The following is a 57,671-nucleotide window of genomic DNA, read 5'->3' as shown; positions in this document are numbered from 1 at the left end:
TGTCTGAGATGTTCGGTTACTCCAACGACCTGAGATCTAAGACTCAGGGCCGTGGTCAGTATGCTATGGAACCACACAGCTATACTCAGGTACCGAAGTCCATCGCTGACAAGATCATGACTTCCAGAGCTAAAGACTAATTTTTAGCAAAAATATTTTGCAAAACCCTTGCAAAATGGTTAATTATTTGGTATAATAATACTACGGTATGTCAGATGAGCGTTCAGTATACCTGAACGCTGCGTCTGAACGAAGTATAAAATTTTATTTTAAGGAGGAAAATTCCTATGGCAAAGGCACATTTTGAAAGAACCAAGCCCCACGTTAACATTGGTACCATCGGTCACGTTGACCACGGTAAGACTACCCTGACAGCTGCTATCACCAAGACACTGGCTATGAAGGGTCAGGCTAAGTTTGAGGCTTATGACATGATCGATAAGGCTCCCGAGGAGAGAGAGAGAGGTATTACAATCAATACCGCTCACGTTGAGTATGAGACTGATAAGAGACACTATGCTCACGTTGACTGCCCCGGCCACGCTGACTACGTTAAGAACATGATCACAGGTGCTGCTCAGATGGACGGCGCTATCCTGGTTTGTGCTGCTTCTGATGGCCCTATGGCTCAGACAAGAGAGCACATCCTGCTGGCTCGTCAGGTTGGCGTTCCTGCAATCGTTGTATTCATGAACAAGGCTGACCAGGTTGACGATCCTGAGCTGCTCGAACTCGTTGAGATGGATATCAGAGATCTGCTGAGCTCTTATGATTTCCCTGGCGATGATACTCCTATCATCGTTGGTTCTGCTCTGGCTGCTCTTGAAGCTCCCGATGACCTGAGCAATCCTGCTTATGAGCCTATCATCAAGCTGATGGACGCTGTTGACGAGTACATTCCTACTCCTGAGAGAGACGACGCTAAGCCTTTCCTGATGCCTGTTGAGGATACTATGACCATCTCCGGCCGTGGTACCGTTGTTACAGGTAGAGTTGAGAGAGGTGTTCTGAACACTGGTGAGACCGTTGAGATCGTTGGTCTGTCTGATGAGAAGCAGTCCACAGTTGTAACCGGTATCGAGATGTTCAGAAAGACTCTGGATTCCGCTATGGCTGGTGATAACATCGGCGCTCTGCTCCGTGGTATCACAAGAGATCAGGTTGAAAGAGGTCAGGTTCTTTGTAAGCCCGGCTCCATTCACCCCCACACTAAGTTCAGCGGTCAGGTTTACGTTCTGAAGAAGGAAGAGGGCGGCCGTCATACTCCTTTCTTCAACAACTACAGACCTCAGTTCTATTTCAGAACAACTGACGTTACCGGTATCATCACTCTGCCTGCTGACAAGGAGATGTGCATGCCCGGCGATAACGTAACTATGGATGTTGAGCTGATCACTCCTATCGCTATCGAGGAAGGTCTGCGTTTCGCTATCCGTGAGGGTGGTAGAACCGTAGGTTCCGGCGTTGTTACTGCTATCAACGAATAATTTTTAGCTTAACAAGCTTTTCTGAAGACCGAGTCATTTGACTCGGTCTTTTTTTGTCTTGTAATACTTTGCTTTTTATGCTATAATAATATCATAATCTTCCGTATCCCGTTGTCTTCTGCCATAAACAAAAATTTATCCCAAGGACTGCGGATTTTACTGGGGAAAACCTTTCTGAAGAAAGGTTATTCCCCAGACCCCTTTCCAAAGACTTCTATTTCTTTTTGGCAGGGGGCAGCTATCCTTATAAGAATAGCAAAGTTCACCTGTTTGCGATTCTTTAATAAAAAGTCTGCCCCCTGCCAAAAAGAGTTAAAAGTTTTCGGGGAGGAGTTTGAGGAGGACCCTTTTTCAAAAGGGTCTTCCTCAATAACACCCGCAGTTCGTGGGATAAATTTTTGTTTGCGGCATAAGAGAACGTGATATGGAAAGACAAGGTTGGTATAACGATATGAACAGAAAAGCAGTAATAGGAATACTTGCGCACGTTGACTCGGGCAAGACTACGCTTTCGGAGGCTATGCTGTATAAAAGCGGGGCGATACGCAAGTTGGGTCGTGTGGATCACAAGGACGCATTCCTTGATAATAACCCTATCGAACGTGATAGGGGTATAACAATATTCTCAAAGCAGGCGGTCTTTGAGTACGGCGGTGTGGGATTCACTCTGCTGGATACTCCGGGGCACGTTGATTTTTCGGGTGAAACCGAGCGAACTCTCCGTGTGATAGATGCGGCTATACTGGTTATAAGCGGCACTGACGGCGTTCAGCCACACACGAAAACTCTGGCACGGCTGCTGGAAAGGTACGATATCCCCACTTTCATCTTCGTCAACAAAATGGACATGGACGGTGCGCGAAAGGATTTCGTCATGAATTCAGTGACTGCCGCCATGGGGGACAGGTGCGTTTCTTTCGCACAGCCCGCCGATGAACTGACGGAAGCGCTGTCCCTCTGCACAGAGGAGATGATGGAAGAGTATCTAGAAAAGGGCGAAATTTCGGACAGCAGCATGATATCTGCCATAGCACAGAGACGTCTGATACCCGTGAGCTTTGGTTCAGCCCTGAGATTGGAGGGCATCGAAGCCCTGCTTGACTGCATTTCAAAGTATATCCCTCTGCCCGAAGAAAATGCCGAATTCGGCGCGAAAGTTTACAAAATTACCGAGGAGGGCGGCGCAAGGCTCACCCATATGAAGATCACAGGCGGCAGCCTTGCCGTCCGTGATGTGCTGACCTACACCGACCGCGAGGGCGAGGAAGTCAGCGAAAAGGTGGGCAGGATAAGGGTCTACAGCGGTGAAAAAGCCCGCAACGCCGAAGTCGTGGTTCAGGGTGAAGTTTGCGCTGTTCCCGCACTTACGGCGACTTTTGCGGGTCAGGGTCTTGGGTTTGAGCCTACCGATACCGAGCAGATACTTGAACCTGTGCTGACCTACCGCGTTATTGCACCAAAGGAAGTTGACGAGCACACTCTACTCAGCAGACTGCGTATCCTCGAAGACGAAGACCCCACCATGGCGGTGAACTATAACGAGCAGCTTCACGAGGTGACGGCGGCGCTGATGGGTGAAGTTCAGGCGGAAGTGCTGAAACGCATCGTCAGCGAGCGTTTTGGAATGGAGATAGAGCTGGGTGAGGGACGGATAGCCTACCGCGAGACTATCGCCGAGCCTGTTGACGGCGCGGGTCACTTTGAGCCACTGCGCCACTATGCGGAAGTCCATCTCCGCCTTGAGCCACTGCCCCGAGGCAGCGGTCTTGAATTTGACAGCGATTGCAGCGAGGATATCCTCAGCCGCAACTGGCAGAGACTTATCCTGACCCACCTGAAAGAAAAGACCCACCGCGGCGTGCTGACCTGCTCGCCCATAACCGATATGCGCATAACCCTGACGGCGGGGCGGGCGCATCTGAAACACACCGAGGGCGGTGATTTCCGTCAGGCGACTTACCGCGCTGTAAGGCAGGGTCTGCGCAAGGCGAAAAGCATACTGCTTGAACCCTGGTACGCATATCGGCTGGAGATACCCGCCGCAAACGTGGGCAGAGCTCTCACCGACCTTGACCGCATGGGCGCTCATGCCGAGCCGCCTGAGACCGACGGCGAAACGGCGGTGCTGACGGGTACCGCTCCCGTGTCGAAACTTCGGTTCTATCACACCGAGGTGGCGGGCTATACCAAGGGCCTGGGCAGGCTGAGCTGTCGGGCGGCGGGCTATGATGTCTGTCTTGATGCTGATGAAGTCATCGCCGAGATAGGCTATGACCCCGACAAGGACACCCATAACTACGCAGATTCCGTATTCTGTTCCCATGGGGCGGGTCACGTTGTGCCCTGGAATGAAGCCGACGAGCTTATGCACGTCAGCCCCGAAACAGGCAGGCGGCAGTATCAGCAGGCTGAGGAAGTCCGCACCCGCGCGGCAGATTTTGTACGCCGTGCCGTTGAGGACGAGGAGCTCATGGCCATATTCGAGCGCACATACGGCTCCATAAACCGCAAAAAGCGGGACGCTATGCGTACTCCCAAGGAAGTTGTGAAGACCAAGTCCAAGCCCAGACCTGTCCCAACGGGTCCCGAATATCTGCTGGTTGACGGCTACAATATTATATTCGCATGGGACGACCTGAAAAAGCTGGCGGCTGAAAATCTCGACCTTGCCAGAAGTACGCTGATAAACCGCCTCAGCAGTTTTCAGGGGTGTCGGGGCTGTGAGCTCATAATAGTTTTTGATGCCTACCGCGTGAAAGAGCCCGAGCATATCGACAAGGCGGGAAGCGTCAGCGTTGTGTATACCAAAGAAGCTGAGACCGCCGACACCTACATCGAGCGCACGGCTCATCAGCTGGCTAAGGAGCATCGTGTCACGGTGGCGACTTCCGATGGGCTTGAACAGGTGATAATCATGGGCTCTGGGGCGAGGAGAATGTCCGCCAGCGACCTGAAACACGATGTTGAAGCCTCTGAAAGGGCTGTCAGGGACTATATCGAGAAGCTCAACCGCAGGAAACTGAAATGACGTATATGTTTTTTTCGCTGACACGCCGCACTTAAAGGAATATAACGAAAGTTTGGTAGGTTTCTATTCCCCGCCGCAGGCGGGGAATAGAAACCGCCAGTATGATATATCCATTTCGATCTGGCATTTTTGAAGTGTGGGTAAATGGATAGCCATAATAAATATTTGTTAGAAGATTCACTTGTTAACAAAACGTTTACAATCATCTAGTCACTTTGGGTGATGTGCGTCGGGTCAAAATGGTATATAATACATACATAAGATACAGAGAACACAAAACACTCGGTATCGAACTTAATTTTGACATTACCACTTTTAACCCGACTTTATAAAAAACAACAAGATCAAGCTCAAAGGTTTTGGCCAAGGACCTCTGAGCTTGGTTTTGTTTTATACGGACTTTTTTGCCGAACGAACATTAATTGTATGTTTGTTCGGTTTTTTATATGCTGTATTGTTGAATATAAACAAATAATCTTCCTGAATTTCAGTTCAATTACCTTGTTGAAATTTTATCAAAAGTATGCTATAATTGATTTAATGAAAGAAACATATTAAACATAACGAAATAATTTATAAGTATTAACAAATTAACCAACGAGGTTCCGATGGGTGTGAGGAGGATAGTAATGAATAAGAGGATAATCAGAAGTCTGACAACAGCAGCAATAGCATTGGCAGCAGCAATGTCAGCTGTGGTTTGTGCAGAAGCTTATGAACTTGAAAAGCATACTCAGTCCGAGATAAGAAAAATGTATCAGAAATTGTACTTCGATCTCCATGATGCTCCCGAGTACAGCGAAAACTATTCTACAGAATATCCCACGTATGCAGGCAAGCTTGAACAGGATACTCTCGAGGACGGACTTGATTCTGTTAACTTCTGCCGATATCTGGCAGGTCTGCCCTATGATGTGGAGCTTGAAGAAAGCTATAACGTACTTGCGCAGAACGCAAGTCTGGTCATCTACATCAATCAGGCGCTGACCCATACCCCCACCAAGCCCGCAGTTATGAGCGACGAGGTATTTGCGCTGGCAAAGCAGGGCTCAGGCGATTCTAATATCGGCAAGGGCTATCTGAATATCCAGGCATCGGTAGTAGAGGGTTATATGTTCGATACCGATGAGAGCAATATATCAAAGCTTGGTCACAGGCGCTGGATACTTAATCCCGATATGCAGAAAACAGGGCTAGGCAATGTATACGACTGCACTGCTATGTACGTAAAGGACAAGACCCGCAAGGATAAATTCACGGGGGATTATATCGCGTGGCCGCCTGCAAATATGCCTAATGAGTTTATGGGCAGCGATAAGAACGGCTATGCATATTCCGTTACCCTCAACTCAAAAACCTATGCTGCGCCCAAGCGGGATAAGGTCAAGGTCACACTGACTTCCAAGCTTACAGGCAAGACAATGACCTTCGATAAGAATTCTAACGGCGATTCTTCACAGCTGATCGGCTATTTTGGTGTCAGCGATGCCAATATAACTTCCAACAACAACTGTATAATATTCAATCCCGGCTTGCTGCCAAAGAATGATGTTGTTGACATAAAGATAACAGGTATATACGATAAGAACGGCAAGGAAAGACCCATCAGCTACAGGATAAATTTTTTCGATCTTCTGGACGAGAAGGATTATGCTGTCGGATTCCCCGAGGATAATTATGAGATCGAGATAGGCGAACCTCTGCTGATAAAGGGCTATGACCATCCCCTGATAACAGGCGGCTACCGTATATGGAGCAGCTGCGAGAGCGGCGGAAAGCTTCGCGATTATGTCAATATGATCCAGTCAGGCGGAAACATCTATATGATACCCAAAAAGGAAGGCGTTCTGCACCTTTATGCAGGCACAAGCGAAACTTTCTTTAATGATGTATACTGCAAAGTCACCATAACACACAAGCACACACGCAGCCAGTGGATAGTTGAAAGAGCCCCTACCGCAACAGAAGCGGGCTACCGCTATAAGGAATGCAGCAAATGTCATAAAAGATTAGATGGCGAGGTAATGCCCGCAACATCGGTGGCGGCGGCTGAGATAAAGTTCGCTGAAGACAGATATATCTTTTCAGGCAGCGCAGTTCAGCCTAAGATAAATGTATATTCAAGCGGAAAGCGCCTGACCGAGGGTACGGATTATACCGTCAGCTATAAGAACAATGCGGCTGTTGGTACAGCTCAGCTGACAATAAAAGGCAAGGGCTATTTCAGCGGAACAAAGACCGTTGATTTCAGGATAGTAAGAGGCGAACCCGTGCAGATCAGCAAGCTGGATATTACAGTGAAGACCGATGTTCTTGTATATACGGGTGCGGCGATAGAGCCTAAGATAACAATAAAAGATGGTACTTATACTCTTCAGAAGAACAAGGATTATACTGTAGAATATACCAACAACACAGATGTCGGCACAGGCAATATTACCATAACCGGCATGGGTGATTATCTGGGAACAAGAAAATATACCTTTAAGATAGAAGCTGCCGATATCGGATATCCCTGGAGTATGGAAAATATAGAAGATGTCAGATATACAGGCAAGCCCATCAAGATCAATTTCCGGCTGAGAAGCCCTGTTTCCGGTGCGGCAATGGCAGAGGGCAAGGACTATACGGTATCCTACAAGAACAATGTCAGCGTAGGAAAAGCTGTGATAACTGTACGCGGGATCGGCAATTACTGCGGTACAGCCGAGATGGATTTCAATATAGTTTCTACCGAAGAATACAAAGGTCCCGAGCATCGCGATGATGTTATTGAGATAGACTGCAACAGCGCTCTGGCGATAAAGGGCGGTGACAGCAGGACTCAGGCAGTATTTATAGGCAGCAGCGGCGAGGTCATAAAGGAAAATGTTTCTTCCGACGGCACTGTGTATGCCGACCTACCCGAGGGCGAATACGTGGTATGGGTGATTGGATATTCCTGCAGACCTGTAAAGACAAGGCTGACAGCAGGAAGTACAGTCACCATGGCAGAAGTTAAGATATACAGGTACGGTGATATCAACCGTGACGGCAAGATAAATGTTACTGATATTTCGATAGCTGCCGCATTTATAAAGGGCAAGCGTACACCTGCTGACGAAGTGCAGTTCGATCTTGCTGATGTTAAACGTGACGGTGTTTTGAATATCACTGATATCACCAGGATAGCGGCACATGCAAAGGGTAAAAAGATACTTGTGGTAGATGAAGAATTTGTAATACCCGAACTGGCAGAAAAAGCAAACTAGCGTAAAACTGCCAAGTAAGAGAGCTTTTGCTCAAGCTTTTCGCGAAAAGCTTGCAGAGAGCTCGAGAGGCAGAGCCTCTCGGTCAAGGCGCAAAAGCGACGCGGCAACAAAGCTGTAAATAGAACAGGGTACTTCTGACCAAATAAGGCGCGGCAATACCAAAAATTCCGAGCGTATGCGACCGTATGCACACGCTCAAACTTTGTCCGTATATTATTGCCGCGCCCGCTGTCAAACAGCGAAGCGTCTTTGACAGGTCGCCCCGCAAGGGGCGATCTTTGATACCGCAGTACGTATGGATAAGCAAACCGCACTCTGTAGTGTTTAAAATGGATGTCCTAACGCCCATAAAAACGGGTTTTGCCGATATAGTCATTGGTTTTGCTATGGTCGGAAGTTTGCGAGCTTTCGCCCCTCGTTCCTCGGGTCGAGAAATCAACGAGCTATCGCCGTTGATTTCGGGCGCGGCAATATATTTACGCAGATGGAAAGAGCGTGGACGTTTGTATTGTCCACGCTCGTATTTTTGTAGCGGTGACTGCGTCGACCGCGTGCCGCGCCTTTTTTGACATGGGCGCAAGTTTGCTATGCGCTTATAGTTCGCTATGCATTTTGGATTTGCGCCTTGGTGATTGAGGGCTCTGCCCTCAAACTCCCGCAAGCCTTTCGCGAAAGGCTTGACCCAAAGCTCTCTTCCTTGGCAGTTTCCGCTAGTTTGCTTTTCTCGCGCTTTTTTTCCTTGACATTACATCCCCGCTGTGGTATCCTTATTGTAGACAGCGCCAAGCTGCCGCAAAAATACTATCCTAAACGGAAAGGAAGATTAAAATGACCGAACTGAATTACACCATGCTCTGTGACTTCTACGAGCTGACAATGGGCAACGGCTACCTCCTCAGCGGAATGGACAGCAAGATAGCTTACTTTGACCTGTTTTTCCGAAGAGTACCAGACGAAGGCGGCTTCGCTGTTGCCTGCGGACTTGAACAGATTATCGACTACATCGAAGACCTGCATTTTTCTGCGGAAGATATCAGCTACCTGCACGGCAAGGGCGTATTCAGCGAGGAATTTTTGAAATATCTGGCAGACTTCAAATTTACAGGCGACGTATGGGCTGTACCTGAGGGAACTGTAATATTCCCGAATGAGCCCATAATCACGGTACGCGCCCCCGCAATTCAGGCTCAGCTTATTGAAACTTATCTGCTGCTGTGCATAAATCACCAGTCACTGATAGCGACTAAGGCGAACCGCATAGCCAGGGCGGCTCAGGGCAGGGCGGTCAGCGAATTCGGTTCAAGGCGTGCCCACGGCGCGGATGCGGCAATACTCGGCGCAAGGGCTGCGGGCATCGGCGGCGTGAAGAATACTGCCTGCACCATAACCGACCAGCTTTTCGGCTTTCCCGCAACGGGTACCATGGCGCATTCATGGGTGCAGATGTTTGACAGCGAATACGATGCTTTTGCGGCGTACTGCAAGTGCTATCCCGACAGCACAGTGCTGCTGGTGGATACTTTCAACGTCCTGAAAAGCGGTATCCCCAACGCCATAAAGGCTTTTGACGATGTTCTGAAGCCCCTTGGCAAGCGTCCTGTGGGTGTAAGGCTGGATTCGGGTGATATCACCTATCTTTCCAAAAAGGCGAGAAAAATGCTGGACGATGCGGGCTACCCCGACTGCAGGATAATCGCATCAAATTCGCTGGATGAGTACATTATCCGCGATATGATATTCCAGGGGGCGGCAATTGACGGCTTCGGCGTGGGTGAAAGGCTCATCACCGCCCGCAGCGAGCCTGTTTTCGGAGGAGTATATAAGCTTGTAGCCGTTGAAGACACCGACGGCACCATCACCCCGAAGATCAAGATAAGCGAGAATGTTATCAAGATCACCAACCCCCATTTCAAGAAAGTTTACCGCATCTACGACAAGGAAAACCACAAGGCGATAGCCGACCTGCTGTGCGTACACGATGAAGTCATCAGCGAGAACGAGCCCCTGACCCTCTTTGACCCGAATTACACCTGGAAGAAAAAGACAGTCACGGATTTTGAAGCCCGCGAACTTCTGGTGCCCATATTCGCAGGCGGAAAGCTGGTCTACAAAAAGCCTGCCTACGCCGATATCGTGTCGTATGCGGCGGCAGAAGTTGGTACTCTCTGGGACGAAGTCACACGATTCGAGAATCCCCATAACTACTACGTCGATCTCTCGAAAAAACTCTGGGATATCAAGAACGATCTCCTGAATTCGGGAAGATAGCCAATAATAAAGCCCTTTCTGCTGACGAGCTGCAGAAAGGGCTGTTTTGTTTTCTGACTATCTTTTTACAACACCACTTAAAATGACGGAACGACAGGGATATATTATGTTGACGTTATCTTTTCCACCGCCATACTATCATTATATTCCTTTATTCGCTGTTAAGTCAGGTGTGTCAGCGGGATAACCCTATTTTGTTTTAGGGCAAAAAATTAATGCCCACTTATTTCGGCGTGAAATGGACATTAATTTTCTTATAGAATTATGAAAGGGATTTGGTGTTTGGCAAAACCCACAAGTTTCGGCGTTTTATGAGCTTTGCCAAACAGCAACCTAAGAAAGGTTTTGGAGGGACTTTCTTGTTTCTTCCTTTACTGTACTTACATAATAACACCCTTGTATGAACCGAGAATGAATTTTCGGGTGTTTTTTTGGATTTTTCCAAAAAAATATCAAACGTTTTAGTTAAATAATTTGTCATTACAAAAAGGGCAGTCCCAAAAAAGACAAAAAAATTAATGCCCACTTTTATTCGGCGTGAAATGAGCATTAATTTTCTTATAGAATTATGAAAGGGATTTGGTGATTGGTAAAACCCATAAGTTTCGGCGTTTTACGGACTTTACCAATCATCATGATGAAGAAGAATTGGAGGGATCTTCTTGTCATTTCCTTTACTGTAACTATATAATACCACCCTTATGTGAACCGAGAATGAATTTTCGGGAGGTTTCCAAAATTTTTTTCAGAAATTTTCTCAAACGTTTAAGCGGACATTCCTGCATCATTTCTGGCGGACTATTTTGCAAAATACAAAAAAATTAATGCCCACTTTTTCGGCGTGAAATGGACATTAATCTTCTTATAGAATTATGAAAGGGATTTGATGTTTGGCAAAACCCATAAATTTCGGCGTTTTACGGACTCTGCCAACCATCAAGACAAAGAAGTTTTGGAGGGAATTTCTCGTCTTTTCCTTTACTGTACTTACATGATACCATGCTTATATGAACCCTGCATGAATTTTCGGAAGGAATTTTTGATTTTATCAAGAACTCTTAAACGTTTTCTCTGAAATATCTCCGCAGCGTCAGCTCAGACGTTAGGTCTGCAAAAATACAAAAAAATTAATGCTCACTTGATTCGGCGTGAAATGAGCATTAATCTTCTTATAGAATTATGAAAGGGATTTGGTGTTTGGCAAAACCCGCAAATTTCGGCGTTTCACAGATCTTGCCAAACATCAAGACGAAGAATTATTTTGGAGGGATCTTCGTGTTATTTCCTTTACTGTAACTATATGATACCACTCTTATATGAACCGAGAATGAATTTTCGGGTGGTTTTCAAAAATTTTTTCAAACGTTTTCCCTATTTTTGACCCTAAATTTTAACGGTGCTGTTTTTTGGACAAAAAATTAACGCCCACTTCTAAATCGGCGTGAAATGAGCATTAATTTTCTTATAGAATTATGAAAGGGATTTGATGATTGACAGAACCTGCAAGGCTTTGTAAGCTCTGCCAAGCACCAATTTTTTATGTTATTCAGAGAAGCGGTAAAACCTAATGTTCAGTGAAGTGCGACTTGGGGGATCGCGCGAGGGAAAACATCTAAATTCATAGAGTTGGGGTTCGCCGGACACTAGGCTTTACCGCTTCGCCGAACCTTCTTCTTTATCTTGACTATACTATAACACTCTTATATGAACCGAACATGAACTGAGGGCGTGCTTTGAAAATTCCTGAAAGTTTGTAATTACATACAATATCGCCTATATTCAATTGTGCTGATTAGTGCAAATAATCTAATTTTGTGATAGGGGCATGTTAATAAAATGATAATTGCTGAAATTTTACCGCGGCTTTGTGAACTCCGAAGCGACTTTTATGAACCGAAATATCAATAATTGTTTGTAAATATTTTGTGAATGAGCAAAAAAGTATTTGCAAAAAACAGAGAACTGGGGTATAATTTATAATAGAATGAAATAAATTTTTAAGCGGCTCAAATTTATTTTTGTATAAATCGGAAAAATTTTCAGATGAAAGGGAAGTGATCAAAATGTTCCAGATACTTGTTGTTGAAGATGATGCCAGCCTGCGCCGCCTGATGAGCGCAGCCCTGAAACAGAACGGATATCAGCCTTTTACTGCCAGCGACGGCATTGAGGCTCTGGATATGCTGGAAAAGACCAATATCGACCTGATAATCTCAGACATCATGATGCCCAATATGGACGGATATGAGCTCACCAGACAGCTGAGGAGCGCAAATTTCCAGATGCCTATTATAATGGTAACGGCAAAGGAGAGTTTCGAGGACAAAAAGGTGGGCTTCGATGCGGGCACCGATGACTATATGGTCAAGCCTATCGATATCAACGAGATGATACTCCGTGTGGGTGCTCTGCTGAAAAGGTCGAAGCTTGCCAGCGAGCACACCATGACAGTGGGCAACTGCGTGCTGGACTACGATGCCCAGACTGTTGCGTTTGACGGTCAGCCGGGGGAGACCATACCTCAGATGGAATTCAAGCTGCTTTTCAAGCTGCTCTCCTATCCAAACAAGATATTCACCCGCAGACAGCTTCTGGACGAGCTGTGGGGCATGGATAAGGATGTTGATGAAAGAACGGTGGACGTACATATAAAGCGTCTGCGTGAACGTTATGGCACAGCTGAGGCTTTCTCCATAGTAACAGTCAGAGGACTGGGTTATAAGGCGGTAAAACAGTGAAAAAAGCAATAAAGTATACCCCGCCCGCATCGTTGAAACCTGTCAGACATCCACCCAAGCAGCGCATGACCATGCAGTTCAAGCTGGCTATGATGTTCTTTATAGTAATGTTCATATCTGCGAGTATCTCCGTAAGCGTGCTGCTGTTGATATTCAGCCCTGTTATGAAAGAAAACGCCACGACACAGATGGCTTCCTTTGCAGATTCTGCCAAAGAACTCCAGAATCAGAAAGAGCATTACAGTTATGAGCGCATCATAAGTCTGTTGAATAATTCTTCCTATGATGTCACAAAACTTGAAATAGATGACAAGGATCTGCAGGCTCACAAGGAAGAGATAGACAGATCAGGATACTATATCAGCACCGAGGGCATAGTGCCGCGCGCTGAAATGATAACCGTTATAGACGACGTTTACGTCCGTGTGAGTACCTTCAACAGTGAGAATGTTTTCTGGATAGTGAACCTTGTTACCATCGTGGCATTCATGTCCAGTATAATGCTGGGTACCATAATCACCACCTTTGTGGGACGCACCATGCTGCAGCCTATACACGACCTGAGTATGGCGACTTCCGAAGTCGCGAGAGGTAATTTCTCTGTAAGAGTACGTGAGAACGGTTCGGACGAGTACGGAACTCTTCAGAGGAACTTCAATAAGATGGCGCAGGAGCTTTCGGGCATAGAAACACTCCGCGGCGACTTCATATCAAATGTATCTCACGAATTCAAAACGCCGCTGGCTTCCATTCAGGGTTTTGCGAAGCTTTTGCAGAACCCCACTCTCAGCATGGAAGACAGAGATGAATATACACAGATAATAATTGATGAAACATCAAGGCTTTCCAAGCTTTCATCGAACATATTGAACCTGACAAGGCTGGAGAACCAGACCACTATCGGAAAGAAAAAGCGTTTCCGCATAGATGAGCAGATACGCAAGATCATACTTATGCTTGAACCCGAGTGGTCTAAAAAGGATATCGACATGGATATCGACCTGGAGGATATAATCTATGTCGGTAACGAGGATCTCATGGGTCAGATATGGCAGAACATCGTCAACAACGCGATAAAATTCACCCCACAGGGCGGGCAGATAAAGGTAAATCTGTTCCGCGGCGAAATGGGCATAGTTATCAAGGTATGGGATAACGGTCCTCAGATACCCGCAGAGAAAAAAGACAAGATATTCGAGAAGTTTTATCAGGGCGACCGCTCACGTGCCACAGAGGGCAACGGACTGGGTCTGGCGCTGGTAAAGAGGATAGTCGATCTGGCAGACGGTAAGATCACCGTGGATAACCCCTTTGAAGGCGGTGTAGTATTCGTGGTGGAACTTCCTTATCAGATAGAGGATATGATGTAAATGGGTCGAAGAATAAAGCCGGGAAAAATAATATTTCTCACTCTGCTGACCGTTGTCGTCGGTGTGCTTGTGTACAGGTTCATCGAGGGCAGGGGAGTGCGCAGAGGTATAAAAGGTTTGGGCGAACCTGTGCAGACAGAGGCCGAGGGCTCTGCCAAGAAATTCGTTAACGGCTACGAGGCTGATATCACCTTTAAAGCAGGATACGAGATCGAGGCGCTGGTAGTTCACACAAAGCGCTACGATTCCAAAGTCAGCGGTGCGCTGGCACCTGTTGATCTGGCACTGGCTTGGGGCAAAACTGCCGAATATAACGACAGGATAGATTTCCACTGGTCACAGTCCGGCAGATGGTACTCGTGGCACGTGGATGATCTTGATGATCTTATACCTGTGGGCGATGTGGAGAACGTTGAGTGCAGTTCAGCGAACAACCACATTATCCCCGCAGATGAAAGTGTAAAGCGTACAGTCCTGAAAATACGCCGCGGCGACAGGGTGAAGCTGCAAGGCTACCTGGTAGACGTTGATGCCGCTGACAGCAAGGGAAACACTTTCACCTGGAACAGCAGCACCACCAGAACAGATACCGGCGACGGCTCGTGTGAACTTATCTACGTCACCAAAGCTGAGATCATCAAATAAAAATATAGCGGAAAATGTCAGGATACAGCCCGACATTTTCCGCTGTTTTTGTTTGTAGCTTATTTCAGATCATTTTGCGTTTCCTTGGCACGCTCTGAGGCTTTCAGTCGCTTTTTGCGTTTGCTGACTATGAAGCCTATGATTATTGGCAGGGATATCAGCACCAGTGCTGCTGCGGCTATCATTATTGATATGGTACGAGGGTGCGCTCCGTGGCGCTGAAAGGTCAGGGAATCGCCCTCTGTGCTGAATCCGTAGGGTGTATCCATGGAGTAGGCTGTTTCAGAAGCCGAGGTCACACCCAGGATATTTCCTTCGGCATCTATATAAGCCGCCTTGAAATCACCGTAGTTGATGCTGAGGTCGATGAAATCGCAGGACGGATCCATTTTCAGCACTTCCTCATTGGAGTATATGCAAAGTACTCCCGCCTTTTTGTGGTGCAGTGAAAGGCTGACATATCCGTCCTCATGGTACTTTGCAATGCCGCTTTCGGCTGCTATATCAAGGGCTGTACCGTTTTTAGCGTCCTCTTCACAGACCTGGGGCGGCTGTGTGAAATCGGTGTAGCTTTCGTCGTCGGTGGTCATTTTAATAAGGATATCCGTGTAGACAGTACCCTCGGGGGCATCGGCGTAGGTTATATGAGCAACAGCGGGGTCTTCATGCTTTGCGGCAGATGCGGGAAGTGCCAGCGAAAATGCCATTACAGCCGCTGTAAAAATAGCAGAGATCTTTTTCATTGGATCAATTCCTTTCGCGGAAAATATATTTACTACAATACTGATTATACCACCCGCAGAACTTCAAGTCAACCGTGATAATGCGCTAATGACGTATATACTGCGCAATTTTCGGGCAGTATATAGTATATGGCTTTGGAAGGTCCATATCTTCAATATTAAGAAAATACTAAGGTTTACTGTAACCAAATTTTAATTGACATTTTGTCTGTAAAACGTTATAATAATAAGGTAAAATATTTTGTGAGAGCGCGATGCGCTATTTTTTTGAAAGGAAGACAGGCAAATGCCCGAGAATAATCAGTATAGAAATAATCATTCCCGCCAGCCCATGCAGGGACAGAGCGGTCAGTACAGACAGAGCCAGCACAATAATATGCAAGGCAGACCGGACAGACAGGGCGCAAGACGTCCCTCGCCTAACAGACAGGGCGCGAGAAGATCAAGAAAACAGCAGGAAAATGATGCACAGATATCGGCAGCAGTAAAGGGAATCATCGCTATAATGCTGACGTTACTGATAGTTGTAGTTGTAATAATGCTTTTCTGGAAGAGCTTGTTTACAGGAGCAGAAAAGGGTGATCTGGCTACAGGTACTATAACATCTACAGAATACCATGGACCCGAGACCAAAACGGCTACCGAACGTGAAGATTCTAAAAAGTCCACCAAGAAGAAAACTGCAAAAAAGCAGGATGATGACGAGGACGATGAAGATACACAGACGATAACCTGTACAGGTGCAGTGCTTCTTCATCCCGAGCCTTCTTCAAGCTCCGCTACACTGGATACTATCCCCGGCGGCGTTGAGGTAACTTTCATACGCAACGAGAACAACTGGTTCTACGTTGAGTACAACGGTCAGAAAGGCTACGCATGGGGCAACTACTTCACTGCTCCTGTAGGACTGAACTAAATAATACTTGCACCCCGCGGACAGCCTGCGGGGTGTTTTTGTTTGCCGGGAGCGTCGTAAAAAGTGTGCCCCGCTACTGAACCATGTGACCAAAAAGCACTTCTGTCAGTTTCCTGACAAAAGTGCTTTGAACAAATCTGCTTTATTGTGCCCGCGTTTCCGCACACTTTTTGATCATTCTTCGGGTTCGGGATAGGACATATCCAGTTCTAGCACACCCTTTGCTTTTGATTTTTCGGATTTTTCCTCCCAGCTAAGTAAGGTGCCGTTCAGTGCTTCATCGAAATAGAATTCTTCAAATCGGATAGTGCCTTCAAATGAATCGCGGTCGAAAGTGAACATATACGGCTCTCCTGAACCATTGAAAGTTAATTCCTTTTTGCCCTCTTCCGCTTTTATTATGAAGCCCAGACTCTTTCCGGAAGTATCAGCCTTTGTGTCAGGTACCACTATCAGTCTGGGAAGAACGCCCTGCATATTGTCATTGACATAATAACAATAGAACGTAAAGTCTCCGTTTTTCTCTGCGGACATTTTGTAGCCTTTTATTTCGTCACCCGTTTTGTATCCCTCAAAGGGACTGTTCTCCAGATCTTCTTTATATACCATGCATACATCCACGATCGGATCACCGTCAAATCCGCCATTGGAACTTCCTGATGAAGTGAAGTTCTTGAATGAGAAAATGCTCAGTGCTATTACCAGCAGCGCCGTTACTGCACTTACGCATATGATAGTTATCAGCACAAATACTATGGGCGGCATCATGGGCTTGCCTTTTCTTTTTTTGCCTACTATGGTGCCCTCCGCAAGGCGTTTGTTTATCTTTCTGCGGTAGTAAAACATATATATCAGCACTGTTATGCCAAGCACCACAGGTGCCGCAAGTATTACTGCAAATATAGGTGTCATTATTGTCAGCTCCTTTCTTTTAAATGCCCAGGAATTCCTTGAATATATAATAGTATGTCCTTGTTACATCGACTTTGCTGCCATCGGTGAGGGTCAGCAGATATTTCTGTGATATGGCAGGACGTATACTTTTAATATGGTGTACTGCCACGATAGCTGAATTGCTCACCCTTATGAATTCCTTGGGATCAAGTATCTCCTCCAGGCGGCGCAGACGTTCTGTCAGTTTGTACTCCGCACCTCCGCTGTATGCTATTATGTCATGGGCAAAGCTTTCTATATGTGTTATCTCCCTGACATCCAGCCTGAATATATCATCTCCCTGTCTGCCGATAAGGTATTTCACGCAGACATTGTTTTCGCTGAGAATAAGATCGGCAGAGTCGTCTATCTCGATACCCGCCGCAGACAGCTGTTTGTATATCTCGGTGTATTTTTCCTCGCTCACAAGCAGCCTGACTTTCATTCTGCACCGCCTCCTTTGTTATTTGATAAGCGCTTATCTTGATTACATTATAACCGACCTAGGGTGAAAAAGCAATAGCTTCGGCATACCTTGCATATGTGGGAACACATCTCGCATTTTTATCACCACGGAATACTAGCTGTACGGGAATACCATGTCATTTTGCTATGAATACAAAATATGTCTTGTGTAAACTATACTACGCGCCAGTATCTTCATTGTGCAAATGTACAAAAACCAGACCGCTCATTTGTCGGTATTGTTCATAACATGGAATTTTTATGACGAAAACGTTTTGCCTCTTTACAACTATTTAATAGTGTGATATAATCCTCATACAGAAAAAAAGTAAGAAAGATAGACCGATGATGTTCATCGGGTGATCCGTCAAGTCGGGTACGGATAATGTTTTTTCCTGAACGGAGGATATATAAGAGTATGAAAAGAAAGATAGTTCTTGCGGCAGTTTGTTTTGTGATCTCCCTTGCAGGCTGTACAAAGAGTTCATTTATTGAAGAGAACAAAAAGAGCGCGGCAGCAAATGATGTTGATTTTATGGTATCTACCGAGGGCGAGGATATCGCTGCTGATATGATGACAACAGATGGTCTTACAGTTTCATCTCATGGTACATTTGCTGTGATACCTGCGGAGGCTGAAAAGTCCTTTGACCGCGTTATCAAGTCGGTCGATAAGAATTTCCCCAAGGCAGGCAATGACGTTAAGAGATACTACGGTTATCTTGGCGAACAGAAGATAGATGGCACAAAGTGCTATGTATTTGAAGTATTTGATGGTTCTGACGGTGACCGCGAGTTGGTCATGACAGCGGCTATAACCTCTGATAACAGCAGAGTATACGCTTTTAATGAAGAAACTTCACAGTTCTGGCTGCTGGAACAGTACAGCGATAAGGTAAAGGCTGATTACAGCTGGACCATTACAAAAGACGCTGATGAGGTAACTACCGACGAAGAATGATTCGCCGTATTATTACAGCTATATATTTATAATAGTATACCCCGCGAATGTGTGAGAGCTTCGCGGGGACTTTTTTGCGAGAAAAAGCACAAGCTGTGTATACTGACAAGGGAATAAAGCGCGCGGCATATGCCGACGCAGTCGCATAAACCGCGCACTTTGATTCGCGGCATAGTTTTCTTGGTGCGCTGGTTTGTTGCCGCGAAATCCGCCCGTCCGGCGTTAGGACTTTTTTGCGTGAAAAAGCAAAATCCTGCGTGAGCTGCCAAGGATTAGTGCTTCGTGTCAAAACCTCTATATGTGTAATCCTCTTAAATGGGAGATTTCGGTATTTACACTATTGAAAATATAAACAGCCTGTGATATAATAATTAAGTATGATTAATTGAAAGAGGTGTTGGTCCACATGAAGCGGGAAGACCTGCTGGACTTCAATTTTGACTGGCACGATGACGAGGTTTTCAAAAATGCACTGAAAGAATCGAGCTTGTCAGAAAAGGAAAAACTCCGCCTGCGCGACGAGCGTATGCGCCGGCTGGAACTGGAAGAACTGAAAGAAGAAGCGGGCGGCTACGATGATTACGACTCCGATGATGACGATGAAGAAGTGATCGGTGAGGAAGCCGCTGAAGATACTGATGGCGCAGAAAAGGCTGAGAAAGAAAAACATGGCGGCAAGCCCGACAGGGAAGAAAGAAAAAAGAGAAAAGCGGATGAGAAGCGTGAAAAGGAAAACGGCGTGATAGTCGCGATAAAAGGCAATTATCCGATACGAAAAAAAGTTATCGCGCTGGTGATGTGTGTGTTCATGGCAATACTGCCTTACATAACCTACTGGCACCCTCAGCCGCTGACTAATGTTACAGCCAGGTATTTCTCATCAAGTTCTGGTTCGATCACAGACTGGTTCCTTTTTCAGAAAGAATTCTGTGTGGTAATAGCTGCGGTCATACTTATCGGGCTTTTCATCGTTGAAGAATGTTTCATTGAAAAGCAATGGAAAGATATACCGCTGAGAAACAAGAATATGCGTCTGCCGATCATACTTGTAGGGGCTTACGCGATGCTGCTGATAATATCGGGCATATTCTCGGAGAACCATGAACTGGTGCTGATGGGCATTGTCAAGCACTATGAGGGTCTGCTGGGTGTACTGGGATATCTTGTGATATTCCTGGCGGCGATAAATTATTTCTGTGATACAAAGTCCCTTGAATTTTTCAGCTGGGCGATGATATTGACTACCCTCGCCTGCTCGGTATTCGGACTGATGGAATACAATGGAAATGCCTTGCAGGAGAACGACTTCTTCGCGCATTTTATCGCACCGGCCGAAAAGTACGAACTTGCCACAACACTAAAGTCAACAAGCAGCAACGTACATATCACTTTCTTCAACTCCAACTACCTGGGCTCCTTCTGCGGACTGATGTTCCCGCTGACAGCGGCACTGGGTCTGGGAAGCAGGAATATTGTAAGAATGACGTTCGGCCTTTTAGCGGCGGCAGGCATAGCGGTTTGCGCCGTGCTTTCAAACTCCACCGGCGGACTTTACTCCGTTGCTGGCGGCGCTGCTATTCTCCTTATTATATATGTTATCTACTGGTTCAGAGGTAATATCGCAAAGATACCCTCACTGGTAGCTTTCGTATGCGTAGGTGCAGTGCTTGTCTGTGGATTTGTGTTTATGATGAAGACCAGCGATGATTTCAGTTCGCGCTTTGATAAAGTTGTCAACAACGGTTCGGCAAGCAAGACCACCGTTGAAGAATACAGAAAAAAGATGGCGAAGAAACACTATGTTCTGAAAGAGATAAAACAGGACGGTTCAAACCTTGTTCTGGACGATCACAGCGGAAACAGCATAACTGTGACACGTATGGCAGCCGATGACGGAAAAACCGGTCTGAAATTTTTTGATACCGACGGAAATGAGCTTAAAGCAAGCGCAAGTGACGAAAAAAAATATAGTATCAAGGACGACAGATACAAGAACTGCAAGTTCAGCTGGTACGATGCTTCGGAAAAGCTGTATATCGATCTCGGATATTCAAAGAACCTGATATTCAAATACGAAGACGATAAGTTCAAGCCCTTTGTACACGGTCTGTATACACAGGATACTATCAACAGCTACAATGGCCCCGAATTTTTCAAGAAAGATCTCAGTGCAGTTACAGGCAGATTCTTCATCTGGGGCTCGACTATATCCATACTTGACGACTGCCTGCTTATCGGCAAGGGCAGCGGCAACTTCGTGACGGTATTTCCGCAGTACGACTATGCCAGCCTGCTGGAAGTCTACGAGACCCCCGCGATGGTAGTAAACAAGCCCCATAACTGGTATCTGGGCGTAGCAGTTGATTCGGGCGTGGTATCACTGCTGGTACTGCTGGTACTGCTGGGCGCGTTCCTTGTAAAGGGCTTTAAGACGGTTATACTTCACCCTGCCGATGACAGGCTCAAGCATCTCAGGATAGGTACTTATGTATCAGTCATCGCATTCATGATAGTGGGCATAGTAAACGACAGCTATGTCTGCGTGAGCCCGGTATTCTGGTTCATATTCGGTGTGGGCTGGTACGCGGTATCATGCAATAAGGTCATTGACACAGATTGATCATAGTAAACGGCACTTCCGCATCGTCGGGAGTGCCGTTACATATATTTATATAAGGAAAGGCGGCGTGATATAAAGCTGTGGGCTTCATTTTTTATTCATCTGAGAAGATCACAGCCTGGTTTATATTGAAAACTTCCGTTAATAAAGTAAAGCATTGAAGTATACAATTAGGCGAAAACGATTGAAAACAGTTGACAATACTTATGTAATGTGCAACAATGGCTATAAAATAATGCAAATCGGGATAAGATTAATAGTTAAAATATGTAGCATTTGTGAAAGGTGACAAAACTGAGATGTTTTGAAAAAAACTTCAAAAAACCTATTGACAAATCGAAGATCATGAGTTATAATATAGACACAGTAAGGGAAACGAAAACAACATGAAGCTTCAAACGATCGATCGATGCAAAGGTTTCGTTACCCCGAAACAATTAATTTCGGCAGTATCCGCAAAACGCGGTACTAAATATTTAATAATTTAATTATGGAGGGATTTTCTTATGAAAAATTCAAACAAAAAGGGCTTCACTCTGGTTGAGCTGGTAGTAGTTATTGCGATCATCGGCGTGCTCGCAGCAATCCTCGTTCCTAGCATGATGGGTTATGTTAAGAAGTCCAGACTGAAGACCGCTAATGGTAATGCAAAGACCGCTTACAACGCTATTGCTGAGTATGTAGCTGATCTGGAGACAGAAGGTAATCTTACTTCTGTAGATAACGGCGAGGCAGCAACAGCTGCTAAGGAAGAACTTGCTTCTAACGGCACTGGTGCAGGTGTTGTTGCAACTGACGTTGAGAAGGTTAAGACAGATGGTACAGCTGTATGGTATGCTCAGTGGAAGAAGACTGATGGCGACGAGATCATTGGTCAGTATCCTGAGGCTCCTTCTAAGATTGCTGATATTCCCGCATGGATCGGCTAATCTGTAAGCTTTTGAATATTTGCAATAAGTAAGTAATAATCGGCGGTCGTAATGACCGTCGATTTTTTGTTATGTTTGTACAAAATGATTTCATATAAAATATATTGACAAATAAAAATATTTGTTGTATACTATTGTAAATTGGGAATGATATATCCGCATATTTGGGGACGCGGATATAAGTGTCATTTTACGGAGGGAAAACTATGAAAACTAACAAGAAAGGTTTTACACTGGTCGAACTGGTAGTAGTTATCGCGATCATAGGCGTACTCGCAGCAATACTTGTGCCGACGCTGATGGGCTACATCAAAAAGTCCAGACTGCGCACATCCAACGCAAGTGCAAAAGTTGCGTACAACGTGCTAATGGGTACTATCGGTAAATATGTCTGCGATGAAGACGAAAGTAAGATCGATTGTGTTGGTATGGAGATAGACTGCCGTGGAGCCCACGCTGTGCCTGATGATACCGAGTTTACACGAGAAATATTTAGCTCGATCACCCAAAATGGTGAGGGTTCGGGTATAATGTATATCGGACAGTTTGACAATCCCAGAAGCAGAGACGACAACGGTAAGTCTTACTTTGTACACTGGATAGTAAGGGATGGCGATGAAATGGTAGGACAGTATCCCGACCCTGCTTATGAGGTGAGCGATGTTCCTGAATACAAGACTTTCAAGCCTGCATAATAAATTCATAATATCTGTAAGCCGAGGGATCCCCTCGGCTTTTTAATTTTGATTTTAGCAAGATGTTCGCAGATAAAAAAATTCATATAAAATGATAATGTTTTCAGCGGGAAATCTCAAAAAACTATTGACTTTTCACCTAAAAAGTTATATAATATGTAAGTGAATGTGCTTATGTAATAGTTAAAGATATTAATGATTTCCTCTGAGCCGCTGAGACATGAGCTTTTTCGGCAGCCGCGGCAGATGGGTGAAGATTTATGTCATTTGCTATAAGCATAGTAAATTTTGATAGGAGGACTTTTAGTGCGGAAGATCACAAAACCTGTCTTTTTCATCGTACTGTTCCTCATTCTCGGTTTTGCTTATCTGACATACGCCGGTATACACTATTATTACGGCGATATCAGACACAGCTACATCAAGGGCGTTGACGAGATACGCTGGGGTATCGATATCCAGGGCGGCGTTAATGCTACATTTGAGCCTGAGTTAAATGATGGGGAAGATGAAACAACCACCGATGGAATGGACGCAGTAAAGGACAAGGACATAACAAAGGACGACATGGATGCAGCAAAGGCTACTATCGAGCAGAGACTCGTAGGCCTGAATATCACTGACAGTGAGGTATATGCTGATTATACCAAGCATCGTATAATGGTGTCGTTCCCTTGGCAGTCGGGCGAGGAGAATTTTGATCCTTCCGAGGCTATTTCCGAGCTTGGCGATACTGCTCAGCTGGTGTTCGCAAAGGGCACAGAGCAGCCTGCAAGCCTTGAAGATGAAAATGTTGTACTTACAGGTACTGACGTTAAACATGCTGAGGCAAATCAGTATCAGGATCAGAACACAGGTGAGATCTCCTGGGTCGTATCCCTTGAACTGAACGAGAATGGTAAACAGGCTTTTGCCGATGCCACCACCGAGCTGGCAGGCAGCGGTCAGATATCTATCTGGATGGACGATAATAATATATCCGCTCCTAACGTAAATGAGCCTATCACCGACGGAAAATGTCAGATCTCGGGTAACTTTACCTATGAGTCTGCTAAGGCACTGGCTGATAAGATCAATGCAGGTGCGCTGCCTTTCAACCTTCGTTCTACAAGCACCAACATAATCTCGGCTACACTGGGTGAGGGCGCAAAGAGAGCTATGGCTATCGCAGGCGTTATCGCTTTCATTCTGGTAGCTATCTACATGATGATAGTTTACAGACTTCCCGGATTTGTTGCAGCTATCGCTCTGCTGGGACAGGCTGCAGGTTCTCTTGCCTGCATAAGCGGCTTCTTCCCGAATCTGGACAGCTTCACACTGACTATACCCGGTATCGCAGGTATAATACTGGCTATCGGTATGGGCGTTGACGCTAACGTAATCGTATCTGAGCGTATCAAGGAAGAGCTCAACAACGGCAAGACCCTTAACGGCGCTATCGAACTTGGTTATAAGCGTGCATGGGCTGCCGTATTCGACGGCAATATCACCGTTGTATTCGTAGCAGTTATACTCATGGGTGCATTCGGTCCTACAGACAGCGTATTCGGCACACTGCTGAAGCCCCTGTTCATGGCATTCGGTGCATCTACCGCGGGTACTATCTACTCCCTCGGCTACACACTGCTGGTAGGTATCATACTGAACTTCTTCTTCGGTATTTTCTGTTCAAGACTGATGCTTTCTTCACTTTCCAAGTTCAAGGCATTCAAGAAGCGCAAGCTGTATGGAGGTGTTGAGAAGAATGACTAATGAAAAGAAAAATCTCGACGTTGTAGGACACCGCAAGGTATTCTACTGCATCTCCTGCACACTTATCACACTGTTTATCGTGCTGACTTTCGTACTGGGTCTGAACGTGGATATCATGTTCAAGGGCGGTACTATCATGACTTACAGCTATACAGGTGAGATCAATACTGATGAGGTAAAGGACGTTGTCACCGAGGTGCTGGATCAGAAATCCACAGTTACCAAGGGCGAGAATGCTGCTACCAAGCAGACTACCGTAAAGATCCAGCTGTCCTCCACAGGCGGCATCAACGAAGTTAAGCAGAACGAACTCCAGAGTGCTCTGGAAGAAAAGTTCGCTGATAACGAGCTGGCTCTCTTTGAATCCAGTGACGTTAACGCTTCTAACGGTATGGACTTCTTCCTCAAGTGTCTGGTTGCTGTAATATTTGCAGCTATCGTTACTATCATCTACATCGGTTTCCGTTTCAAGAAGATCGGCGGTATCTCCGCAGGTGTATTCTCCGTTGTAGCACTGCTGCACGACCTCTGCATGGTTTACGGCTGTTTCGTTATATGCAGATTTGATATCAACGCGAACTTCATGGCAGTTCTGCTGACTATCCTCGGCTACTCCATCAACGCGACTATCATTATCTACGACCGTATCCGTGAGAACCAGAATCTCAAGGGCAGCAAGATCGAACTGGAAGATCTCGTTAACCTCTCCGTTACCCAGACTCTCGGACGTTCGATACACACCACCGTTACTACCGTTATGGCGATGTCCGTTGTATGCATCGTGTGCACAGTATTCGGTGTCAAGTCCATAATCAGCTTTGCATTCCCTCTGATAATCGGTATGCTGGCAGGTGTGTACTCTTCCAACTGCATCGCTCCTACACTGTGGGTAATGTGGAGAAGACACGCTGAAAAGAATCCAAAGAGATCTAAAAGCAAGACTTCCAAGAAGTCAGGCAGAAGATAATTTCAAAGGCTGTTGCTCAGGCAACAGCCTTTTTTATGTCCTAAAATGGTTTTATTCTACGGGTTTGAGAGTTCTGATGTGAGTTGAAATGTAACAGAATTAAGAAATATAAATAAATAATACAAAATCAGGATTTGAACAGGAACTTTATGGATAATTGATATAAAATGCCGAAAATTAATCAATCTGATTGTTTGCTATTTACTTTTGCTTTGCGATATGTTATAATATTATTGGCCAAATTATTTCTGTTTTGTTTTGGAGTCGGTAATAATGTTAAGAAAAATCATGAACAAAGCGTTGGCACTTCTTACAGCAGCGGTTATATCGCTTGCATGGGCGGCAGCGGCAGACAATTCGGTTCGGGCATATGCGTACAACTATGATAAAATAACAGGTGCCAAAAATGTCACGGGGTACAAAAATGTCAATTACCAAAAAGTCATCACCATCAATGTAGTGGATAAATACGGTGCGGACAATACTGGCAGGAGGAACACTTCCGCCGCACTGCAAAAGGCACTGGATTACGCTAGGGACAATGCGAATGATTTCTTTCAGGTGAAAGTGGTGATACCTGCGGGCAATTACCTTGTTGACAAGACCCTATATGTGTATTCAAACACCTATATAAGTATGGATGGCGCTGTGCTGAAAAAAGCCTTTCCTTCGGGTGGCTGTATACTGAGGAATGCACAGCCGAAACAGGTTGGCGGCTACGATGATGCACATAACATAATCATCAAGGGCGGGTGTTTTGACGGCAATGTTCAGTCTGATTACAAGAATTTCTGCAATGTGCGTCTCGGGCACCTGAACAATGTACTTTTAGAGGGCGTTTCTTTCACGTGTAACCTCAACACACATCATATTGAACTTGGCGGAGCTAAAGATATAACCATAACAGGCTGTGATTTTTCGGACTACCGCGGAACCTATATAAAGGAAGCCATACAGTTCGATATAATGAACAACGCCAATGTTTTCAGTGGATTTGAGCCCTTTGACGATACCATATGTGAAAACGTGATAATACGCGGCAACAGTTTCCGCAACGTGATGCGTGGCATAGGTTCACATTCGGCGACGCTGGGAAAATACTACAAGGATTTCCTCATCGAGAACAATACTTTTACAAACATCACCGACTGCGCTATTCTTATGCAGAGCTACAAAAATATCACCGTCAGCGGAAATACCATGAATAATGTGGGCAGCGGTATAATCGTCAGGAATATGTCGCCGTCAAAAAGCAACGCGGGATACTATTCGCCTGTGGATGACAGCAATATAGGCAGTTCCCTCAACAACGACCTGAATACCGTCATAAAGAACAATCAAATAAATGCAAACGTCACAAGCGCACGGCCATCACCTGTGGGCATACAGCTTTTTGGAAAGCTTATTGAAACAGGCGACGGTAAGGATTTTGACTATCAGGTGGAGGGTGTGCGCATAACAAACAACACCCTGAAAATACCCGGCACCTGCATCGAGATGAACGACGTTACAGGTATCAAGGTGGATTCAAACAAGCTTTCGTACACGGGATCTTCGTGCAGCGATTTTGATCTTATAAATGTGCAGTATTCATCTGATACGCTGTTTTCGGGCAATACCACCGTGACACCTGCGGACGGCAGTTTTTCTGTCAGCAGCGGCAGAGTTTATTTGCAGGATATGACCCTTTCAAACAAGTCCGACGGCTGCTGCGGTGTAAGGTCGGGTAAGAACGGTTCTGTATTCGGATGGGATCTTACTGTACACTCGGCAGGTGCGGCTTCAAGCGTTATATATGCTGAAAAAGGCAGCGGAAATATGGTCATAAGCGGAGGCAGTTACAGTTCCGGGGGAGAGGATTCTCCTGCGGCGGAATCGGATTCCGTTATCGCCATAAGCGAAGCTTCTCTGAAAGGCGGAAAGTCTGAGGCTGTGCGCATTGCAAATCCCGGCATGATGTATATTTACAACTGCCAGCTTTCCACCGATGTAAAAAAGAGTGATGATGGCTTAACGGCGGCGGCTGTGCTTTACGGCAACAGTCCCTATGGTGCCGAGGACAAGCTTTCCAGACTGTATGTGGAGGGCGGAAGCATATCTTCCCGCGGCGATGTGATATTCACCACCAACTGCAAAAGCGAGATAATACTCAAAGGCACAAAGCTTTCAAGCGACCGCGGCGGATATCTTCTGAAATGTGTATCCGATCCTACACGCTGGGGCTGGGGGCGAAAATACAGCGGCGGCGCGGTATGCAGCCTGATACTCATGGGACAGGAGCTTTACGGACAAATGCTCTGCGACAGCCTGAGCACGCTGAATATACTTGTATCGAAGGGTTCGACTTACAGGGGAACGCCGGAGAGTGCATCGGCGGGAACTTTATGCGGTGACAGAGGAAATATATCCGTAAGCGTAGATGAGAGTTCTGTCTGGGTGATAGATCGTGACTGTACCGTTAGCGAACTTCACGCGGCGGGTGAAATAAAGGATATATACGATAAGGCTGTAAATATAACGGATGCTGAGGGAAATATACTGCGTGAGGGCGACAGCGCTTTCTCGGTAACTGTTACCGGAGAGTACAGTCAGACTTCCGAGAGTTACGATATCGGCAACAGTTACAGCTTTGAAGATTTCCGTATGAGCCGCGCCGAGATCGACCCTGCAATGCTGGATGATGAAGAGGATACCCCCGAAGAATATAAGCGCGGCGATGTAAACGGCAACGGTCGTGTTGACATAAGCGATGTTACAATTATCGCGAGCTATATAAAGCAGAAAAGAAATTTCCCCGACCCGGGTACCAGACGCCGTGCAGATGTGAATAATGACGGTCTTGTAAACACCAAGGATCTGCTGCTTGTCGCGGCGGCGGTAAAGGGAGTACGTCCGCTTTTATAATTTTATGATCTGACTACCCCTTGACCACACCACTTAAAATACAGTTTCGACAGGGATATATTATGCTGATGTTATCTTTCCCCGCCGGCGGCGTGGGAAAGATAACCGTATTTTAAAATAGTATATGGCACTTCTGCTGATGAACGGCAGGAGTGTCTTTTTATTTTTTATGCAATGTATATTTTTTCTTTTTCCGTCCAAAATACTGTCAAAGGGCTTCGCAAACCGACGGCGGGGCTGAAATTTGATGTTCGGGGAAAGGAAAACTATGGGTAATTTTCTTACAGATTCAAAGCTTGGCAAAAGGCTCGGCACAAAAGGTGTATGCATAACTCTGGGAACTTGTATGATAGCACTTGCAGGGGCAGGTGCTGCCGCTTACAACAAAGCAGTTGAGGAACTTAACAGCACTATCGTGACAGATGTTCCTCGTGCTGCTGAACAGGCGGACAACAAGACATCGGGTGTACAGAAGCCCTCGGACAGTTCAGCTGATAAGAATGACAGCTATTCAAAGGCGGCAGATGATACTTCGTCTATGATATCCGACGATATCAAAACTCAGCCCAATGTGATGCCCGTCAACGGAGATATCATCAATCCGTTTTCGGAGGGCGAGCTGGTAAAGGACAGCACCCTCGGCGTATGGCGTACCCATGACGGTGTGGATATCAAGGCTGATGTGGGAACACCCGTAAAAGCAATGAACAAGGGTACGGTGGTTGAGGTCAAGGAGGACCCTCTGTGGGGCAACGGCATTGTCATTGACCACGGCAGCGGGGTGACAGGTTACTATTACAGCCTTTCAAAGGCGATGAATGTAGTCGAGGGTGACCGCGTGAATGCGGGAGAGGTCATAGGCGCGGTGGGCGATACTGCCGAATGTGAAGCCGCTGAGCTTTCACATCTGCACTTTGCCCTGAAACAGAACGGCAGCTGGATTGACCCCATCGAATATATCGGTATAAAGTACAATAAGTAGTTATCCCTCTATAAAAACCCGACCGCCGAAATAAGATCGGCGGTCGGGGATTTTGTTTTAAATTGTGTTATCAGAACATCTCCCCAAGCATTGTTACAAGCGGTAGCGTCACACCGCTCAGGAGGGTGGTCACTGCGAAGAACTCCGAACAGCGCTCGGGATTTTTATCGAACTGTATAGCAAACATGGTGCCTGTTGTGGCTACGGGGCAGGCAGATGCTATCAGCACCACCATTTTTACCATGTGGGGCGCAGGCAGGAAATGCACCAGTGCAAATGCAACTATCGGCAGAATAAGCAGTTTGTAGGCGCACACCATGTAAAGTCCCTTGTTTTTAAGGGCTTTGAGCACGTTGGTCTGTGCCGCCGCAGAGCCTGCTATCAGCATGGCGAGAGGAGTGTTCATATCCTTGATATACTCAAAAGAGGTGCTCAGTATATCGGGCAGACGTATCTGGGTGAGGTAGAAGAGAAGTCCCACAAATACCGCTATCACAGAGGGCGAAGTCGCCGCCTTGATGAATGATTTGAAATCGCGGCTCTCTTTCATGGTTATGTAGCCGTGTGTCCACACGAGGATGTTGAAAAGTGTGATGTAAGCCGTGAGGTAAAGCACGCCCTCATCGCCGTAAATGCCCCTTATCAGCGGTATGCCGATGAATCCGCAGTTTGAATACACAGCCGAGAAGCGCTCCAGTGAATGTTCGGGGCGCTTTTTGCTTATTATAAGGGTTGAAAGCGCTATCATTACGCCAAAGGATATACCCGACAGCAGGAATGACCACAGCAGACCTTTCAGCAAACGGCTGCTGTACTCGCTTTGGTAGGACATGAATATCAGCAGAGGGTTGACGATATACAGTGCCACCTTTGAAAGCTGCTTGTTGCCCTCCTTGGTTATAAGCCCTTTCAGACTGCACCAAAGACCTATGAGGAGTATTATGAACATAATGACTATCTGTTTTAATATAACTGCTCCCGCTCCCATAATATGCCCCCTTTAAAATATATGGCTATCCTTTTAGCACGCCATTTCACACGTTGATATAATAATGAACATTATTGAGCAGTATTCTTCCCCCGCCGCAGGCGGGGGAAGAATACTGCCAACGATTGATTTTTTCCGTCAAAAGGTATTTTAGCATAACAATATTAAAATATCACTTCACCAGTATAAAGATATAATATGAATATTTCGACCGAATTTTCTGATAATTTCTGGAAATGGGCAAAATGCCGCTTATAGCACAAAAGCGGAGAACAGAATGTTCCCCGCCTTAGTAAATATATATGGAAATTTATTATGACCTTATCAGTCGTTGACAGGTTCGGATTCTGCCTTTACAGAGGCATTTCTGAGGCTGTTTTCAATAGCTTCGGCGCGGAGAAGTGCAGTATCTATGTGGTTGCAGAAATTCTCTTTGCCCAGCATATCCACCAGACCTGCCTTTTCCATGGCGTGCATGGGCTGTTCATTGGCGTGGGAGAATACTACGCTTACATTGTGCTTTGCACAGCGCTTTACAACATCGGAGAGTGATGCAACACCCGAAGCGTCGATAGCGGGAACATTTCTCATTCTGATAACGAGAACGTCGATATCTTTATCATCCATCATATAACCGAACTTGTCAGCTGCCGCAAAGAACATAGGTCCGTTTATCTCGAATACGCGGGTATTCGCGGGGATACGCTTCAGCAGGATGTTATCAGGGTCGGTGTCTTCGTCATCAAAATCTATCCAAGCGTGAGCTTCGGTAACGTCAGCCATACGCTTCATGAAGAGCATAGATGCTGCTACCATGCCGACGCCGATAGCTACAACAAGGTCGAATACGACAGTCAGCACTATGGTGAGTATCAGTACAGCGATATCGCTCTTTGGAGCGGTCTTTATCATGTCGCGGATATTCTTCCAGCCGCACATATTGTAAGCTACTATAAAAAGTATAGCCGCGATGGTGGGCATGGGTATCAGTGATGCGTAGGGCATCAGCAGAACAAGTATTCCCAGCAGTACCACCGAATGTACCATGCCTGCGATAGGAGTTCTGCCGCCGTTCTTTACGTTAGCGGCTGTTCTTGCGATAGCGCCTGTTGCGGGGATACCGCCGAAAAGTGCAGAGCCGATATTAGCAGCGCCCTGTGCGATGAGCTCCATATTGGAACGGTGCTTTGAACCTATCATACCGTCAGCAACAACGCAGGAAAGCAGGGATTCAACAGCAGCCAGCAGAGCGATGGTGAATGCGTTGGGTACCATAGCCTTTATTGTAGCGAAGCTTATATCGGGAACAGTTACCTTGGGCAGTGACGAGGATATTGTGTACAGGTCGCCTATGGTGTTGACCTTTATGCCGCTGAACTTTACTATTGCAGAGCAAAGCAGTACGGCTATCAGTGAAGCGGGTATCTTGTCCAGCTTTTTAGGCCACAGTATCAGCACAGCCAGAGATATCAGACCTATAACCAGCGCCTGCCAGTTCAGGGTTGTTATGCTTCTGCCGATCTCAAGCAGCTTGTCGGTGGTCTCGATGGGCGAGCTTGAAAAAGTCAGTCCCATGAAGTCCTTGACCTGACCGATGACGATTGTCACGGCGATACCGAAGGTAAAGCCCGCAGTAATAGTTCCGGGGATATACTTTATAAGACTGCCGAATCTGCAAAGACCCATTACTATCATTATGATACCTGCCATGATTGCGGATATCATCAGTCCCGACATACCATCCTTGGCGACTATGCCTGCCACGATGGTGGCAAATGCCGCGGTAGGTCCTGCTATCTGTACGCGGCTTCCGCCAAGGAAGGATACTATGAATCCTGCCACGATGGCGGTATACAGACCCTGTTCGGGACCAACACCCGATGCCAGTGCCAGTGCGATGGAAAGTGGCAGAGCGATTATCGCCACGATAACACCTGCGATAAGATCCTTAACGAACTGTGCTTTTGAGTAGTTTTTCATTACCGAAAACAGCTTTGGCTTCAGCTTTACTTCGGTAGGCTTTTTTGCTACCTGCTCCAAATCATTTCATCTCCATAAATAATTTATGCCGAAATCGGCACAGCTTTTACATTATACTACTATAAAAGGTGGATTTCAATGTATTTTTTATTACATATTTAATTTTGTAGGCTTGTTTATAAATCGGGGTAATTTATATGGATTTGTGTGTATTTTATCCTGTTTGATACGGCTGATACAACAGTTGCATGCATAATTTTCGGTTGAATATATTTATAATATTGAATGTGTATATATTTGGGCTGACCCTTGTGACCGAAAGTCTTCCATATTATGGCAGAATGTTTATCCGTACATCTTTACAATCAAAATCAAATGTGATATAATCAATATGTTAGGGCATTTTGTGCCCAAGGGATATGGTGTAATATTTTTATGTAAGGAGAATGTTAATGAACCGAGGTATCTCAAAAAAGGTCATCGCGGGTTTTGTTGCAATGGGCGTGGTCATCATCGGACTGATAATCGCGCTGGTCGTGACGAATCGCGGCAAGGACGATGATTCATGGAAGACATCTTCACCGAAGAAAAAGTCGGAATCTGTTTCTTCTGCTGCTGATGACAGCGAAGAGGAAGAATCTGAGGAAGACTCCGAGGAAGAAGAGGAGGACTCCGAAAGCGAGGCAGAGGAAGATTCCGAAGCTGAGAAAGAGGAGGATGTAAAGAAGGAAGGATATGTAGTCAGCTGGTCTTCAAGCAACAGCTGGGAGGACAGCGGTAAGCAGATGAGCGGTCTGGATATCGGTATCGCCAATTACGGTGATGACGCTGTCAGCGGCTGGACACTTGAACTTGAAGTAGCTGATCTGAAATCTGTTGACGGCTGGAACGGCACTTTCACCATCAAGGGCAATACCCTTACCATAACAAATGCCGATTACAACGGCGATATCGCAAAGGGCGGCTCTGTTACCCTGGGCTGCAACATCGGTACAGGCAGTTCGCTGAATGTGAAGTCCGCAAAGCTCAACGGTGTAACCTGCACCCTGAAAAAGGGCAAGGTCAGCCAGAACAACAATAATAGCAATAACAGCAATAATAACAACAATAACAACGGCGGCGAGAAGAAAGACGTTGATGTGAAGAAGCTGCTGAAGCGCTCGAAAGACGCAGAGCAGGGCGACGACTGGCTGCACACCGACGGCAACAAGATTCTCGATGCTGATGGCAAGCAGGTATGGCTGACAGGTGTGAACTGGTTCGGCTACAACACAGGTACAAATACATTCGACGGTCTGTGGAACAGCGAATTAGCTCCTACTGTCAAGGCTATCGCAGACCACGGCTTTAATCTGATACGTGTGCCCATGTCCGCTGAACTGCTTAACCAGTGGGCGGCAGGGGAGTATCCTCAGGCTAACTACAACAATGCCTACAACGAGGAACTCAACTCCATGAATTCTCTGCAGATATTCGACTATTTCCTTAAACTGGCAGAAGAGAACGGCATGAAGGTAATGCCCGATATCCATTCGGCTAATACCGACGCATCGGGTCACAACGCAAATCTGTGGTTCACCGACAGAGTAAGCGCAAAGGAATACTATGCTGCGCTGGAATGGCTGGCTGACCGCTACAAGGACAATGATACCATTATAGCTATCGACCTGAAGAACGAACCTCACGGCAAGCCTGCCGAGGGCAAACAGGCGGCTATATGGAACAACAGCAAGTCTGAAAATAACTGGAAGTACGTTGCTGAAACTGCTGCAAAGAAAGTACTCGCCAAGAACCCCAACGTTCTTATAATGGTAGAGGGCATTGAGATATACCCCAAGGATATCAAGAAGAATGGAGACTACAAGTCGCAGGACAACGAGGATTACTACTTCAACTGGTGGGGCGGAAATCTCCGTGGCGTAAAGGATTATCCTATCGACCTCGGAAAGTATCAGGACAAGCTGGTATACTCACCCCACGATTACGGTCCTACTGTATACGAACAGCCCTGGTTCGAGGGCAGCTACGATTTCAAGAGCCTGAAAAAGGACTGCTGGCAGGATAACTGGCTGTACATCAACGATAAAAAGACTGCACCCCTGCTGATCGGCGAGTGGGGCGGCTTCATGACCGAGCCTAACATCACCTGGATGACATATATGCGCCAGCTGATAAAGGAGAACCACCTGAACCACACTTTCTGGTGCTTCAATGCAAACTCAGGCGACACAGGCGGACTTGTCCTCGACGACTTCACCACATGGGACGATGAGAAGTACGAGTTCGTAAAGGAAGTTCTCTGGCAGGAGGGCGGCAAGTTCGTTGGTCTTGACCACAAGATACCTCTGGGCAAGAACGGTATCACACTTTCAAAAGCAAAGGGTCTGAAATAATATAGTAAAAGACATTAGAAATTATGTTTATCCCGCTGACACACCATTCTATACAACCTACTGAGGGATAATATCAATAGTTAGCGGTATGTTAAGTGGTGTGCTAAATGGATAGCCATATTAGAAATTGCACTTGGAGAACGAGTAAAATTTATGCTTTTGCGAAGTTCGCAAAGCTGAAATTTCAGTGTTGTTTACTGTGACTATGGGCGGAGAAAATTCATTCTCCGCCCTTTTTGCGTGCTTTTTAAGGGGTGGTTTGATGAAATGTGCTCTCTGATTTGTTTAATATCGGCAATAGTTTTCAAGAATTTGAAATCAAGCAGGGCTAATTTTACAAAGTGAAAAAAACTCAAAAAAAGTTTGAAAAACCTCTTGACAAATGGGGGTCAATGGTGTATAATAGATACTGTTGTGAGGGACGAAACGAAAACGAAACGAACTTCACAGGTAAGAATATGGGGGTTTAGCTCAGCTGGGAGAGCATCTGCCTTACAAGCAGAGGGTCACAGGTTCGAGCCCTGTAGTCCCCATCGGTCAGAAGTGTGCAGAAACTTCTGCACACGACTTTCTGACACGGCCCGGTAGTTCAGTTGGTTAGAACGCCGCCCTGTCACGGCGGAGGTCGTGAGTTCGAGTCTCATCCGGGTCGCTTATATGCTTCTGTAGCTCAGTCGGTAGAGCAGGGGACTGAAAATCCCCGTGTCGGTGGTTCAATTCCACTCGGAAGCACCATTTTGCGGATTTAGCTCATCTGGTAGAGCGCCACCTTGCCAAGGTGGAGGTAGCGAGTTCGAGCCTCGTAATCCGCTCTTGTTTATCCCGATACTTTTGTATCGGGATAAATTGATAAATGCGGGTTTATTTCAACGCTAGAATACCTTTCTTCCTGAGAGGAGAAACTTGTTTAACTCAAGTGACCCGCTCCACTGAATGCCGATTTTATATCGGCATTTTTCATATGCGGATTTAGCTCATCCGGTAGAGCGCCACCTTCCCAAGGTGGATGTGGCGAGTTCGAGTCTCGTAATCCGCTTGTTCCCTCGGCTTCGGCTCGGGGGATTTTTTATGCGCAAAAAAGCAGAGGGCAAAACCCTCTGCTTTTTATATTATAATAGTATATTACAGACAGATAAGCTCCTTGGGCGCAAGGGTCATATTCTCACAGCCGTTTGCTTTGACGATTGCGAAATCCTCTATCCTTACGCCGAACTCGCCTTCGAGGTAGATGCCGGGCTCGATGGTGATAACGGAATTCTCGGGGATAAGAGCGGTGGAAACAGGGGAGCCGTAGGGTTCTTCGTGTATCTCCATACCTACGCCGTGACCCAGAGAATGTCCGAATTTGTCGCCGTAGCCTGCGGCGTTTATGATATCCCTTGCGGCGGCATCGAAATTCCTGCCTGAGATATCAGCTTTAAGAGCGTCAATGCCCGCCAGCTGTGCTTTCAGCACGATGTCATATACCTCGCGCATTTTGTCGGTAGGCTCACCAACGCATACAGTTCTCGTCATATCGCTGTGATAGCCGTCTACCACTGCACCGAAGTCCATCAGCACGAACTCACCTTTCTGTACGCGCCTGTCTGAGGGTACACCGTGGGGCATTGAGGTGTTGGGACCGCTGAGAACTATGGTATCGAAGCTCAGCGCCTCAGCACCGTGGGAAAGCATGAAATAATCCAGCTTCAGCTGCATTTCTTTCTCTGTCAGACCCTCTTTGATATAGCCCAGCATGAACTCGAAGCCCTGCTCGGCTATGCGCTGTGCGGCGATCATCTTTTCGGTCTCTTCGGGTGATTTCACCATGCGTATCTGGCGTATCAGCTTGCCGAAGCGTCCGTCGGCGGGTATCTCGGCTTCAAGCTTGCTGCGGTAATGCGCCAGCTGACTTACCGTACAGGTCTGGCTGTCGATGGCTATCTCTTTGGCGCCGTGCTTTTTTATCAGTTCGTTCATCTGGGCAAATTTTTCCTCGCCCCTGCCTTCAAGTATCACCGTGCAGCCGACAGCGGTGGCACGCGCCTTTTCGATGTACCTTGAATCGATTATCAGATAGCTTTCCTCGGGGAATACCAGCACAGTTCCCGCGCTGGATTTCATCTGCGTGAAGTAGCGTCTGTTGACTTCATCTGTGATGATGCCGCAGCCGCCTACTTCGGCTATCCTCGATTGCAAGCGTTCAAGCCTTGTCAACAGCTTCACCCTCCGTCCACTTATAATTCAGAGCGTCTACCGCCATAAGATAGGAATACTTGCCGAAACCGCTTATCTGACCCACGCATACAGGGGCTATCACCGACTTCTCGCGGAACTCGTCCCTTGCATGGATGTTGCTCAGGTGTACCTCAACAACGGGTATTTTTATGGCTGCGATAGCATCGCGGATAGCGTAGCTGTAATGGGTGTAAGCTCCCGCATTAAGCACAACGCCGTCGAACTTCTTCCTTGCAAGGTGCAGTTCATCGATTATCTCGCCCTCGTGGTTCGACTGATAAACTTCACAGTGCATACCGAGACCAAGTGCATGGGCAACTATCTCGTCATTTATGGACTCGAAAGTATCGGTGCCGTAAACGCCCGGTTCCCTTTCTCCCAGAAGATTGAGGTTCGGTCCGTGTATCACAAGTATCTTTTTCATATGGTCCTCTTTTCTGCCGTCCGTTATTCAGCACTGGACGGCTTTGTTATTTCAAGCTGGATATAGCTGTCTATCTCGCCCTGACGGACAAAGAACATATCGTACAGTCCCTCGGTGGATTCGGCTGAAGCTACGCACATACCGCCCAGGTCGCCGTATTTTTCCTTGTTGGGCTTGAAACCGTAGTCATTGGCAAAGCCCTCAGTCTTGGTGATCTCTTTCAGCTTGTCCTCTGTGACGGTGGTGATGTCGCCCACGCTGTCATGACGGCAGATGTAGATATTCCAGCCATCGGTAGCATCGGTATCGATGTACATCTCGAATACCTCGTCAAGCTCGAAGTTCTTTATCGGCACGGTCTTTGTGAATCCCTCTTCAGCCATTTCGTCTATCATGGGAGTGTTTCTCCATGTTGATTTGGATTCCAGGATCAGCCCTTTTATCACTGAGGGTCTGGTCTCATCGAAATCCATCAGAATACCGGTGGTATCTTCTTCCTCGCCGATGCTGTCTTCGGTATCAGTCACGGAGATGTTTTCACCATTATTGTCCGGCTTTTTCTTATTATTTTTGCCCTTACCGTCGCAGGCAGCCAGACACAGCACCGCTGCAAGCAGGGGTATCAGTATTTTTCTGTTCATGATCGGTCTCCTTTGTCGTAATACGGGCACATTATAGTCCCATCGTCTTCCGAAAACGGAACATACCGTTATCGTGGCGAATGTGTTTACTAAAGAACCTTCTTCAAAAAAACCGACGGAGAACGCTCCGTCGGTTTTACAGCAAACTTGTCGTTCTGTCACTTACTGCTCTTTACCAGTACAGAAATACAGGTGTATCTAACGGAGCATTTTCGTATATGTACTCTGCTGCTTCGTATGGCAGGTTTACACAGCCGTGGCTGCCCCATGTGGGTGACTGGTACTTTTCGCCGCCGAATACGCCGCCCTGCCAGGAAGCATCGTGGAAGCCTATGCCTATGGTGCTGAAATAGTTCCAGAATTCAACATAGGAAGCGTAGGACTGTCCGTCGGAGCTGCCTACCAGAGTCTTGCCTCGCTCTTTCAGCCAGAGCTTGTACACGCCTGCGGGAGTATTTCTCGATTCGCTGGGGTAGCCCGATACGATATCGCTCTCCATCTTCATCTCACCGTTCTCGTAATACCACATATGCTGCATCTTGAGGTCAACATCGAAATAGGTATCGCCGTAATCGGTCTTGTCGGTGAGCCAGTCGGGGTTGCAGGTGTAGCTGTAGGTGGAGTTGGGGTTGACATAGTATATAGCGTCTGTTCTGCTGGATTCGCAGTTCTCTATACATTCGATTATGTAATCGGTCATAGCGTCCTGATTCAGCCACCAGCCGTAGCAGCCTTCGCCCTGAGGTACGGTTATGGGACCTCTGCTGGTGGAAACGAACTGTCTGTCCTTGCCGTAGGTGTCATATCTGCTTGCCAGCAGGCTGACATACTGCTCTACCTTATCGCGGTCAACTTCCAGCGAATTTACGGGAGCATCTTCATCATAGCCTACCCACTTCATTATCGTAGGACCATCTATCTTTTCGGTGCCAAGCTGGAAATCTATGACTATTTCGATATTATGCAGATTGTTCAGCTTCTGACAGCGCTCGTAAAGGTCTTCGGAATGGAGCTTCGCTTTCTTGTAGCAGTCCACAGAGCCTATGGCTATATCGAAGTTCAGGCCGTCCAGCTCACTCTCGACATAATCGAAGAGAAGCTGTATCTTATTTGTGTCGATGGTGTCGCCGTCTTCCTCGCCTACCACCACGAAGCTTCCGCCGTCGTTACGGCTTATGTAAGCGTCCTGAGGGGCTTTGGCTTTCTGGTTCTTTATCAGTTTGTGAGCCAGTATGTTTTCAAGCTTTTTCTTGTCATAATGGAAAGAATTCTTTATGGAATATTCTTCCTTTTCAAACATGGCGCTGAGCCATTTTCCGTGATCCTGACCGTTGTAGTACTTGTTTACCAGCTCTTCGGTATTGTCCTTATATCCTATATCGGCAAGTGGTATAGATATCTGCGAGCCGTCCCTTTTGGTGATGGCAAGCACATCGGGGATCCCGGCTTTCTTTTTTACCTCCGCCAGAGCCTCACGCCTGTCCATTCCGCCCACATCAACGCCGCTGATATAGGTGTTGTCAAGGAAAGAGTCCTCATACATCTTATTGCCGATTATAAGAAATCCGCCGCCTGCCATGAGACCTGTCAGCAGTATGCACGAGCATATAAGTGCTGCCTTTGTGGCGGTCATGGGCTTCTTTTTCTTCTTTTTGATAGTTACAGCGGGCTTTTTTACAGCAGCTGCCTTGGCTGTGCTTTTTGTGCTCCTGCTGCCAGAGGCATTTTTGGCATTTGCGCTGCCGCCCGACGTTCTTTTTGCACCGCTGCCTGATCTTGACCCGGTGCCGCTGTGCTGTCTTTGCGCGGTACTTTTCCTGCTGCCCGACGAACTGCCCGCATAAGCTCTCTGCGGTCTTCTATCTCTTCCCGAACGGGCATAAACAGTGTCAAAAGCGTCCTCGCCGAAATCTGTCACGCCCCTTGCAGGTTCGGGCTCATCGCCGAAATTCTCAGTCATGGACATATTTCTTGCGATCATTCTGGCAAGGTCTTCTTTTCTGTTCTCCATAAAAAAGAAACTATCCTCCTACTCAAATAGAAACTCGTACACTCTCCTCACCTATACATATATAGTACAGGTATCCATTTTTATTATACAACACTTTTCAATCTTTTTCAAGGACTTTTTGAAAGTTTTTTCACGCCCCGAAGGCATACCAATTGTACATTTTCCCTAATAATCAACATTGTTATCCTAAAGCCATTCTGCTGTGTGATTAATTGACAATCAGGCTTTTTTAAGTTATAATTTATGTGTACGAGTATAATAGGTTTTAGAGATGGGCAGCCGGGGGGCTGTCAAGGAAGGTAAAGGAGTAAAAATATGACGATTTTCTTCAACATTCTGGTCGCGATCGGCGGCCTTGCAATGTTCATGTACGGTATGAAGACCCTTAGTTCTGGTCTTGAAAAATCTGCCGGCGGACTTATGGAAAAGATACTTGCAAAAGTATCGGGTAATATCTTCTCGAGTATATTTTTTGGTGCAGTTGTAACTGCTGCGGTGCAGTCTTCAACGGCGACTACAGTAATAGTTATCGGTCTTGTTAATGCGGGACTTCTGAAACTCCGCGGTGCTGTGGGCATAATAATGGGTGCTAACATAGGTACCACCATGACAGCCCACATTCTAAGACTTGCCAGTGTAGGTGAATCAGACAGTTTTCTGATAAACCTTGTAAACCCTGTTAATCTTTCGGCAATGCTGGCGATAGCCGGCATGGGTATAATAATGTTCTCGAAGAAGAACAAGAAAAAGACAGTAGGCGAGATACTGCTGGGCGTTGCGATACTTTTCACTGGTATAACCACCATGAAGAACTCTATCGGACCACTGTTCAAGGATCCCGAGACTGTACAGAAGATCTTCAGTCTGCTGAAGAACCCTGCACTTGGTATACTTGTAGGTATAGTTGTTACCATCTGTACACAGTCCTCTGCGGCTGCGGTAGGTATTCTCCAGATAATCGCAAGCGGATCGGGCGGCGCGGTGCTGTTCGCATCGGCATTCCCCATAATCATGGGTACCAACATCGGTACCTGCGCGACACCTCTGCTGTCGTCCCTGAAATCTTCCAAGAATGCGAAAAGAGCAGCGCTGCTGCACTTCTATTTCAACTTCATCGGTACTATATTGTTCCTGATAGTTATATACGCGGTTCAGTTCAGTGTGGGCTGGTCATTCTGGAACGAGGGCTTCGATGACGGTGATATCGCGAACTTCCACACACTGTTCAACGTTATAGTTACTTCGATATTTATTCCCTTTGCGGGTCTGCTTGAAAAGCTTGCCTGCCTTACCGTTCGCGACAAGCCCGGTGAGGAAGACGTATTCTCAAAGGAAGATCTGCTGGATGAGAGATTCCTTGTTACCCCAAACGTTGCTATCGCACAGACAAAGGAAGCTGTGGTTCAGATGGGTATATATGCCCGCAAGAACTTTGAGGCTGCCTGCATGATGTTCGATAAGTACGACAGCAGGGAGATTGAGAAGATCAACGAGCGCGAAGAGCTTCTGGACAGGCTTGAAGACCGCGTTGGTCAGTACCTTATCAAGCTCAACGACTGTAAGCTGAACGAGGACGAGGGACGTATGGTGACAACACTGTTCCACCTTATCAGCGAGTTTGAACGTATCGGCGACTACTCAGTGAACCTCTGCGAAACAGCAAATGTGCTTTATGAGGAAGAAGCGCACTTCTCTGAAAGAGCCAACAAGGAGCTCATGGTAGTCCATGGCGCTATCGCTGAGATAATCGGTCTTGCGATAGAAGCTACAAAGACTATGGATATGAATATCCTGACAGAGATAGAACCCCTCGAAGAGGTTGTTGACCGTCTGGTTGAAGAACTCAAAGCTGTGCATATCGATCGCTCGAAGAACGGTCAGTGTCCCATCGAGGTCGGTATCCATTTCTTGGACATCCTTACCAACGTGGAGAGGATCTCCGACCACTGCTCAAATATAGCGATATACCTTATCTCTACCAAAAAGCAGTACGAGACCCTCAAAAAGCACGAGTATCTCGACGAACTTCACAAGCACGGTCCCGAGACCTACGAGAAAAAGCTCAGCGAGTACAGCGCAAAGTATTCTCTCAAAGCGCTTGCGTGACCTAATTAAATCTGATATCATCACCACCGGGGCAACTTTTCCACAAGAGAGGTTCCCCCGGTGTTTTTTGTGCGTTATTTCAGGGTGAGGAACTTGCTGCATACGTATCTCCGGAGTTCATCACCGCTGAGGGCTATACCCAGATGGGCGGCGGTATCGCCCCAGCTGGGTACGCGGCAGTCGGGCTTATCGAAATAGCGGTACTGCACCACCATTTTTGCCAGCCCTGCCAGATGGTCACGCCTGTCTTCAAGGCGTCTGCGGCGGAGGGTGAGGTCAGCGAGGTTCAGTGTCTCACTGCGTATCTCGGCACGCAGCAGCGGCAGCTGGGGAGAATCGTTTTTCTCCGCGCGGGCAGCTTTTGCAAGCAGTTCAGTAAGCCGCCTGCGGGTGCAGGCTTCGTTCTTGCAAAGTGTTCTGTACTGTGAGAACTCCTTGGCACGCACGCTTGCAAGACTGCTTCTGGTCTTACCGTTCAGCTTTGTGGGGCCTCCCAGCGGGATAGCTAAAAGTTCGGCTATGTACGAATATATGTCCAGGGAATCGAGGACATCTTTGTTTGATGTGTTTCTTTCCATTTTCTCCTCCTGTGTTCGCGCGTCAGCTGATCTTGCCTGCCGATGGGGCGGTACGGCGGGGCTTGTCAGCGTCTGCGGATATTTTTCCTTTTTATTTGGCTGTGACTATATTATAGCTCAAACAAATGTTCTTGTCAAGAACATTTGTTCCAAAAATATAATTTCGGCATTTTGCACATCACTAACAGGGCATGGTTAGCGATTTTTTGCACGAACACAGAAAAAGCACCTCTGCCAAACAGCAGAAGTGCCATAAAATGCCTATTTACCGTATATTACATATTCAGCAGAGTTTTTATCTCGCTGATAGCGGGAATAATATTATCCACGGTCTTGACCATTTCAAACAGACGTATGCGCTCCTCCTCGTCGATGATGCCGTCGCGGGCGATATCAACAAGTGCGCGGGATATCTGGTCGAGATCGGCAGCGGAATTAGCAAACTCGATAACGATACGGTCAAGGTTCTTCTCGATCTTTACGGGAGAAGTGTCGCGCAGCAGAAAATCAGTGGTAACGCTGAAATAATTGCTGATAGCCACGATCTTTTCAGCGTCGGGCAGGGACTGTCCCAGCTCCCACTTGGAAACCGTCTGTCTGCTGACATCAAGGGCATCGGCAAGGGTCTCCTGCGAGCAGCCGCTGCGATTCCTGAGGTATAACAATTTATCTCCGATGTTCATTTCCAAACTTCCTTTCAGAAAATAATCTTTTGGATAATTATAACACGGATAGAGATATTTTTCAATAGGTTAGTTTTGTATAACTTGACTTTTTTTCACATAAAGTTTCCAAAGCAGGGGAGCACGTTTGTCTACACTTCGGGATAAGGCAATATGCCCAGAGAATAAGATACTTCTTTGGGCAATTCGTCATCGGGCAGATCGTAGGGAAATGGCTCGGCATCTTCCATTGTGTTTTTCAGCAGATCGTCCTTTGTGCCGAATGCTATCACAATAAATGGTTTGTCCCTGAAAAGCACCTCGTCAACGCAATAGTATTCGCCGTTGTATGTGAATACGGGTCTATTTGAAATATGAGATTCTTCAAAGTCGCCCGAACAGCTTGTGGTCTTTTGCCCGCAGGGGAGTTCGATATCAGATATCTCGGCGCCCATGCTGAGCATTATTTTCCCGACCTTGTCTTTGACCGCCTCGAATTCGGCTCTTGTAACATTTTTATACCACCACATCCTGACCTCCTGCACAGAAGTTAAAAGCTTTGAAGTCCGCTGTTAGCGATGCTTTATTAGCATGCGTTTGCCACATACGGGGCAGATCACCATCTGGTTGCCGCTGCCCTGGGGGATATCCAGCTTGTTGCCGCATTCGCAGTAAACGGCTTTTGGGCGGGCTGATTTAAGCTGACTAAGCGGGGTATAGCCTTTGTTGTCTGTTATGTAATCGCTTTTTTTGCCGCCCTTGCCTATCAGCTTGTTGATAAACAGGGTGAACCTGATATTCTCGGCTTCGCGCCTTGCGATATCCTTTGAAAAAACGCGGGACAGATTTATCAGCATTGTCAGCCCTGTAACACTGAGTATACCACTTGTTGAGAGGTGTGGTATACGCCACAGCACGGTGCGTGTCAGCAGTGCGATGAGCAGGCACAGTGCAGTCATTGCAAAAAACAGCATATCAAAGCCGTATCTGTCTTTCATGAACTTCAGTCTTTTCATTATTTTCCTCCTGAATTCGGAAAGTATTTATCACGAAAAGTATATCATATTATATGATAATTGTAAAGGGTGGGAGAGAACTGACCGCCAAGTTGTCTGCCTATGGACACAAATTGATAAAAAATCGGCAATTATTTGTACCGTTTTTTGACATAAAAGAAAAATGTCGGAAAGGAGCGAAATATGCCTTGACAATCAGGACAATGTTTGATATGATATATGTAATATCAAAGTGTGAACTTTTTTGTATACCAAACCAGTTGTATTGATACCGGAGGTCGGCACAGAAAGGACAGCAAAATGTCAGCAGATCCGAGATAGCGGCTTATGCGGCATATTATGTGCGGCGTTCGGTATATGTTTGTTAAGAAAGGAATTTGATGACTGATGGACGTTCCCGAACCGGGGTTTATTGGCGCGGCTGTACCTGTGCTGTGCGGACTTCTGACAGCGTTTTTTTATGCCTGCGAGTGCAGTGCTGCTGAGATATCAGATTCGCGGCTGAAAAAGCTTGCGGAGACCGACAAGCGTGCTGCTTCTGTGATGAAAATGCTGGAGCATACAGGGCGATTCCTGAACGTGAACCTCATCGCCCGAACCGCCCTTGTGGCACTGCAGACCGCCTGCGCTTTTATATGGTTCTTTACACCGATGAAAAAAGCCCTTGCAGATATGTGGGGCGGTTATGATATGGCGGCGGGGATATGCTCCGGGGCGGCTATCATACTGCTCATTACTGTATGGGTGGGTACGGTGTGCATGGGCGTGCCTAAAAAGCTTTGCTCTGCTGGCAAAACAGGTGAAAACTTCCTGCTGAGGACGGCGGGTATCTACCGCGCATGGCTGGCACTTTTCAGACCGATTGAGATAGTCAGCTGCGGTCTGACGACAGTTCTGCTCAGGATATTCGGCGTGAAAAACGTTAATGCCGAGGAAGCTGTCACTGAGGAAGAGATACTCATGATGGTGGACGCCGTCAACGAGACAGGCGCTATCGAGGAAAGTCAGGCGGAGATGATAAGCAATATCTTCGAGTTTGACGATATCGAGATAGGCGAGGTAATGACCCACCGAACCGAGGTTGCCGCCATAGACGAGAGCGCACCTATCCGCGAGGCTGTTGAACTTGCAATAGAGAGCGGATTCTCACGTATACCCGTATACAAGGACAGTATCGATGATATACAGGGCGTTATTTACGCCAAGGACCTGCTCACGCTGGTTTTCCATGAAAGCGCTGAGGACAGGACGGTAAAGGATTTTATGCGCGAAGTGATATTCGTGCCAGAAAGCCAGAAGTGCGGAGAGCTTTTCAAGGAGCTCACCGCTAAAAAGATACAGATGGCAGTTGCTGTTGATGAATACGGCGGAACTGCGGGCGTTGTTACGCTGGAAGATCTTATAGAGACCATCGTTGGCGATATCGTGGACGAATTCGACGACGAGAGCGAGGAGATAACCAAGATCTCCGAGGGCGTTTTCGAGATAGAGGGAAATGCGGGCTATGAGGACGTTATGGAAGCCCTGGGCAAAGAACCCGAAGAGGATTCTCCCTTTGAAACGATAGGCGCCATGGTGATAGAACTGCTGGGGCATATCCCTGATGACGGCGAAAGAGCTTCCGTCAGATGGGAGAACGTAAAGTTTACGGTGATGCAGGCAGAAGACAGAAGGATAGGCAGGATCAGGGCAGAGCTTTGCACCGAGTAAAGGCTCTGCGGAGCTTTTAAGGAGTGGTTTCTTTGGGCAGAAAGATTTGGGCGGCTGTTTCAGGGCTCGCACTGCTTCTTGCGGCAGCGGGCGGGGGTTACTATGCCTATAAGACGCTGGACAGCAGAACAGGAACTGATATTGTCATATCCGGCAAGGACGAAGGCAGAGTCGTTACCCGACGCAGCAAGGTGGAAGTCCCGGGTGCAGGCGGCGAGGTCGTTGTCAAGGAGGAGGTATCCTCTGGAACGGAAGATCTTGCGATAAGCAAAGAAGAAGCGGCTAAGATAGAAATGCCCTTTGCGGCGGATTATTTTGCACAGCGGCTGACCGATGACGAAGCAATAGTCTGCCGACAGATATACAAGGGTATCACTGAACGTGCGGAAACGATATATATAAAGAATGATGTGGTGAGCCCGGATGATATCTGTCAGCTCATCGTTATGGTCGTCACGGGTTCTCCCAAGATAGACTATATAGATACTAACTATTCGGTGCAGGTCGATTCTGACGGCTATGCATCGGCGATATTCATGACCTACACCAGAAGCGCCGAAGATTCCGGGATACGTGATACGCTGACTGAACAGGCGATAGACCGTATCTGTTCGGGCATGGCCTTGGACTGGACTGATTTTCAGAAGTACAAATATATCCACGACGCGCTGGTCAACAACTGCTATTACTATGAGGCGGACAGCGACTGCTATACCGCTTACGGCTGTCTTGTGGGCGGCAATGCGGTGTGCGAGGGCTATTCAAAGGCACTGATGCTTTTATGTGACAGAGCGGGCATACCATGCCTTCCGGTTATCGGGCAGGGCATAAATGAGGATGGTACTGCTCAGGGACATATATGGAACAAGGTCATGCTGGACGGAGAGTGGTATGCTTCGGATATCACCTGGGATGACCCTGTGTTTGAAAGCTCTGAAAATTATCTGAGGTACGATTATTTCTCCGTCACAGATGAGGAAATGGGCAGGAACCATGTGCAGGATGAAAATAAGTATATCATCGAGCCTGCCTGCGCTGCTACGGAATGTGATTATTATCGCTATTACGGCTATTTTGCACAGACTGTCGACGATGCTGAAGACGCTTTCAGAAACGCCGTAAGGGACGCTATGGCTAACGGCGAGGAGTATGCAAGGGTCAAGTGTTCAGACAGGGAGTGCTTCGATGCAACGCTGAACTGGGTCTTCGGTGACGGAACGGGAAACGAAGATCTTTTCGGCATGATAAAGCAGGGAATTTCCGATAATCCCGATTTCGGATACAAGGCATCGGGCTATTCTGTCATAAATAACGCCGTGACCTACAATATATCCATTAGGCTGAAAAAATAACGTATTAAGGCGAGGTTTGTCTATTGTGACAAAATAATAGTGAAAAATCCGTGAACAAGGTTGAAATTTCAAAGCGGATGTGTTATAATAAAATGTAGCTTGATTTTAAGAGCTTTTTGCTTTTTATAAATGAAAGGAATGTTGAGAAATGGGAGCTGTCTCCACAAGCAAGAGATCGAGTGCGGGCAAGAACGTACTGGTGTTCTTTATCGTATTCATGATATTGGAAATGCTGATAATATTCGGTGTCGGCAAAGTATTCAAGAATAAGGACGTAACACCCAGCGTGATGGGTTACAGCCTTTTTATAACTAAGGAAGACCTTATAAAAACCGTCGATAACAGTCCTGTCGTGGCTGTTCCTAAGAATGTGCTGGTAATAGCATCTGACGGCGTTAATGACGCTAAAAGCAAGATCGGTTGTCCGATACTTTGCGAGAATGTTGAAGATGAAGGCACAGGCGTTTACTGGCTGGCAAAAACAGAGTCCGTAGATGGCAAAGACGGCGCTAAGTATCATGTATCCAACGGCGGCAAGACCTATACGATAAAAAATTCCGATGCTATCGGTTTCTGTGCAAGCTATTACGTTACAGCAGGTAAGGTAATAAACTTTGTTACCCAAAAGTTCGGAATGATATGCTGTGCTGTAGTACCCCTTTTCCTGCTGGTACTTATCGAACTCATCATCGCTATCGCAACTCATTCTCCGGAAGAAGATGAGGACGAAGATGAAGACGAAGTAGTAGAAGAGAAGAATGTACAGCTGGATGATTTCCTCTTTGGCGGAAAGGGCGAGGGCGAGCAGATCGCTAAGCGCAGAAAGAAGCCTGTTTTCGAGGAAGATGATGAAGATGATGACGACGACATCGCTCTGGAGAAGCCTGTAAAGGCTCCTCACGCAGGTGATTTCGACTTTGATATTGAAGTAAGAAAAACTACCAAGGCACCTACCAGGATCCCTGATATCCAGGCATTCGGTGAAGAACCTGTACAGCAGCCTGCAGCTAAGCCCGATTTTGATACTCATGCTTTCAGTGTTCCTCAGGCTGATGCTGCACTTCAGCAGGATAACGGCAGCCTGCGTCTGAGAGATGACGAGTACTACGAGAAGGCTTCTCAGCTGGTCGAAGGCGGCGAAGCTCAGGCAAGACCTGCAAGAAGACCCGCAGGTCAGAGACCTCGCAGAAGAAGACCTGTATCCGCTTCCAACGGTGCAAACGGCGCAGACAGCGGAGCATCACTTGAAGATCTGATGAAGCTGATGGAAGAAGAGCAGAGCAAGCTCAAGAGCCGCATGAAGTAATAACGGCGAAGTCGGCAGATCTTAAATATTTAAATACCAAGCCACAGTATTTTTCATTAATTGGAAATATTGTGGCTTTTCTCTTGACTTATTAACTATTTTATGGTATAATATGTATAAGATGAAAATTGATCGTTGATCGAAGAAGTGCGAACCGGTTGACGATAGCGAAATTGATACAGGTAATGTCGGGAAAAACTGTTTCATATATTTGCACTTCAAAAAATCTTATATCACGGCAGCTGATAATACAATAAGTTAAATATTTTGGTGAAATTACTGTATAAATTTATCTTCTATGATATGTGGGCACTGCTGTTTGAAAAATCGTAATAACATATCAAATAGCAATGAATAAAGTCTTAAAAAAGCGCTCACGTATGCTGTCGTGAACGCTTTTTTTGCATAAATACAGGCGAAATTTCCATTATCTGGGCGAATAATGAACTTAACATTTCGTAACGTAAAACAACGTGTGCCCGAATATAATACTAAATCGAGTTATTGTTAAAATCTTTTCTGATTTGTCATATACATATACGTGTGATGAAAAAATACTGTGCAAATTCTGCAAAAAGTTTAATTGACTTGCAATATGAGGTATGATATAATAATCAAAATGATAAAACTGTTATTTTTCACAATAACAAGATTAATAATCTCGAACCAGGCTAAAAAATTTACAATAAAGGAGAGATAAAATGAAAAGGACACTTTCTGTTATCACTGCTGTGATCGCCGCTGCTGCGGCAAGCACTTTTTCGGCTTTTGCAGGAGATATTGAACTTGATACCAAAAAGGCAGTTGAAACTGACAACGGCGTAACTTTTACAGCAGATTCAAAAAACCTTGCAGCCTCTCAGTTTACTGCAGATACCACTGTCACGGTAGCATACAGCGGCGGAGAAAGCGATAAAAGTTCCGTTAAGCTGGTTCTTGACTACTGGGATAAGAGCAATACTTCCGAGTTTGATTTCGGTTCGCCTGCGACTGCTGAAGTAACGGCTTCCGAATTCAAGGATGGCGAAGCTGTGTTCACCTATGCTGATATTACTGCGGCTCTCGGCGATAATGCTCTTTCATCGGTATTTGCCATAGATGTTGAAGCCAATGGAAGCACAGTTACCTGCACAGGATTTACTGCCACCAACGTTCTGTCCGCCAACGAAATGGCAGAGAACGATATCCGCCGTACTATAAGGGTACACGCTAAAAGGCCAACCACAAGCCAGGACTGGGGTCAGAGTATATCTGTGGGCGTTGACCAGTTCGATGTCAGCACTCTGGCTGAGAATTCTTTTGTAATTGCGGTATTTGAATCCGAACTTGAAAAGGACGTTGTTTCAGCACCTGTTGAGTTCATCCTGCAGAGTACTGACGACACTGTTTCACCCAAAGCAAAGAACAACACTGTATGGGGCAAGGTAGCTCCCGTACTTTTCAACAATAAGTATGCCCTTTTTGATTTCGAGAGCATGGCAGACGCTTACGGTACCGATGATTTCTCCTGCGTTTCCACGGTATACGTCGGAGATACTGGCAAATCTCCTATAACCTGCACAGATATTTATGCTCTTGATATCAGGACTATTGCTAAAGATGAGCCCGAGGTAACAGATGATTCCGAAGTGACCTCTGACAGCAACGATACTGTTGAGACCACTAAGCCGGCTGAGACACAGGCACCCGCCGCTGTTACCAACAAGGATAATTCTTCATCGGATGATAAAGATGATGAAGGCAGCAATTTCAAGCTTATAGTTATAGGCATAATTGCAGGCGTAGTAGTAGCTGCTGGTGTGATATTCCTTATCCTCGGCAGAAAGAGCCGCGAGACATACGATGTAAACAAGCACAGATATGTTAAGAAGTAACATATGAATAAAAGACCGTCCCGGCTGGGGACGGTCTTTTTTTGCGTATTTATCAAAATATAAAAATGCCAAAAGCTATGTTTGACCCCGAACCAGACAAACAAATTATCCCCCACCCTGTAGAGGGTGAGGGATTGGCCTGACCGGCCCTAGGTCTGGTGGAGATGAGGAGAGTCGAACTCCTGTCCGAAAGCCCATTCACACGAATTTCTACGAGTCTAGTCGGTTATTGTGGCTTGCGCCGATTCCCTTGCCGCGGGCAAACAGACACGCCCCTCGGTTCAGTAGGCTGCGATACATCTGCAGGTCACAGCCGTCGCCTGCAGACGTTCACCACTAGTCGACGCCTTTACCCGAGCCGTGGTACTCTCAGGCAAGACGGGCTGCCCTTAGGCTGCCATTGCAAAATTATCGTTGTCGTCTAATTTTAAAACGTACGCCGTTTAAGGAGAGTGCGCTCCTCCACTCGCTTATCGTCCTTCAAGACCCCCGTCGAAACCTTTACATCCCCTTTTTTGACTTTGGTCGTTTCGTCACGAACCATTTATTATGACAGTTGTTTGCTTTCATTGATCGGTGCACAGCCATGGCATACCCAGCTGCCGTCGGGCTGTTTTTCGGCTGCCCAATAAGCTTCGTGATACTTGCCTTTATCGGCTTCGCTGACATTACTGCCGTAGCCTGTATACATGGTCGCACCCAGATATATCCATTCGCCGCTGTTTTCGTTCTTCTTCAGCTCATTGAGTTCGTCCGAATAGGAAAGCTTCAGCAAGTACGCGCCGTTATAGGTGTACCACTCATCTTCATAGAGCTTTTTAGTGGCTTCTACCGCGCTCATGATATCCTCATGACTATAAAGTTCCGATCCGGAGACCGAGATCTCAGTTTTCGGCTTTTTCCACGGTGTAGCACCGATATCGTTGTACAATTTCATCATAGCACCATGTGTGAAACAAAGTATAAGCGTAATGATGAAACATATTCCCAGCAGTGAAACTATCGTCACGGGAAAAACGTATTCGATACCGATCTTATTCTTCGATGCCATTATCAGTAATTCTGTCTGTCCTTCAGGGCTCGCTCAATCTCGCGGTCAGCAGCTTTTTTAGCCATATCATCGCGCTTATCGTGGAGCTTTTTACCCTTGCACAGACCCAGTGCCAGCTTCACCCTGCTGCCTTTGAAATACAGCGAAAGCGGTATAAGTGCCAGACCCTCCTGCTGTACCTGTCCGAAGAGTCTCATGATCTCCCTTTTATGCAGTAGCAGTTTGCGGACACGTCTGGGGTCTTTGTTGAATATATTACCCTGCTCATAGGGGCTAATATGCATACCCTTTACCCACATTTCGCCGTCATCCACACTGCACCAGCTGTCCTTGAGGTTAACGCCGCCCTTGCGGATGGACTTTACCTCGGTGCCCACCAGTTCGATACCACACTCGATGGTCTCAAGTATAAAGTAGTCGTGCCGCGCCTTGCGGTTATCGGCTATCTGCTTTGTGCCTTTTTTATCGATCGCCACAGGCGTGACCTCCCTTGTTTTACTGACATAGAATAGTATAGCACATATTATCTGTTTTGTCAAAGGGTTGAATATATATTTTTCTGCGAACGATGTCGGATGCTGTTGAAAGTATATGCAGCTAACGTTTTGATCTGCTGTCAAATACAAATTACACGTTTTGTATGCTTATCGAATTATGTCAAGTGCTGTATGGAAAAGCAAAATGTTAACAGAGTATTATTGTTAACAATTAACTAAAATGAGACTTGTTAAAAATATAACATAAAATATGTCTTTGTTTATAATTGTTAACATATAATCAAACTGACGATCCTTACAATTTGGATGGGCGATGTTCACAATTTTGATGTTTCATAAATTGCAATATATTAAGCTAATTACACATTTCAAACAATTATATCACAAAAAGCAACAGAAAATAGCAACTAATCTGCGAAATTGTAGTTGTATTAAACATAATGCACAAAGAACCTATCGGTGATCAACAGATAAGTTATGGAAAATAAATCTTGAAAACTTTTGTGAAGTGTGCTATAATAAGTTCAAGATTTAAACGGAGTTTTAAATTACTCAATTCGTATTAACAAAACGCACACCGTCAATCAATTATTACAATTTTTACAGAAAGGAAGATCGTTATGGCAGCCATGTTTATTTTCACGATACTGATGAACCTCTTCGCGTGGGCAGCATTCTCTGTGACCGACATAGTATTCGGTGCGTACTCATTCGTTAACATGATCGTATTGGCAGAATGGTTTGTGATGCCGATGGCTGCTTCTGCGATATATCGCGCTGTTATGTCGCGTAAGGGTAACGGCGAGCAGCACGATAAGGCTATGTATATGCTGATGTGGTTCGTGGTAGCTACAGGTGTTTCCGGCTTGATATGCAGGATAAGAGAAATGACCGCGTGGCATGATATCTCAAAATTCAACAGCTTTGATTATCCCGCGTTCGCATCGTTCTTCGTTCTCGGATTCATCGTATATTCGCTGACTTATGATATAATCGGCTTCTTTGTTGACGGACGTTTTGCTTCACACAAAACAGCCGGTGTGTCAGCCCGTCACTGAACGATTTTTTGATTTCAGTGGTATAAATTTCCTGAAGTTTGCCAACACCTATTTCCCGATAAAACGTCCGCAATTTGCGGACGTTTTATTTTTTGTATGGACTGCTTATTTTTTGGGTAAATTATTTGATTTTTTTGGCGCTCAAAATATGAAAACACCTTGACAGCAGTGAGAGATTTGTGTATAATAAATGTATATGCAATGGGTAAAAATAGGATAGATAAGATGTTTTTACTTATTGGGAAAGTTCCGTGTGCTGTTTTTTTGGGAAAGTGCGGTGCATGGATATTGTTCTGTATGCAGGTGTGATGTTCTTGCAGGCGGCTGGTCAGGCTGTTTCGCCGTAAAAGGCGCACATCAGACGTGCAGGCAGAAAGGTCAAATATTATTACGAAAGGAAAAAAGCTATGAAAAAGACATTTGGCAAACGTTTCATCAGCGGCATGACATCTGCTGCACTTGCTGCGTCTTTCGTTTTTGGTGCATTTCCCGGAGTTTCACCTGTGCTTATGACATCTTCAGCAGAAGCTGTTACAGGGTTTGACCGCGACAATACTGACAGCAGTCTGTCGGCGGAAAACACATATGCTAAGGTAAACTTCAAAAGCGCATCAGGTGAGAGCGTAAGTGTCACAACACCGGATAACACCTATTACCTCCTTGTTCATGCAGAAGGTAAGGATGCTGAGTTGCATGGTGCTACTTTCAAGTATTTTGAAGAAGGCGAGTCAAAAGATGCCTATGATCTCATCGAGATCAATGCCAACAGTACAGAATGGACTTCACCCGCTTTTTCGCTTTGGGAAAAACGAACCGGCAAAGCAGAGCTGTGGGGCTCAACACAGGAGAGAGAGATCGTTCCTGATGTTGTCACAATGGAAGGCGTATTCCTGAAAAACTCAGACACAAGTAAGGATCTTACTCTTGATGACGCTATAGGCAAAAAGAACTGCACTGTTGTTGACAATATCGAGGGTATGGAGCTTACCGATGCAGGTTACAGCGGATACAGCACCTACGGAGGAACATTCTCCTTTGATGCTGTGGCAGGAAAGGCTTCACCTGCAAAGTACAGCGTTGACCTCAGTTTTGACGCCCCCACAACAATCACTGCAGATGACAATATCTATCTGTTCGTTGAATCTGATACTTCAGATACCGATTACAAGTATATTCTTGAAAAACTCACCGTTGACGGCGAGAAGAACAAAACTATCGATATAACCAACTGGTATGACAGCAACGGTAAGTCTTCCGAGGGCAGTGTATACTATAACGGCGCTGCTACCAAGGTAACATTGCTGAAATCTTCTGTCAGCGACCTTTCAGTAAACAATGCTGTTAACCGCAGCAACTGCGGTGAGATCGCAAACGGCGGATTCTTCAAGGGCAGCACTGTCAAGTACGGCAAACAGACCTCTGCTGTAGCCGATATACCCGAATATACCGAGCATATCAGCTTTAACAAGGTTTCATCAGTAAATGGTTATGATTTCCGCTCTATCCTGGGCAATGGCCTGTACTACGGTATGGTCATCGACAGATTTGAGCAGGGCAACCATACAGAGTCCAACTACGCTGTTAATTACTACGAGGGCAACAATGTTGCGAACACCCCCGATATCAGCGGCAAGTTTGGCGGACATTTCTATTTTGCCGAATTCGTTCATTTCAATGATGAGATAGACAATTATGCTGAACCCTCCGATTACGTGAATTTCGATTCCAAGGACTTCGATATTGATCCTGATGGCAAGTTCTTTATCGATAACACCGACGCTTGCTGCGAGGAAGGTGCTGTTCTCCACTTCGACAGTGAGTCACGTATGAAAGAGACCATGAACAGAGACGGTATCGCCAGAGAGTACGAGGATAAGAGTACTATCAAGGGCGTTATCGATCCTATCATTGCAAATATGCAGGCTGTTTCAAACGAGCTGGCAGCTCTGCCCGTAAATGCTGCACCTACTATCGTGGGCGGTAATGCTTATATCAGTGGTGAGGGCTATGATGACGACGCTGTACTCGTTATTGACGGCGACGATATCGCTCCTTACATCGCAGAGAGCGGTAAGGTACATATCGAGCTCAAGGGCACCCAGAAGGTGATATTCAACTTTGATGAAGTTACCGAAGCACGTATTGACGAGTTCAATTTCAGACGCATAGGTGAGGCTGATTATCAGCTGTCCACCACTCCTTCCAACGAGAATACTCTTGCAGGCGGTAAGAACTACTGGCTCGACCAGAATGTTACAAGATATGTCGTATGGAACCTGAAGTCTGTAAAGGCTCTGGATATCAACAAGTCAACAGGTATATTCCTGATACCCGATGAAGATTCCGTTACCCGCATAAAGGGTACAAGTTCGGGCTGGCTGGAATCCGCAGGCTATGTCAACAACCCCAACGGTGAGTGGCACTTCCTGTACACCGACCTGCCCAGAAATACTACCGTCGTTTCTGTTGATAAGAAGGATATCACAGGAAAAGAAGAGGTAGAGGGCGCTCAGCTGAAGATCTCCACTATTGACGGCGAAGAGCTGTTCTCATGGGAATCCGACGGTGAGACACATGAATTCAGACTTGCACCCGGCGACTATGTCCTCGAGGAAACAGGCGATGAATTCGACTATAAGGGCACTACTTACAAGGTAATACCCTCTCGTGTTACATTTACAGTTGAGGCTGATGCAGACAGCACTTCTTACGGCTGCACCATTAAAAATGTAAGAGGTGTTGAGAGAAACATCAACAAGGATTCCGATGAAGGCTACTGCCTCTACAATAACAATGATCAGCTGTTCACAATATGCGATGCTGAGAAGATCAGCACTTCTGAGGTAACTCTGAAGAAGACTGATATTTCAGGCGAGACCGAAGTTCTCAATGCTAAACTCTCAGTATTCGATGAGGATGGCAATCTGGTAGATGAATGGGTATCCAACGGCAAAGAGCACGTTATCGAAGGTCTTGTAAACGGCACTTACTCTCTTACTGAGGAAGCTGCTGACGGCAAGAAGATCACTGACGATTACGGCAACGAATATGATGTTGTAAAGTCTAAGATCACTTTCACAGTTAAGGACGGCAAGCTGACAGCAGTCAAGGAAAACCGCGCAGATGCTGTGACTGCTCCCAAGACAGGCGCTACCGAGAGCTATGTTATCGCAGACAAGGGCACTAACACCATTACAGTATGCGATGCTATCAAGGACGCTGAGATCAAGAGAGACCTGACCATCAACAAGACCGATATCACAGGTGAGAATGAGGTCAAGGGCGCTAAGCTGGAGCTGACAGTCAAGGGCCTCACCAATGCGCAGATCAGCGCTATAAACAACGCTAACGCAAATAATACTACACTTAACGAATGGAATACAGCCAAGAATGGCAAATATTTCGTAATGAGCTGGGTATCCGGTGAAGAGGCAGCACAGATCAACGGTCTTGTTCCCGGTACTTATACACTCACCGAAACAGGCAGCGCTTTTGTATATGAGGGCGTTACCTATGAGGTAATGGATTCCGAGGTAATATTCTCCATCGATGAAAGCGGAAACATCACCTATGAGTCTGTTCCTGCTCCAAGCAATGAGAGAGCACCCGAGAATTCAAGCAGAGGCTATGCTAAGGCAAGCGGAAGCACTATCACTATCTGTGACGCTTCAAGAAGCGATATCACAGTATCCAAGAAGGATATCACCAATTCCGAAGAAGTCAAGGGCGCTCACCTTGTTATCAGGGATCGCGCAGGCAAAGTGATCGATGAATGGGATTCCAACGGCAAGGATCATATAGTTAAGGGTCTGGCAAACGGCACATACACCCTGACCGAAACTGCAGTAGATTCTGCAAAGGCAGGCGCTGAGTACGAGATCATTCCTTCCGATGTAACATTCACTGTAATGAACGGAAAGATCACAGATGTAACCAGCAGAATTCTGGCAGATTCTTCTGACAACAACTTTGATGAGGGTTACGTTCTCTGTGATGAGGACAGCAACACCATCACCGTATGCGATGCTAAGAAGAAGACCACCAAGGTAACTATCAACAAGTTCGATATCACAGGTTCTGAAGAACTTGAAGGTGCAATCCTGACCATCAAGGATTCCAACGGCAAGACCGTAACAGGTACTCCTTGGACTTC

Annotated in this window: 40 protein-coding genes, 5 tRNA genes and 1 other RNA gene (1 of these 46 cut by a window edge); 30 read left to right on the top strand and 16 right to left on the bottom strand. The window is 46.3% G+C overall.

Features of this window, described 5'->3' with window-relative positions:
* The 8 genes from fusA to BMY75_RS04400 form a co-directional block, all read left to right on the top strand.
* Window positions 1-140: the 3' portion of an elongation factor G gene (fusA, locus tag BMY75_RS04435; protein ID WP_074830318.1), read on the top strand. It extends 1,939 nt beyond the left edge of the window; the window shows 140 of its 2,079 coding nt (coding positions 1,940-2,079); the start codon falls outside the window, past its left edge; the stop codon is at window positions 138-140.
* Between the two features lie 147 nt (window positions 141-287).
* Window positions 288-1,487, top strand: coding sequence for an elongation factor Tu (tuf, locus tag BMY75_RS04430; RefSeq protein WP_074830314.1), 1,200 nt, complete (start codon window positions 288-290; stop codon window positions 1,485-1,487).
* Between the two features lie 451 nt (window positions 1,488-1,938).
* Window positions 1,939-4,515 (top strand): NYN domain-containing protein, encoded by a 2,577-nt coding sequence (locus BMY75_RS04425; RefSeq protein WP_074831076.1) that lies wholly within the window; start codon window positions 1,939-1,941, stop codon window positions 4,513-4,515.
* Between the two features lie 629 nt (window positions 4,516-5,144).
* Window positions 5,145-7,766, top strand: coding sequence for a dockerin type I domain-containing protein (locus BMY75_RS04420; protein ID WP_074830311.1), 2,622 nt, complete (start codon window positions 5,145-5,147; stop codon window positions 7,764-7,766).
* Between the two features lie 828 nt (window positions 7,767-8,594).
* Window positions 8,595-10,034 carry a nicotinate phosphoribosyltransferase gene (locus BMY75_RS04415; protein ID WP_074830308.1) on the top strand — a complete coding sequence of 480 codons (1,440 nt, stop codon included), beginning with the start codon at window positions 8,595-8,597 and terminating at the stop codon, window positions 10,032-10,034.
* A 2,063-nt stretch (window positions 10,035-12,097) separates the two neighbouring features.
* Window positions 12,098-12,772, top strand: coding sequence for a response regulator transcription factor (locus BMY75_RS04410; RefSeq protein WP_024858540.1), 675 nt, complete (start codon window positions 12,098-12,100; stop codon window positions 12,770-12,772).
* On the top strand, window positions 12,769-14,142 hold the full coding sequence (locus BMY75_RS04405) for a HAMP domain-containing sensor histidine kinase (protein WP_081350441.1): 1,374 nt from the start codon (window positions 12,769-12,771) through the stop codon (window positions 14,140-14,142). The genes BMY75_RS04410 and BMY75_RS04405 overlap by 4 nt, the downstream gene beginning before the upstream one ends.
* Entirely contained in the window at window positions 14,143-14,787 is a 645-nt protein-coding gene (locus tag BMY75_RS04400) for a hypothetical protein (RefSeq protein WP_074830303.1), read from the top strand.
* Window positions 14,788-14,846: 59 nt separating this feature from the next.
* Here the strand turns inward: BMY75_RS04400 and BMY75_RS04395 are convergent, their stop codons facing one another.
* Window positions 14,847-15,530, bottom strand: coding sequence for a hypothetical protein (locus BMY75_RS04395; RefSeq protein WP_074830299.1), 684 nt, complete (start codon window positions 15,528-15,530; stop codon window positions 14,847-14,849).
* A 286-nt stretch (window positions 15,531-15,816) separates the two neighbouring features.
* On the opposite strand from BMY75_RS04395, the gene BMY75_RS04390 reads away from it, so the two are divergent.
* Complete coding sequence (locus BMY75_RS04390; RefSeq protein ID WP_074830296.1) at window positions 15,817-16,446, top strand: SH3 domain-containing protein; 630 nt, start codon at window positions 15,817-15,819, stop codon at window positions 16,444-16,446.
* Window positions 16,447-16,620: 174 nt separating this feature from the next.
* On the opposite strand, the gene BMY75_RS04385 is transcribed toward BMY75_RS04390, so the two are convergent.
* Entirely contained in the window at window positions 16,621-17,358 is a 738-nt protein-coding gene (locus BMY75_RS04385) for a hypothetical protein (protein ID WP_074830293.1), read from the bottom strand.
* 19 nt (window positions 17,359-17,377) lie between these two features.
* Window positions 17,378-17,824, bottom strand: a complete 447-nt coding sequence (locus BMY75_RS04380) for a LytTR family DNA-binding domain-containing protein (RefSeq protein ID WP_074830291.1) — start codon at window positions 17,822-17,824, stop codon at window positions 17,378-17,380.
* Between the two features lie 438 nt (window positions 17,825-18,262).
* Between BMY75_RS04380 and BMY75_RS04375 the strand changes: the two genes are divergently transcribed.
* The 8 genes from BMY75_RS04375 to BMY75_RS04340 all read left to right on the top strand — a co-directional run bounded on the left by BMY75_RS04375 (window position 18,263) and on the right by BMY75_RS04340 (window position 29,654).
* Window positions 18,263-18,805: a hypothetical protein gene (locus BMY75_RS04375; RefSeq protein ID WP_074830289.1), complete on the top strand. Its 543-nt coding sequence runs from the start codon at window positions 18,263-18,265 to the stop codon at window positions 18,803-18,805.
* Between the two features lie 406 nt (window positions 18,806-19,211).
* Window positions 19,212-21,425 carry an O-antigen ligase family protein gene (locus BMY75_RS04370; RefSeq protein WP_074830286.1) on the top strand — a complete coding sequence of 738 codons (2,214 nt, stop codon included), beginning with the start codon at window positions 19,212-19,214 and terminating at the stop codon, window positions 21,423-21,425.
* A 506-nt stretch (window positions 21,426-21,931) separates the two neighbouring features.
* Window positions 21,932-22,354 (top strand): type II secretion system protein, encoded by a 423-nt coding sequence (locus BMY75_RS04365; protein ID WP_074830281.1) that lies wholly within the window; start codon window positions 21,932-21,934, stop codon window positions 22,352-22,354.
* 206 nt (window positions 22,355-22,560) lie between these two features.
* Window positions 22,561-23,049 (top strand): type II secretion system protein, encoded by a 489-nt coding sequence (locus BMY75_RS04360; protein ID WP_074830278.1) that lies wholly within the window; start codon window positions 22,561-22,563, stop codon window positions 23,047-23,049.
* Window positions 23,050-23,355: 306 nt separating this feature from the next.
* A complete protein-coding gene (locus tag BMY75_RS04355; protein ID WP_074830275.1) occupies window positions 23,356-24,801 on the top strand; it encodes a preprotein translocase subunit SecD in 1,446 nt (481 codons plus the stop codon).
* Window positions 24,794-25,768, top strand: coding sequence for a protein translocase subunit SecF (gene secF, locus BMY75_RS04350; RefSeq protein ID WP_074830272.1), 975 nt, complete (start codon window positions 24,794-24,796; stop codon window positions 25,766-25,768). The genes BMY75_RS04355 and secF overlap by 8 nt, the downstream gene beginning before the upstream one ends.
* 273 nt (window positions 25,769-26,041) lie before the next feature.
* Entirely contained in the window at window positions 26,042-28,672 is a 2,631-nt protein-coding gene (locus tag BMY75_RS04345) for a glycosyl hydrolase family 28-related protein (RefSeq protein WP_074830271.1), read from the top strand.
* A 268-nt stretch (window positions 28,673-28,940) separates the two neighbouring features.
* Window positions 28,941-29,654 (top strand): M23 family metallopeptidase, encoded by a 714-nt coding sequence (locus BMY75_RS04340; protein WP_074830270.1) that lies wholly within the window; start codon window positions 28,941-28,943, stop codon window positions 29,652-29,654.
* Window positions 29,655-29,724: 70 nt separating this feature from the next.
* Here BMY75_RS04340 and BMY75_RS04335 read toward each other — a convergent pair whose 3' ends face one another.
* The gene (locus BMY75_RS04335; RefSeq protein WP_074830269.1) at window positions 29,725-30,642 is read right to left on the bottom strand and encodes an AEC family transporter; all 918 of its coding nucleotides are present in this window, start codon (window positions 30,640-30,642) and stop codon (window positions 29,725-29,727) included.
* Between the two features lie 324 nt (window positions 30,643-30,966).
* The gene (locus BMY75_RS04330; RefSeq protein ID WP_074831071.1) at window positions 30,967-32,622 is read right to left on the bottom strand and encodes a SulP family inorganic anion transporter; all 1,656 of its coding nucleotides are present in this window, start codon (window positions 32,620-32,622) and stop codon (window positions 30,967-30,969) included.
* A gap of 452 nt (window positions 32,623-33,074) precedes the next feature.
* Between BMY75_RS04330 and BMY75_RS04325 the strand changes: the two genes are divergently transcribed.
* The 6 genes from BMY75_RS04325 to BMY75_RS04300 all read left to right on the top strand — a co-directional run bounded on the left by BMY75_RS04325 (window position 33,075) and on the right by BMY75_RS04300 (window position 36,051).
* Window positions 33,075-35,015: a cellulase family glycosylhydrolase gene (locus BMY75_RS04325; RefSeq protein WP_074830268.1), complete on the top strand. Its 1,941-nt coding sequence runs from the start codon at window positions 33,075-33,077 to the stop codon at window positions 35,013-35,015.
* 460 nt (window positions 35,016-35,475) lie between these two features.
* Window positions 35,476-35,548, top strand: a tRNA-Val gene (locus BMY75_RS04320).
* A 45-nt stretch (window positions 35,549-35,593) separates the two neighbouring features.
* Window positions 35,594-35,667: transfer RNA gene (locus BMY75_RS04315), tRNA-Asp, on the top strand.
* Window positions 35,668-35,674: 7 nt separating this feature from the next.
* Window positions 35,675-35,750: transfer RNA gene (locus tag BMY75_RS04310), tRNA-Phe, on the top strand.
* Window positions 35,751-35,754: 4 nt separating this feature from the next.
* Window positions 35,755-35,827, top strand: a tRNA-Gly gene (locus tag BMY75_RS04305).
* A gap of 151 nt (window positions 35,828-35,978) precedes the next feature.
* Window positions 35,979-36,051, top strand: a tRNA-Gly gene (locus BMY75_RS04300).
* A gap of 86 nt (window positions 36,052-36,137) precedes the next feature.
* Here the strand turns inward: BMY75_RS04300 and BMY75_RS04295 are convergent.
* The 4 genes from BMY75_RS04295 to BMY75_RS04280 all read right to left on the bottom strand — a co-directional run bounded on the left by BMY75_RS04295 (window position 36,138) and on the right by BMY75_RS04280 (window position 40,308).
* Window positions 36,138-37,220 (bottom strand): aminopeptidase P family protein, encoded by a 1,083-nt coding sequence (locus BMY75_RS04295; RefSeq protein WP_242940163.1) that lies wholly within the window; start codon window positions 37,218-37,220, stop codon window positions 36,138-36,140.
* Window positions 37,198-37,656, bottom strand: a complete 459-nt coding sequence (gene aroQ, locus BMY75_RS04290) for a type II 3-dehydroquinate dehydratase (RefSeq protein ID WP_074830256.1) — start codon at window positions 37,654-37,656, stop codon at window positions 37,198-37,200. The genes BMY75_RS04295 and aroQ overlap by 23 nt, the downstream gene beginning before the upstream one ends.
* Before the next feature lie 23 nt (window positions 37,657-37,679).
* Window positions 37,680-38,297: a hypothetical protein gene (locus tag BMY75_RS04285; protein WP_074830254.1), complete on the bottom strand. Its 618-nt coding sequence runs from the start codon at window positions 38,295-38,297 to the stop codon at window positions 37,680-37,682.
* Between the two features lie 172 nt (window positions 38,298-38,469).
* Window positions 38,470-40,308, bottom strand: coding sequence for a L,D-transpeptidase family protein (locus BMY75_RS04280; RefSeq protein ID WP_074830251.1), 1,839 nt, complete (start codon window positions 40,306-40,308; stop codon window positions 38,470-38,472).
* A 315-nt stretch (window positions 40,309-40,623) separates the two neighbouring features.
* On the opposite strand from BMY75_RS04280, the gene BMY75_RS04275 reads away from it, so the two are divergent.
* On the top strand, window positions 40,624-42,414 hold the full coding sequence (locus BMY75_RS04275; RefSeq protein ID WP_074830248.1) for a Na/Pi cotransporter family protein: 1,791 nt from the start codon (window positions 40,624-40,626) through the stop codon (window positions 42,412-42,414).
* A 74-nt stretch (window positions 42,415-42,488) separates the two neighbouring features.
* On the opposite strand, the gene BMY75_RS04270 is transcribed toward BMY75_RS04275, so the two are convergent.
* From BMY75_RS04270 to BMY75_RS04255, 4 genes are all read right to left on the bottom strand, one after another.
* Window positions 42,489-42,992 (bottom strand): hypothetical protein, encoded by a 504-nt coding sequence (locus tag BMY75_RS04270; protein ID WP_074830247.1) that lies wholly within the window; start codon window positions 42,990-42,992, stop codon window positions 42,489-42,491.
* A 275-nt stretch (window positions 42,993-43,267) separates the two neighbouring features.
* Window positions 43,268-43,675, bottom strand: coding sequence for a helix-turn-helix domain-containing protein (locus tag BMY75_RS04265; RefSeq protein ID WP_024857772.1), 408 nt, complete (start codon window positions 43,673-43,675; stop codon window positions 43,268-43,270).
* Window positions 43,676-43,806: 131 nt separating this feature from the next.
* Complete coding sequence (locus tag BMY75_RS04260; protein WP_074830245.1) at window positions 43,807-44,184, bottom strand: hypothetical protein; 378 nt, start codon at window positions 44,182-44,184, stop codon at window positions 43,807-43,809.
* Window positions 44,185-44,226: 42 nt separating this feature from the next.
* The gene (locus BMY75_RS04255; RefSeq protein ID WP_074830242.1) at window positions 44,227-44,670 is read right to left on the bottom strand and encodes a hypothetical protein; all 444 of its coding nucleotides are present in this window, start codon (window positions 44,668-44,670) and stop codon (window positions 44,227-44,229) included.
* 387 nt (window positions 44,671-45,057) lie between these two features.
* Here BMY75_RS04255 and BMY75_RS04250 point away from each other — a divergent pair, with 387 nt between their 5' ends.
* From BMY75_RS04250 to BMY75_RS04235, 4 genes are all read left to right on the top strand, one after another.
* On the top strand, window positions 45,058-46,380 hold the full coding sequence (locus tag BMY75_RS04250; protein WP_074830240.1) for a hemolysin family protein: 1,323 nt from the start codon (window positions 45,058-45,060) through the stop codon (window positions 46,378-46,380).
* A 32-nt stretch (window positions 46,381-46,412) separates the two neighbouring features.
* The gene (locus BMY75_RS04245) at window positions 46,413-47,732 is read left to right on the top strand and encodes a transglutaminase domain-containing protein (protein ID WP_074830237.1); all 1,320 of its coding nucleotides are present in this window, start codon (window positions 46,413-46,415) and stop codon (window positions 47,730-47,732) included.
* Between the two features lie 148 nt (window positions 47,733-47,880).
* Complete coding sequence (locus BMY75_RS04240) at window positions 47,881-49,038, top strand: hypothetical protein (protein ID WP_074830235.1); 1,158 nt, start codon at window positions 47,881-47,883, stop codon at window positions 49,036-49,038.
* Window positions 49,039-49,739: 701 nt separating this feature from the next.
* Window positions 49,740-50,912: a hypothetical protein gene (locus BMY75_RS04235; RefSeq protein ID WP_074830231.1), complete on the top strand. Its 1,173-nt coding sequence runs from the start codon at window positions 49,740-49,742 to the stop codon at window positions 50,910-50,912.
* A 156-nt stretch (window positions 50,913-51,068) separates the two neighbouring features.
* Here BMY75_RS04235 and ssrA read toward each other — a convergent pair.
* The 3 genes from ssrA to smpB form a co-directional block, all read right to left on the bottom strand.
* Window positions 51,069-51,423, bottom strand: a transfer-messenger RNA (tmRNA) gene (gene ssrA, locus BMY75_RS04230).
* 36 nt (window positions 51,424-51,459) lie between these two features.
* Window positions 51,460-51,963, bottom strand: coding sequence for a hypothetical protein (locus BMY75_RS04225; RefSeq protein ID WP_074830227.1), 504 nt, complete (start codon window positions 51,961-51,963; stop codon window positions 51,460-51,462).
* Window positions 51,964-51,965: 2 nt separating this feature from the next.
* Complete coding sequence (gene smpB / locus BMY75_RS04220) at window positions 51,966-52,439, bottom strand: SsrA-binding protein SmpB (RefSeq protein WP_074830224.1); 474 nt, start codon at window positions 52,437-52,439, stop codon at window positions 51,966-51,968.
* Between the two features lie 641 nt (window positions 52,440-53,080).
* Here smpB and BMY75_RS04215 point away from each other — a divergent pair.
* Together BMY75_RS04215 and BMY75_RS17880 are read left to right on the top strand one after the other, a co-directional pair.
* The gene (locus tag BMY75_RS04215; RefSeq protein WP_074830221.1) at window positions 53,081-53,518 is read left to right on the top strand and encodes a hypothetical protein; all 438 of its coding nucleotides are present in this window, start codon (window positions 53,081-53,083) and stop codon (window positions 53,516-53,518) included.
* Between the two features lie 407 nt (window positions 53,519-53,925).
* Window positions 53,926-57,671, top strand: a 3,746-nt coding sequence (locus tag BMY75_RS17880; protein ID WP_431602515.1) for an MSCRAMM family protein, incomplete at its 3' end; no start/stop codon positions are given.

The organism is Hominimerdicola alba (assembly GCF_900109655.1).
GTDB lineage: Bacteria > Bacillota > Clostridia > Oscillospirales > Ruminococcaceae > Hominimerdicola > Hominimerdicola alba_B.
Note: the sequence above shows the minus strand (reverse complement) of the source record. Positions and strands in the feature narration are given on the sequence as shown.

Bases quoted from the DNA above. Each gene is read 5' to 3' on its own strand.
- BMY75_RS04345 (WP_074830271.1), top strand. From the start codon at position 26,042: ATGTTAAGAAAAATCATGAACAAAGCGTTGGCACTTCTTACAGCAGCG.
- BMY75_RS04370 (WP_074830286.1), top strand. From the start codon at position 19,212: ATGAAGCGGGAAGACCTGCTGGACTTCAATTTTGACTGGCACGATGAC.
- BMY75_RS04215 (WP_074830221.1), top strand. From the start codon at position 53,081: ATGGCAGCCATGTTTATTTTCACGATACTGATGAACCTCTTCGCGTGG.
- BMY75_RS04420 (WP_074830311.1), top strand. From the start codon at position 5,145: ATGAATAAGAGGATAATCAGAAGTCTGACAACAGCAGCAATAGCATTG.
- BMY75_RS04415 (WP_074830308.1), top strand. From the start codon at position 8,595: ATGACCGAACTGAATTACACCATGCTCTGTGACTTCTACGAGCTGACA.
- BMY75_RS04270 (WP_074830247.1), bottom strand. From the start codon at position 42,992: ATGGAAAGAAACACATCAAACAAAGATGTCCTCGATTCCCTGGACATA.
- BMY75_RS04330 (WP_074831071.1), bottom strand. From the start codon at position 32,622: ATGAAAAACTACTCAAAAGCACAGTTCGTTAAGGATCTTATCGCAGGT.
- BMY75_RS04280 (WP_074830251.1), bottom strand. From the start codon at position 40,308: ATGGAGAACAGAAAAGAAGACCTTGCCAGAATGATCGCAAGAAATATG.
- BMY75_RS04285 (WP_074830254.1), bottom strand. From the start codon at position 38,297: ATGAACAGAAAAATACTGATACCCCTGCTTGCAGCGGTGCTGTGTCTG.
- aroQ (WP_074830256.1), bottom strand. From the start codon at position 37,656: ATGAAAAAGATACTTGTGATACACGGACCGAACCTCAATCTTCTGGGA.
- BMY75_RS04225 (WP_074830227.1), bottom strand. From the start codon at position 51,963: ATGGCATCGAAGAATAAGATCGGTATCGAATACGTTTTTCCCGTGACG.
- BMY75_RS04335 (WP_074830269.1), bottom strand. From the start codon at position 30,642: ATGGGAGCGGGAGCAGTTATATTAAAACAGATAGTCATTATGTTCATA.
- BMY75_RS04325 (WP_074830268.1), top strand. From the start codon at position 33,075: ATGAACCGAGGTATCTCAAAAAAGGTCATCGCGGGTTTTGTTGCAATG.
- BMY75_RS04240 (WP_074830235.1), top strand. From the start codon at position 47,881: ATGGGAGCTGTCTCCACAAGCAAGAGATCGAGTGCGGGCAAGAACGTA.
- BMY75_RS04400 (WP_074830303.1), top strand. From the start codon at position 14,143: ATGGGTCGAAGAATAAAGCCGGGAAAAATAATATTTCTCACTCTGCTG.
- BMY75_RS04390 (WP_074830296.1), top strand. From the start codon at position 15,817: ATGCCCGAGAATAATCAGTATAGAAATAATCATTCCCGCCAGCCCATG.
- BMY75_RS04250 (WP_074830240.1), top strand. From the start codon at position 45,058: ATGGACGTTCCCGAACCGGGGTTTATTGGCGCGGCTGTACCTGTGCTG.
- BMY75_RS04385 (WP_074830293.1), bottom strand. From the start codon at position 17,358: ATGACACCTATATTTGCAGTAATACTTGCGGCACCTGTGGTGCTTGGC.
- BMY75_RS04265 (WP_024857772.1), bottom strand. From the start codon at position 43,675: ATGAACATCGGAGATAAATTGTTATACCTCAGGAATCGCAGCGGCTGC.
- BMY75_RS04360 (WP_074830278.1), top strand. From the start codon at position 22,561: ATGAAAACTAACAAGAAAGGTTTTACACTGGTCGAACTGGTAGTAGTT.
- tuf (WP_074830314.1), top strand. From the start codon at position 288: ATGGCAAAGGCACATTTTGAAAGAACCAAGCCCCACGTTAACATTGGT.
- BMY75_RS04375 (WP_074830289.1), top strand. From the start codon at position 18,263: ATGAAAAGAAAGATAGTTCTTGCGGCAGTTTGTTTTGTGATCTCCCTT.
- BMY75_RS04275 (WP_074830248.1), top strand. From the start codon at position 40,624: ATGACGATTTTCTTCAACATTCTGGTCGCGATCGGCGGCCTTGCAATG.
- secF (WP_074830272.1), top strand. From the start codon at position 24,794: ATGACTAATGAAAAGAAAAATCTCGACGTTGTAGGACACCGCAAGGTA.
- BMY75_RS04340 (WP_074830270.1), top strand. From the start codon at position 28,941: ATGGGTAATTTTCTTACAGATTCAAAGCTTGGCAAAAGGCTCGGCACA.
- BMY75_RS04380 (WP_074830291.1), bottom strand. From the start codon at position 17,824: ATGAAAGTCAGGCTGCTTGTGAGCGAGGAAAAATACACCGAGATATAC.
- BMY75_RS04235 (WP_074830231.1), top strand. From the start codon at position 49,740: ATGAAAAGGACACTTTCTGTTATCACTGCTGTGATCGCCGCTGCTGCG.
- BMY75_RS04410 (WP_024858540.1), top strand. From the start codon at position 12,098: ATGTTCCAGATACTTGTTGTTGAAGATGATGCCAGCCTGCGCCGCCTG.
- BMY75_RS04395 (WP_074830299.1), bottom strand. From the start codon at position 15,530: ATGAAAAAGATCTCTGCTATTTTTACAGCGGCTGTAATGGCATTTTCG.
- BMY75_RS04255 (WP_074830242.1), bottom strand. From the start codon at position 44,670: ATGAAAAGACTGAAGTTCATGAAAGACAGATACGGCTTTGATATGCTG.
- BMY75_RS04260 (WP_074830245.1), bottom strand. From the start codon at position 44,184: ATGTGGTGGTATAAAAATGTTACAAGAGCCGAATTCGAGGCGGTCAAA.
- BMY75_RS04425 (WP_074831076.1), top strand. From the start codon at position 1,939: ATGAACAGAAAAGCAGTAATAGGAATACTTGCGCACGTTGACTCGGGC.
- BMY75_RS04365 (WP_074830281.1), top strand. From the start codon at position 21,932: ATGAAAAATTCAAACAAAAAGGGCTTCACTCTGGTTGAGCTGGTAGTA.